Annotated in this window: 41 protein-coding genes and 1 pseudogene (1 of these 42 cut by a window edge); 29 read left to right on the top strand and 13 right to left on the bottom strand. The window is 39.9% G+C overall.

Annotated features, from left to right (window positions below):
- Window positions 1-147, top strand: the 3' portion of a protein-coding gene (locus T501_RS19965; RefSeq protein ID WP_197027914.1) for a SpoIIE family protein phosphatase. The gene continues 1,899 nt to the left of window position 1, outside the view; the window shows 147 of its 2,046 coding nt (coding positions 1,900-2,046); its start codon lies off the left edge, out of view; the stop codon is at window positions 145-147.
- 33 nt (window positions 148-180) lie between these two features.
- On the opposite strand, the gene T501_RS19970 is transcribed toward T501_RS19965, so the two are convergent.
- From T501_RS19970 to T501_RS04090, 8 genes are read right to left on the bottom strand one after another with little or no spacing between them, the layout of a single operon-like run.
- Entirely contained in the window at window positions 181-618 is a 438-nt protein-coding gene (locus T501_RS19970) for a hypothetical protein (RefSeq protein WP_050008122.1), read from the bottom strand.
- Complete coding sequence (locus tag T501_RS19975; protein ID WP_050008123.1) at window positions 608-1,195, bottom strand: hypothetical protein; 588 nt, start codon at window positions 1,193-1,195, stop codon at window positions 608-610. The genes T501_RS19970 and T501_RS19975 overlap by 11 nt, the downstream gene beginning before the upstream one ends.
- On the bottom strand, window positions 1,195-1,692 hold the full coding sequence (locus T501_RS04065) for a DUF4860 domain-containing protein (RefSeq protein WP_044913423.1): 498 nt from the start codon (window positions 1,690-1,692) through the stop codon (window positions 1,195-1,197). The genes T501_RS19975 and T501_RS04065 overlap by 1 nt, the downstream gene beginning before the upstream one ends.
- Window positions 1,689-2,048: a hypothetical protein gene (locus T501_RS04070; protein WP_026511531.1), complete on the bottom strand. Its 360-nt coding sequence runs from the start codon at window positions 2,046-2,048 to the stop codon at window positions 1,689-1,691. The genes T501_RS04065 and T501_RS04070 overlap by 4 nt, the downstream gene beginning before the upstream one ends.
- A gap of 4 nt (window positions 2,049-2,052) precedes the next feature.
- On the bottom strand, window positions 2,053-3,105 hold the full coding sequence (locus T501_RS04075) for a type II secretion system F family protein (RefSeq protein ID WP_026511532.1): 1,053 nt from the start codon (window positions 3,103-3,105) through the stop codon (window positions 2,053-2,055).
- A 29-nt stretch (window positions 3,106-3,134) separates the two neighbouring features.
- Window positions 3,135-4,283 carry a transglutaminase-like domain-containing protein gene (locus tag T501_RS04080; RefSeq protein ID WP_050008124.1) on the bottom strand — a complete coding sequence of 383 codons (1,149 nt, stop codon included), beginning with the start codon at window positions 4,281-4,283 and terminating at the stop codon, window positions 3,135-3,137.
- 3 nt (window positions 4,284-4,286) lie between these two features.
- Window positions 4,287-4,775, bottom strand: a complete 489-nt coding sequence (locus T501_RS19980; RefSeq protein ID WP_050008125.1) for an RNA polymerase sigma factor — start codon at window positions 4,773-4,775, stop codon at window positions 4,287-4,289.
- 5 nt (window positions 4,776-4,780) lie between these two features.
- Window positions 4,781-5,512, bottom strand: a complete 732-nt coding sequence (locus T501_RS04090) for a GGDEF domain-containing protein (protein WP_044913424.1) — start codon at window positions 5,510-5,512, stop codon at window positions 4,781-4,783.
- Window positions 5,513-5,684: 172 nt separating this feature from the next.
- Between T501_RS04090 and T501_RS04095 the strand changes: the two genes are divergently transcribed.
- Window positions 5,685-5,921, top strand: coding sequence for a hypothetical protein (locus T501_RS04095; RefSeq protein WP_044913425.1), 237 nt, complete (start codon window positions 5,685-5,687; stop codon window positions 5,919-5,921).
- A gap of 30 nt (window positions 5,922-5,951) precedes the next feature.
- On the opposite strand, the gene T501_RS04100 is transcribed toward T501_RS04095, so the two are convergent.
- Window positions 5,952-6,782 (bottom strand): histidinol-phosphatase HisJ family protein, encoded by an 831-nt coding sequence (locus T501_RS04100; RefSeq protein ID WP_044913426.1) that lies wholly within the window; start codon window positions 6,780-6,782, stop codon window positions 5,952-5,954.
- Window positions 6,783-7,121: 339 nt separating this feature from the next.
- Window positions 7,122-8,894: a methyl-accepting chemotaxis protein gene (locus T501_RS04105; RefSeq protein ID WP_044913427.1), complete on the bottom strand. Its 1,773-nt coding sequence runs from the start codon at window positions 8,892-8,894 to the stop codon at window positions 7,122-7,124.
- A gap of 316 nt (window positions 8,895-9,210) precedes the next feature.
- Here T501_RS04105 and gap point away from each other — a divergent pair, with 316 nt between their 5' ends.
- The 13 genes from gap (at window position 9,211) to T501_RS04170 (ending at window position 22,410) form a co-directional block, all read left to right on the top strand.
- The gene (gene gap / locus T501_RS04110; RefSeq protein ID WP_026511538.1) at window positions 9,211-10,236 is read left to right on the top strand and encodes a type I glyceraldehyde-3-phosphate dehydrogenase; all 1,026 of its coding nucleotides are present in this window, start codon (window positions 9,211-9,213) and stop codon (window positions 10,234-10,236) included.
- A gap of 191 nt (window positions 10,237-10,427) precedes the next feature.
- A complete protein-coding gene (locus T501_RS04115) occupies window positions 10,428-11,663 on the top strand; it encodes a phosphoglycerate kinase (protein ID WP_044913428.1) in 1,236 nt (411 codons plus the stop codon).
- 94 nt (window positions 11,664-11,757) lie between these two features.
- Complete coding sequence (tpiA, locus tag T501_RS04120) at window positions 11,758-12,504, top strand: triose-phosphate isomerase (protein WP_026511540.1); 747 nt, start codon at window positions 11,758-11,760, stop codon at window positions 12,502-12,504.
- A gap of 130 nt (window positions 12,505-12,634) precedes the next feature.
- On the top strand, window positions 12,635-13,381 hold the full coding sequence (gene tpiA / locus T501_RS04125) for a triose-phosphate isomerase (RefSeq protein ID WP_044913429.1): 747 nt from the start codon (window positions 12,635-12,637) through the stop codon (window positions 13,379-13,381).
- A 235-nt stretch (window positions 13,382-13,616) separates the two neighbouring features.
- Window positions 13,617-14,927, top strand: coding sequence for an NCS2 family permease (locus tag T501_RS04130; protein ID WP_330376984.1), 1,311 nt, complete (start codon window positions 13,617-13,619; stop codon window positions 14,925-14,927).
- Between the two features lie 289 nt (window positions 14,928-15,216).
- Window positions 15,217-15,771, top strand: a complete 555-nt coding sequence (locus T501_RS04135) for a TetR/AcrR family transcriptional regulator (RefSeq protein ID WP_026511543.1) — start codon at window positions 15,217-15,219, stop codon at window positions 15,769-15,771.
- A 14-nt stretch (window positions 15,772-15,785) separates the two neighbouring features.
- On the top strand, window positions 15,786-17,060 hold the full coding sequence (locus tag T501_RS04140) for a BaiN/RdsA family NAD(P)/FAD-dependent oxidoreductase (protein WP_044913430.1): 1,275 nt from the start codon (window positions 15,786-15,788) through the stop codon (window positions 17,058-17,060).
- A 106-nt stretch (window positions 17,061-17,166) separates the two neighbouring features.
- Entirely contained in the window at window positions 17,167-17,829 is a 663-nt protein-coding gene (gene cmk / locus T501_RS04145) for a (d)CMP kinase (protein WP_026511545.1), read from the top strand.
- 34 nt (window positions 17,830-17,863) lie between these two features.
- On the top strand, window positions 17,864-18,718 hold the full coding sequence (ispH, locus tag T501_RS04150; protein ID WP_026511546.1) for a 4-hydroxy-3-methylbut-2-enyl diphosphate reductase: 855 nt from the start codon (window positions 17,864-17,866) through the stop codon (window positions 18,716-18,718).
- Window positions 18,699-19,823, top strand: a complete 1,125-nt coding sequence (rpsA, locus tag T501_RS04155) for a 30S ribosomal protein S1 (protein ID WP_044913432.1) — start codon at window positions 18,699-18,701, stop codon at window positions 19,821-19,823. The genes ispH and rpsA overlap by 20 nt, the downstream gene beginning before the upstream one ends.
- A gap of 252 nt (window positions 19,824-20,075) precedes the next feature.
- Complete coding sequence (locus T501_RS04160; protein WP_026511548.1) at window positions 20,076-20,855, top strand: CheR family methyltransferase; 780 nt, start codon at window positions 20,076-20,078, stop codon at window positions 20,853-20,855.
- A 62-nt stretch (window positions 20,856-20,917) separates the two neighbouring features.
- Window positions 20,918-21,898, top strand: coding sequence for a phage tail tip lysozyme (locus T501_RS04165; protein ID WP_044913434.1), 981 nt, complete (start codon window positions 20,918-20,920; stop codon window positions 21,896-21,898).
- Window positions 21,899-21,936: 38 nt separating this feature from the next.
- Complete coding sequence (locus T501_RS04170; RefSeq protein ID WP_026511550.1) at window positions 21,937-22,410, top strand: hypothetical protein; 474 nt, start codon at window positions 21,937-21,939, stop codon at window positions 22,408-22,410.
- Window positions 22,411-22,772: 362 nt separating this feature from the next.
- Here T501_RS04170 and T501_RS04175 read toward each other — a convergent pair whose 3' ends face one another.
- The gene (locus T501_RS04175) at window positions 22,773-23,033 is read right to left on the bottom strand and encodes a hypothetical protein (protein WP_026511551.1); all 261 of its coding nucleotides are present in this window, start codon (window positions 23,031-23,033) and stop codon (window positions 22,773-22,775) included.
- 294 nt (window positions 23,034-23,327) lie between these two features.
- Here T501_RS04175 and T501_RS04180 point away from each other — a divergent pair, with 294 nt between their 5' ends.
- The 14 genes from T501_RS04180 to T501_RS04245 all read left to right on the top strand — a co-directional run bounded on the left by T501_RS04180 (window position 23,328) and on the right by T501_RS04245 (window position 39,571).
- Window positions 23,328-23,786 carry a CAP domain-containing protein gene (locus T501_RS04180; protein WP_049945906.1) on the top strand — a complete coding sequence of 153 codons (459 nt, stop codon included), beginning with the start codon at window positions 23,328-23,330 and terminating at the stop codon, window positions 23,784-23,786.
- Between the two features lie 279 nt (window positions 23,787-24,065).
- Window positions 24,066-25,757, top strand: a complete 1,692-nt coding sequence (locus T501_RS04185) for a DUF3502 domain-containing protein (protein WP_044913436.1) — start codon at window positions 24,066-24,068, stop codon at window positions 25,755-25,757.
- Between the two features lie 152 nt (window positions 25,758-25,909).
- A complete protein-coding gene (locus T501_RS04190; RefSeq protein WP_044913438.1) occupies window positions 25,910-27,052 on the top strand; it encodes a glucose-1-phosphate adenylyltransferase in 1,143 nt (380 codons plus the stop codon).
- Window positions 27,052-28,170, top strand: coding sequence for a glucose-1-phosphate adenylyltransferase subunit GlgD (gene glgD, locus T501_RS04195; RefSeq protein WP_044913439.1), 1,119 nt, complete (start codon window positions 27,052-27,054; stop codon window positions 28,168-28,170). The genes T501_RS04190 and glgD overlap by 1 nt, the downstream gene beginning before the upstream one ends.
- Window positions 28,171-28,339: 169 nt before the next feature.
- Window positions 28,340-29,761 (top strand): amidophosphoribosyltransferase, encoded by a 1,422-nt coding sequence (locus T501_RS04200; RefSeq protein ID WP_026511554.1) that lies wholly within the window; start codon window positions 28,340-28,342, stop codon window positions 29,759-29,761.
- A 204-nt stretch (window positions 29,762-29,965) separates the two neighbouring features.
- On the top strand, window positions 29,966-30,244 hold the full coding sequence (locus tag T501_RS04205) for an HU family DNA-binding protein (RefSeq protein ID WP_022761419.1): 279 nt from the start codon (window positions 29,966-29,968) through the stop codon (window positions 30,242-30,244).
- A gap of 29 nt (window positions 30,245-30,273) precedes the next feature.
- On the top strand, window positions 30,274-30,474 hold the full coding sequence (locus T501_RS04210) for a hypothetical protein (protein ID WP_044913441.1): 201 nt from the start codon (window positions 30,274-30,276) through the stop codon (window positions 30,472-30,474).
- Window positions 30,475-30,691: 217 nt separating this feature from the next.
- Complete coding sequence (locus tag T501_RS04215) at window positions 30,692-32,185, top strand: ArnT family glycosyltransferase (protein ID WP_044913443.1); 1,494 nt, start codon at window positions 30,692-30,694, stop codon at window positions 32,183-32,185.
- Between the two features lie 148 nt (window positions 32,186-32,333).
- Window positions 32,334-33,923, top strand: a complete 1,590-nt coding sequence (locus T501_RS04220; RefSeq protein ID WP_044913445.1) for a helicase HerA-like domain-containing protein — start codon at window positions 32,334-32,336, stop codon at window positions 33,921-33,923.
- 117 nt (window positions 33,924-34,040) lie between these two features.
- A complete protein-coding gene (locus T501_RS04225) occupies window positions 34,041-36,008 on the top strand; it encodes a hypothetical protein (protein WP_044913446.1) in 1,968 nt (655 codons plus the stop codon).
- A 67-nt stretch (window positions 36,009-36,075) separates the two neighbouring features.
- A complete protein-coding gene (locus T501_RS04230; protein WP_044913448.1) occupies window positions 36,076-37,137 on the top strand; it encodes a glycosyltransferase in 1,062 nt (353 codons plus the stop codon).
- 12 nt (window positions 37,138-37,149) lie between these two features.
- Complete coding sequence (locus tag T501_RS19985) at window positions 37,150-37,668, top strand: hypothetical protein (RefSeq protein WP_050008126.1); 519 nt, start codon at window positions 37,150-37,152, stop codon at window positions 37,666-37,668.
- Between the two features lie 136 nt (window positions 37,669-37,804).
- Entirely contained in the window at window positions 37,805-39,289 is a 1,485-nt protein-coding gene (locus tag T501_RS04240) for a methyl-accepting chemotaxis protein (RefSeq protein ID WP_044913451.1), read from the top strand.
- Window positions 39,290-39,319: 30 nt separating this feature from the next.
- Window positions 39,320-39,571 carry a hypothetical protein gene (locus T501_RS04245; RefSeq protein ID WP_026511560.1) on the top strand — a complete coding sequence of 84 codons (252 nt, stop codon included), beginning with the start codon at window positions 39,320-39,322 and terminating at the stop codon, window positions 39,569-39,571.
- Between the two features lie 71 nt (window positions 39,572-39,642).
- Here T501_RS04245 and T501_RS19990 read toward each other — a convergent pair whose 3' ends face one another.
- Together T501_RS19990 and T501_RS22480 are read right to left on the bottom strand one after the other, a co-directional pair.
- Window positions 39,643-40,683 carry a CPBP family intramembrane glutamic endopeptidase gene (locus T501_RS19990; protein ID WP_050008127.1) on the bottom strand — a complete coding sequence of 347 codons (1,041 nt, stop codon included), beginning with the start codon at window positions 40,681-40,683 and terminating at the stop codon, window positions 39,643-39,645.
- Between the two features lie 570 nt (window positions 40,684-41,253).
- Window positions 41,254-41,387: pseudogene (locus tag T501_RS22480) on the bottom strand (UPF0236 family transposase-like protein); the annotation flags it as partial.

Here is a 41,387-nt window from a genome sequence, read left to right on the forward strand (position 1 = left end):
GATAGAATGCTTAAGGCACTTAATTTGGCAGATGATGATCCGCAGGAACTTATTGTCTCCATGAAAAAGTCGGTAAACGATTTTGCAAATGGAGCACAACAATTTGATGACCTTACAATGCTGGCTATTAGATATAATGGGATTTGAACAGAGCATTTTGTGATGTTCTTTACAAGCTAATTATTTATGGCGGAAAGAAGCGCCCCCTTGTTCAGAAGACTTCATAACTGGAAGGGTCTCATCAAAATTGGCTTTTTCATCATGTGTCACAACGCACCATTCTGTTATTTTAAAAGAAAGGCTGTCAGTCGAGTCTGCTCCTGAAGCCTTAAAACTCACATCAAGAGTTTGGAAGTCGCTTAGGGGGATGCTTTTTTTAAGCTCTGTATCTTTATCCATGGAATAAAAAGAAGGATCATTTTCTGCTATAAAACCATTTGCTTCATGGCAGGCTTCATAATAGGAGATAGACCTTTCAAACATCTTTTTGCTAAGGATATAATCCGCCCTTGAATTGACCAGTGCCAAAGCTGCAAAGGATATCAGACTAAGCACCAGAAAAATGAGCAGAATCGAGGCCGCTCCGATATGGGTACTGTAGATAGGTCTACGCTTCATCTGTGCTATCCTCCATTGTTCCTATATAGAAATCAACGTATCTGTCAGAAATAACCCGTGAATCATTGTCTTTTGGAATCTGATCAATGATCGTGGAATCCTCCATTTTTAATATGGCAATTTCTCCAAGCAGTGCATTCCCTTTCATGCGGGAGGTATCTGCGGAAGTGTCAGAATAAACCTCTGACGAGGGCAGCTCCGAGATACATAAAAGGAGTTCGTATTTTGCATTATCCAAAGCCCCATTACCTGCGGGATAGCTTATAAGCTCAAAATCTTCATCAAAAAACATTACCAGAGTACCTACTTCCGGATTGTTTTCGTAGGAAACAAGTACGATGGAACTGTCCAGGAAGAAGTCGGATATTTCCTTCAGGCTCCCATATTTTCCGTAAAAAACTTCAGAGATGTTTTGCGTCCAAAGTATTGAATTGTTCATCTCGACTGAAGCTTCTGACAGGCTGTGTGACTGCACAAAAAGCTGGACACAGATTACCCCTGAAATCGAAAAGAACAGGATGGCTATGATGAGCTCCATAAGGAATAGGCTCGTTTTGCTGTGCATTTCTTTATTCATTAATCTTCTTGTGCTCCTGATCTTCTGGTGGTTATAAAGGTAAGCTCCTCACCATCTGTTAGTGTTATTGTTATGAGAAGTATGTTTTCACCCTTAGGAGTAAGGACCATATCATCTATATTCATGATCTTCTGGCCGGATTCCGGTGGAAGATCTCCTGCATCGGCCCTGGCGAACAGTTCCATAAGCGCACCCTCATATTCATAGAGGTAAGTGACATAGTTCTCTGAGTCTATGGTGGTGTCTATTCGAAGGGCGCCGGATTTATTGAATGTGGAAGAACTGATATTGCCCGCTCTGTCACATTGTCTTAGCTTTTCTGTGATGTAGGCATAAGCCGTACGTCTGTCATAGTTTTTGGAAAGGGTATCAACACCTCTTTTATATATGCTCGATCCAAGGGCAATAAGCATCAGGGCTCCCATCGCAAACAGGAACAGGAGAGCTATAACAAAGAGCATATCTATGGTATGTCTGCTTTCGAATTTCTTCTTCATCGATCTATACCTAATCCCTGTTTTCCAACGTATAAAATGGTCACGTCGGGATAAATGTTAGCTGCAATCGGACGGTAATCTACGAAAAACATGTTTTTGTCATAGACAAGTCCGTAGTGAACCTCCAGATAGTTAAGGCTTGGCGGATAGATGCCTTCAATGGAGTAGCACTGTACTATATCGCGTTCAATAGCCATGTGAAGGGCATTTTCCTGCTTTTCAATGGTGCTGGTGCTTATCTGCTTTACGCCAAAGTAGAAAATAACAATTAGTAAAATAATTGTGGCAGTAGGTAACACAAATCCTAAAAGTCCAAGTATGAAATTATTCTTTTTCTTTAAAGAAATTTCTTCCATGTTTTTATCCTATTGATGACATTATTCCCATTAGCGGCAGTATAACTGACAAAAGAATCAGTCCTACTATAAGAGAGAGAATGATAACAAGCGTGGGTTCAAGGATCGAAATAAAGTTATACATTTTTCTCTGGGTCTCGTCTGAATATTTCCTTGCAATCTGCTGCATTACTGTTTCCATTGAACCTGACTGAAATCCTATGGCAACCATACGGGAATAAAATCTGTTTAAAATGCCTGCTTTCAAAAGAGCTTCGGGAAAGTTGTCGCCATCTGCAATAAGTGCTCTGCAGGTATCGATTTTGGCTGACATTTCATCATATTCAACGAGCTTGCTGACAAGGCGAAGACCCTCATAGGTATCCATTCCGCTTGAAAGAGTCAGAACCATGCCGTTGGCAAATCTGGCAGTGGATATTTCGCTGAAAATCTTTCTGATGGGAGGTATGTGCATGCCAATGGAGCGAAAGGCGGCACGACCTCCTTTTGTTTTTACAAAAAATATGCAGACCCCGGCAAATATCACCATTAGAATTACAAAGACTATGGAATAGTTATTTAAAACGCTTCCGATTGTCATAAGGGATCTTGAAAATGCATTCATACTGGTTCCAAGTTGTGCAAATACCTGGCTGAAGATCGGCAATACCTGGGTTATAAGGACAAGTATTACGACTATCATCATGCCAATCATGATAAGAGGGTAGGATATGGCGCTGCTGATATTATTTCTGATGGTGTCCTCCTGCTCGTAGTAATCTGCCAGAGATTCCATTACCAGATCCAGATTTCCTGATTCTTCGCCAATGGTGACCATATGAATTACATAGCCCGGGAAAACACCTGTCATCTGAAGTGCAATATGGAATTTCTCACCTGAACTCAGAATCTGGGAGATAGTCATTAGTGTAGAGTCATCCCCATCAAGCTTAAAGTCCTGCAGCATTATTTCTATTCCCTCAAGCGGGGCTATTCCTGCTTTTATCAAAAGGGCCATCTGTCTGCAAAAAACTGAAATTTCATAATCGGATAGAGCTTTGGCTGTCCGCTTTTCCATTTTGTTTTCTCCTTGATACACTAAGCTTTTTAGTAAATGTATTTTGTTTTATAGTTCTCACCATCACCAATGAAATTTGCCAGTTTTTCCTTTTCGGTGGTTGATGCAAAAGTCGGATCCATTAACGACCATTCTTTTCCGTCGAATCTTATCATTCCGTTGATCCAGCCAATATCAGTTATATAAGTGCTTATCCAGGCGTGGTAAGCAGTTCCCGCGTATCCGACCTCCATTCTGGTAGGAATTTTCTGGGATCGGAGCATGGCGGTCATGAGAACGGCGTAGTCAAGGCATATACCTTTTCCTGTTGTAATTACTTCATCAATATCAGGTATATATCCGCTTTGTACGCTTTCAGCTTCTTCATAATCATAGCTGAGGCTGCTGATAATGGCGTTATAGACGGAAGATACAACGTCAAGATCATGGTTTGCAGTGTATGATAGATATTCACTGTAAGCTATGGCCTGATTGCCCTCATCAAAATTTACATACTGATTCGGATATAGGAAGGGCAGGAATTCGTCGTTTATGTTCACGTCTATTTTTTGAGAAAAAGCTGTGACATATTGAGTTGCAACCAGGTTTTCATATACGCATACAAGATATGTTCCGTTACCTGCCTGAAGAGGAAATACCTCATTCTTACCTCCGCCTGTTGCGAGATTGTAGGTGTATACAATTTCGTCAGGACCTGTGATGCGAAGCTTGACCTTGTTTGAATCTCCTGTGTAGCGAATGACCAGGTATCCATCTGAAGCATTTGTGGCATCTACGATGGCAAGATCATTTTTATAAACAACTTTACCGCCTGCCAGGGGATGCAGGCACACCGGAGTATTGTCACGCAGCCCTTTTGTGAGTGTTGTTACGTCATAGGAAGCCCTGTTTGCCATTGCCTTAGCTGCGCGTTCCTTATCAGGATCAATCACGGGACCGCTTGGAAGCGCAAACAAAAAGACAGGGAAAAATATGACGATCACCAGCAGTGCTATTGAAATGAGAATGCTTACCGTGTAGTGATCAGGCCTTCTTTTTGCGCAGAGCATCTTGCCGGCATTTTCATCTGAAAGAAAGCAAGCACCCTTTCCTGCAGAGTGAAGCACGTCAAAAAGGATTGAAGTGGCATCAGTGTCTGATATATGAAATTTATTCTTCCTGCTTTTGATAAAATTCATATCTTAAATTCTCTGTAGTGTTCGCAGTTTTGTCATGTGTTCTCTGGCAGAAGCCAGTATTTCAAGTACAAATTTATTTCTGATATGCAAAGCATTTGCGATTTCTTTTTCTGAAAGTCCTACAAAATCATGAAGGAAAAAAATCTCCCGCTCTAAAAATGATAGAGATAATAGTTCCTCCGGGTGCAGGAGAGAATACAGATCCATTCTGGCGTCCTCGATAGCTTTCTCGTAACAAACATCAAAGGCTATGCGTCTTAACCACGCAATAAATAAAGAAGGGTCCTTAAGCTTTATGATGTTTTTTAGCACAACGGAGTATATCTCGGTCACAGCCTGCCTGCTCTTTTTATCATCACTAAGAATAAGCCTGCAAAAGTTGTAGGTATCATCTACGGTTAGCTGATATAGCTTTGCAAAACATTCCGAATCATCATTCCATAGACCAACAACAAGTTTTTGAATTGTATTTGTGTCAGCTTTATTAAACATAGGCCTTACTCCGGATACGATAAAATCTTTACATTAGACTGAAATTCCTTGTAGGCGCTGGTAATAAGCGTATAAAAATGGTCTGCTTTAATGTCACTTTCCAAAACGGCAGAGTAGGAAAGCTCTATAGGAAGCTCCGGAGTGATGATGTTGTGATTATGGATGCGTCTGCCAAGTTCATCCAGAAAATATGAGAGTGCAGTATCATCACAGTTTTCTATTACAACCAGAAACTCGTTCCCGCTGTTTCTTCCTATCAGCCCATACTGGGTGCCAACAGATTCCAAAAGTGCACAAAAATCGGAAATAACCCTGTCACCACCGGTGCGTCCGCTCTTTTCATTTATCTGCTTTATGTTGTTAAGAACAAGAAGAATCAGTCCCAGGCCTTCGATTTTTCCGGGAGAGTCGTATTTTTGCGAAATCCTGTCTATGCTATATCTGTTCGGAAGACCGGTAAGCTTATCGAGATACGACAAATCATTTAATTCCCTGACCACTTCTGAATTCTTCTTTAGTAAGATCAGATCAAATAAAATAGAAAGTAAGCTAATGATCAGGCATAGCCAGGTCACTACGAACGAAATAGTAAAGAATATGTTTTTTAAAATCTGACTGCGGAAATCCTGATCAATAATAAGAATGAAAAGGTAAACAAAAACAAGTACCACGAGAATAGCCAAAAATATGGACTTTGTTTTGCGAATTTTCCTTACAAGCTTTGGTCTGTAGGTCATCAAAATCCCCCTTTGATGGCATAAAATGCACATTTTCTTGAATTAATTATAAGGATAGGTTCTTTAAAAAAAATGCATTAACCATAAACTAAGAATAAAGTTAGGGTAAAATCTTAGGAAATTAAAACAAGGACAAAATGTGATTTAGTATAATGAAAAAGAGGTGAAAGAAATGCTGATCTTGACTTTTATAATTCTGGTGATAGTGATTTTAATAGCACTTGTGGCATATCTGTATATAAATGATTGCATGAGGATTCAAAGACGCCTTTTAAAGCTGGGAGTCTCTAAAAGTGAGCTTTTGTCTTTTAGAGACCGTTTTTCTGTCATCCATCTAAAGGAACTTTTATACGAAAAAGAGACCGAACTTGCTGAGGAGTGCTTTTTGACGGTCGAGAAGGATATTTAGATTCCTGAATCTCCCTGGAAATTCAGGAATTTAAAGTTTTATGTATTTTGGATCCCTTTGACTAAAGGTGGTGTAGTACTTAAAACCGCAGGATTTTACGAGTTCTACTGCTGTGTCAAATCCCAGGGCCACATGCTCGGGCTTATGGGCATCGGAGCCAAAAGTCAGTATTTCACCGCCCAGTTCATGGAAACGGAGCAGAACATCCCTGGAGGGATTTGTATCACCCAAAGATGGCTCAGAATAAAGGGACTTGGAGTTTACATCAAGTCCTTTTCCTTTGTCTATCAGTGTCTTTAGAATCTCATCGATTAGATCGCTATAGGTTTTGTAATTGTAATTGCGATTCAGAGAAGGAGCGTAACGGACAATATAATCCAGATGTCCTAATACATCGAAATCGTCAAATAGCTGAATGTTCTCCAGTGTTGATTCAAAAAACTCAGTAAAAGCTTCTTTTTCACTGCGATTTTCATAATAATAGGAATAGTAAGGATCCTTGCCGTGACAAAGGTGGTTTGAACCTATCACAAAATCAAAAGGATACTTTTTTACATATTGTTCATTCTGAAAAACAATTTGAGGCTGTAAGCCAAGCTCAACGCCAAAACCAATATTGATGAGTCCTGCATATTTGTCCTGAAATACTCTGATTTCTGACATGTAGCTTTCCGTATCAAGGTCGTATGTGCCCTCGGGAATATCCTCGGTTACAGGATAATCCATGTCCATATGCTCTGTTATACATATGGAAGAGAGGCTTTTTTGCAGGGCTTTTTCTATCATCATCTCCATGGGAGCATCAGAATCACCTGAGTGATGGGTGTGCATATGAAAATCTGCTGGTAAAGTTTTTGACATAATTATCTCCGGCTGAACGCTTTTTCTTTTTGGGCGCTCGTAAATTGTGTGATTAAAATAACGGTAACTTCAAATTTTTGAATTATTTTATCACAAAAATATGTATTTGTTGGACTTTTGTTGGACAGGGATTTATATAATAAAAAAGAATTTAAAACCTCCCATTTAAAACCTTTTTTCTTCATTCAAAAGCGGCAGGACCCGGATAATCCGGATTCTGCCGCACCTTTTTTATCCTAAAGGAAATGCCGTTGGATTTCTATGAAATAAAAAATATGCAGCATTTTTTCTGATATTGCAGAGAGGGCACTCCAAATTCAGAGGACTCCGAGAGAGTAATTATTTTTTCCCCTTTGCAGATGTATCCTGAGGAAGTTCAACCCTGAAGTATTTAACATTGGTGGTGAGCTCTTCAGCAATCTTCTGAAGGTCTTTTGCCTGATTCACAACGGATTCCATGTTGTTATCAAGCTGCATCAGTGAAGCACTGGTTTCCTGAGTGGAAGCAGCATTTTCTTCTGAGATGCTTGATAGTGATTCAACAGAATTAAGAATGTTTTCCTTATCTGAGTTCATTGTTTCAACAAGCTCAACTATCTGTTTATTTCCTTCTTCAGTTTCGCGTAAGAGACTAAGCATCTGATCGAAGGATTTACTCATTTCTTCAAGAGCGATTGCTTCATTACTTATAGCTGCCTGGATGCTTTCTGTCAGTTCCCTGTTCGTATTTGAGTATCCAGTGATTGTTGAGAGCATATTGGTAATCTCTCCGGCAAGGCTGTTGGTATTACCGGCCAGGTCTTTGATGTTGTCAGCAACAACTGCAAAGCCCTTTCCTGCTTCACCGGCTCTGGCAGCTTCAATAGAGGCATTGAGAGCAAGGAGGTTTGTCTGGCTGGCTATGGAAATAATGGATTCAGCAGCAGTCGAAATCTGTGCGACAACATTTGCTGTTTCATTAACAGAATTAGCAACCTGCGTTGCCATCTCATCATTTTTCTGATCCTGAAGCTTGATTTGCTCAAGCTGTTCCTTGACCTTTGTCGATTCCTCATAAACTTTGTTTCCTCTGTCAAGATTGGCAGATGCAGATTCAAGGACATTATCAACGGAAGAACCTATATTAATAGTGATGGTTGATGTGCTCTGTACGTCTTCAGCCATGGCAGTTGCGCCGGTTGCAAGATCATTAACTGCAGAACTGATATCGTTAGTGGTCTTCTGTGAATTGGTAATTGAGTCTTTTGCAATCTCAGCCTTGGTATTTACGGAATCAGCATGATTTATAACTCTGACAAGAGCATTTCTTAAGTCGTGACGCATTGATTCAAGACTGGATGTTATATCGTTGAATTCCTTAATAAAACTATCCGGTTTCATATGGGTTACAAAGTCACCACTGGAGATATTTGTAACATCCGCAGATATTTTTCTGACACTTTTAAGCATATTAATAATTGTATAAATTGTAAGGAGCATAAGAATAACAGCAATCACGCCAAAAATAATGGATGAAATAAGGATCTTTTTATTAATATCAGAAGTGTTGCTGGCTTCTTTCTGGACAGCCCATACTTCCACGAGGTCAGTCATTTTGCTCAGGTAATCTCTGGAACTGTTAAAATGGACAGCCCATTGTTCAATGTCGCCCTGACCACTTGCTGCATCATAGTCTGATTTCCACGCATTAAAGTCCTGATAGAAAAGATCATGATACTCAGAGAACGTCTTACCGGAATCATCCTTCAATATGGACCATAGATAAGTGTTACTCCTGGCTATGGCTGCTGCGGAATCAACTCTTTCTTGTACCTGGGAGGTATTGTCTTTGATGTCACTTATATATGAAGCTATTTGATCTTCACTTACATAGGTAGAGAAAGCAATAACATTAGTGCCTGCCAGCATCGCCTGATAAAAATCTCTGTCTGCATTTATCAGTGTTGTACTGATGGTGTAGAGATTGTCATAATACATATCCTTGTCTGTTTCAGCAACACTGTGCATTTGAAGCCCATAATAAATAACGGAAGCAACAAGAGCTATGATCAGTGGAAGGGTGACAATTAATAATACAGCAACAACGCTTAAATTCACTTTTTTGTCTTTCATTGTACATTACCTCCTTTAGTGTAATTATATAGCGCGAATTTAGATGGTACTTGATAATTCACTAAATTTCATATTAATTTAATTTTTATATAAAATATCATATGATGATTTTATTTCTTTGGCCTGATTTTTTTATCTGCTTTTTATATGGAAGAGGATTTTGTTTTTTGAATATTTTATGTTTTTGACTAAAGATTACTTGAAAAAATCTAAGAAGTTAGATAAAATGTATTTGCTGTCAAATTTTTGACAATCACTTTGTAAAGAATTAGTAACAGCAAATATAATATTTTTAATCATTTTAGGAGGACTTAAAATGGCAGTAAAGGTAGCAATTAATGGTTTTGGCCGTATCGGTCGTCTTGCATTCAGACAGATGTTTGAGCACGAAGGAACAGAGATCGTAGCAATCAACGATCTTACAGATCCTAAGATGCTTGCACACCTTCTTAAGTATGACTCTTCACAGGGTAAGTACAAGTATGCAGATTCAGTTTCTTACGGTGATGATTCAATCACAGTTAACGGTAAGAAGATCACAATCTACAAGGAAGCAGATGCTAAGAATCTTCCTTGGGGTGAGATCGGCGTAGACGTTGTACTTGAGTGCACAGGTTTCTATACATCAAAGGCTAAGGCACAGGCTCATATCGATGCCGGCGCTAAGAAGGTTGTTATTTCTGCACCTGCTGGAAATGATCTTCCTACAATCGTATATAACGTTAACCACGAGACACTTACAGCTGATGATAACATCATCTCTGCAGCTTCTTGCACAACAAACTGCCTTGCACCTATGGCTAAGGCTCTTAACGATTTCGCACCTATCCAGTCTGGTATCATGGCAACAATCCATGCTTACACAGGTGATCAGATGATTCTTGACGGACCTCAGAGAAAGGGTGACCTTAGAAGAGCTCGTGCAGGCGCTGTTAACATCGTTCCTAACAGCACAGGTGCTGCAAAGGCTATCGGCCTTGTTATTCCTGAACTCAATGGCAAGCTCATCGGCGCTGCTCAGAGAGTACCGGTTCCGACAGGTTCTACAACACTTCTTTTCGCTGTAGTTAAGAGCAGCACAGAAGTTACTAAGGAAGCTATCAACGAGGCTATGAAGAAGGCTTCTGATCCTGAGACATTTGGTTACAACGAAGACGAAATCGTATCTTCTGATATCGTTGGTATGACATTTGGTTCACTCTTCGATGCAACTCAGACAATGGTTAACAAGATTGGTGACGACCTCTATGAAGTTCAGGTTGTTTCATGGTATGACAACGAGAACTCTTACACATCTCAGATGGTTCGTACAATCAAGTACTTCGAGAAGTTCGTTAAATAATTATTCTGCGGGTTTTTCGAGAGCACATAGTGCTCAGATGGTTGATTGAACGCATAATGCGTAAGATGAACTTTCTTAATAATAACCAGAGTATGTATATTTAAGAGGGTCCGGTCCGTTTGGACCTGACCCTCATTTTTTTAGTAAATTCGCAAGCGAAATTCTTATTTTATTTAAGGAGGAATAATATAATGGCACTTAATAAGAAATCTGTAGATGATTTCAATGCAAAGGGCAGAAGAGTACTTGTTCGTTGCGATTTCAACGTACCTCTTAAGAACGGTGAGATCACAGACGAGACTCGTATCAATGCTGCACTTCCTACAATCAAAAAGCTTATTGCTGATGGCGGCAAGGTAATTCTTTGCTCACATCTTGGTAAAGTTAAGAATGGCCCCAATGAGGGTGAATCTCTTGCTCCTGTAGCAAAGAGCCTTTCTGAGAAGCTTGGTAAGGATGTTAAGTTTGTAGCTGACTACAATGTAACAGGTGCTGATGCAACTGCTGCTGTAGAGGCTATGGGTGAGGGTGATGTAGTTCTCCTTCAGAATACACGTTTCCGTGGCAAAGAAGAGACAAAGCCTTCAGATGCAGGCGAAGCTTTCGCTAAGGAACTCGCAGATCTTTGCGATGATTATGTATGTGATGCTTTTGGTTCAGCTCACAGAGCACATGCTTCTGTAGCAGTTGTTACAAAGTATGTTCGTGAGAAGGGTGGCAACTGTGCAGTTGGTTACCTTATGCAGAAGGAAATCGACTTCCTTGGAAACGCAGTTGAGAATCCGGTACGTCCATTCGTAGCTATTCTTGGTGGCGCTAAGGTTGCTGATAAGCTTAATGTTATCAATAACCTTCTTGAGAAGTGCGATACACTTATCATCGGTGGTGGTATGGCTTACACATTCCTTAAGGCTAAGGGATATGAAGTTGGTCTTTCACTGGTAGATAATGAAAAGATTGATTATTGTAAGGAAATGATGGAGAAGGCTGAGAAGAATGGCAAGAAGCTTCTTCTTCCTATCGATACAGTTGTATCTGCAGGTTTCCCGGATCCTATCGACAATCCTGACATCGAGACAGCAATCGTTGAGTCAAGCTCAATTCCTGCTGATAAAGAAGGTCTTGATATCGGTGTTAAGACACGTGAGCTCTTCGCAGACGCTGTAAAGAGTGCTAAGACCGTTGTTTGGAACGGACCTATGGGTGTATTTGAGAACCCTGTACTTGCAGAAGGTACAAAGGCTGTTGCTAAGGCTCTTGCTGAGACAGATGCTACAACAATCATCGGTGGTGGTGATAGTGCTGCTGCAGTTAACCAGCTTGGTTTTGCTGACAAGATGAGCCACATCTCTACAGGTGGCGGTGCTTCTCTTGAATTCCTTGAAGGTAAGGAACTTCCCGGAGTTGTTGCAGCAGATGATAAGTAATTACCTGGCGAGGTATTTCGCGCCTGGTGTACTATTTAGTTCTCTCTAGCGCTAGCGAGAGCAGAACTTAAACAATATATTTAGGAGGCATATAATGTCAAGAAGACGTATTATTGCCGGCAACTGGAAGATGAACATGACACCTTCTGAAGCTGTAAAGCTTGTTGCTGAGCTTAAGGATTTAGTTAAAAATGATGATGTGGATGTAGTTTATTGCGTACCTGCAATCGACATCGTTCCTGTAGTAGAGGCTGTTAAGGGCTCAAATGTTAACGTTGGTGCTGAGAACTTCTACATTGAAGATAAGGGAGCATTTACAGGTGAGATTTCTGCACCTATGCTCGTTGATGCAGGTGTTAAGTATGTTATCATGGGACATTCTGAGAGAAGAGATATCTTCGGTGAGAATGACATCCTTATCAATGCAAAGGTTAAAAAGGCATTTGCTGCAGGTCTTACACCTATCCTTTGCTGTGGCGAGTCTCTTGCACTTCGTAAGGCTGGTACTTACAAGGAGTGGATTGAGAGACAGATCACATGGGATCTGTCAGGCGTAACAGCTGACCAGGTTAAGAAGCTTGTTATCGCTTACGAGCCTATCTGGGCTATCGGAACAGGCGAGACAGCAACAGCTGATCAGGCTGAAGAAGTTTGTGCTTTCATCCGTGAGCTTATTGCTAAGCTTTATGATCAGGCTACAGCTGATGAAGTACGTATTCAGTATGGCGGATCAATGAATGCAGGCAATGCAGCTGAGCTTCTTTCAAAGCCCAACATTGATGGTGGACTTATCGGTGGAGCATCACTTAAGCCTGATTTTGGTAAGATCGTTAATGCTTAATTGAGAATCTAAGCATATTTTGAAGAGCCAGTGTCTGGATAAACGGACATTGGCTTTTCTGATTTAAGCAGAGCACTTAGCGAGATTTTTGGCTTCGTGTGAGCTTGATGTTATTAAGAGGAGTATGAAAATGTCTAGAAAAAGAATTGTTGCAGGCAACTGGAAGATGAATATGACGCCTGCAGAAACAGTTGGTTTTATAAGTAAGTTAAAGCCTCTTGTTGAAGATGCGGAAGCAGATGTTGTTGTTTGCGTCCCGGCAATAGATATCGTGACTGCAATCACCGCTACCAGAGGCACAAATATCATGATCGGCGCCCAGAATATGCATTTTGAAGAAAGCGGTGCCTACACCGGAGAAATCTCTCCTGCAATGCTTGAAAGTGCAGGGGTTAAGTTTGTAATACTTGGTCATTCTGAGAGGCGTGAATATAATCATGAGACAGATGCAGAGATTAATAAGAAAGCTATTAAGGCATTTGAGCATGGTATAACACCAATTCTTTGCTGCGGAGAGACACTTAAGCAAAGAGAACTTGATCTTACAGAAGACTTTATCAGAATGCAGATAAAATCAGCACTTGCAGGTGTATCTAAAATAGATGTACAAAATATGATCATTGCATATGAGCCAATCTGGGCAATCGGAACAGGAGAGACTGCTTCATCTGAGCAGGCTGAGGAAGTATGTAAGACAATTCGTAAGTGCATAGAGGAAATGTATGATGAGAATACTTCTGATGCAGTACGTATTTTGTATGGCGGATCCGTTAATGCCTCCAATGCAGCAGAGCTTTTTTCACAGCCCGATATAGATGGCGGACTTGTGGGAGGCGCATCACTTAAACCTGATTTCGGTAAAATCGTTAATGCTTAGATTTCTGTTTTTCATCAGGAAAACGGGAATCGTATTGGATCAGGTTCTTGCAAAGAAAGGATTCCTTATGAATTGTTTAAAGGATTGATTCATAGATGCTTTTCCTTTTTTGGGTGAAATTAATACTTACTTTTAAGAGAGGCTTTTCCACCTCTCTTTTTTGTGATATATTTTGTATGGCTTGTGCAAAAACCAAAAGTACAAGTATATGTTTATATTTTGGAGGAACAAAAACATGTTGGAAAAAGTTTTTAGGATCACCAAACATAATTCCACGGTGAGAACGGAAATTATTGCAGGTATTACAACATTTATGACAATGGCGTATATCCTTGCTGTTAATCCGGCAATCCTGTCAGATTCAGGAATGGAATTTGGCAAGGTATTTGCTGCTACTGCAATAGCATCAGCAATAGCATCCTTTGTTATGGGATTTACGGCAAATCTTCCGTTTGCTCTTTCTGCAGGAATGGGACTTAATGCCGTGTTTTCCTATACCGTATGTATTGGCATGGGATATTCATATCAGTGGGCATTGTCAGCAGTATTCTGCGAAGGTCTTGTGTTTATAATCCTTACTGTTACAAATATCAGAGAAGCAATCGTTACCAGTATTCCTGATAACCTGAAAAAAGCTATAGGTTCCGGTGTCGGTCTTTTTATTGCATACATCGGTTTGAAAAACTCAGGTATTATTATTGCGGATCCCAGCAATCTTACAGCACTCAATCCTGAGTGGTATAAGGGAGCTCCGGTAGTTGCTATTATCGGTATCATTATCACAGGATTCCTTCTTGCAATCAATGTAAGAGGAGCACTTCTCATTGGTATGCTGATTACTACTTTAATCGGTATTCCTTTTGGTGTGACAACTTATGCAGGTGGAAGCTTTACTCCTCCGGCACCTTACTTCTGTGAGTTTGCTTTTGCTGAAATTTTCTCAAACCAGAAGACACTACTCGATTTTATAACAGTAGTATTTACATTCCTTTACTTTGATATGTTTGATACAGTTGGTACACTTATTGCATGTGCAGGTAAATCAAACATCATAAGAGAGGATGGATCAATTCCTAACGCAAAGAAAGCACTTTTGGCTGATGCTATAGGCACAACTGTTGGATCAATACTTGGAACATCTACCGTTACAACATTCGTAGAGAGTTCAGCAGGTGTTGCAGAAGGCGGACGTACAGGACTTACTGCAGTAGTTACAGGAATTATGTTCGTTATTTCGCTGTTTCTTGCACCCTTGTTTGGATCAATCCCCAGTGCAGCTACAGCTCCTGCTCTCATCATAGTAGGTGTTATGATGATATCTCCTATAAAGAGCATTGATTTTGATGACTTAACAGAGGCTATTCCGGCATTTATCACCATCATTTTCATGATATGTGCTTCAAGTATTTCTGACGGAATCATGTTTGGTGTACTGTTCTATGTAATCATCAAGATGCTTTCAGGAAAGTTCAGAGAGCTTCACTTCACAACATATATTGTTGCAGCTCTGTTTATCCTTAAACTGATAGTTGATGTTATAGCATGACTTTTTGTGGGCAAAAGCGGAAATCGCCCACAAAAATCCTGCCTTCGGCAGGACACGCCCCTCGCTTCGCGAGGACCTGGTCCAATACGATTCCCGTTTTTCTGAGGAAAAACAGGAATCTATAACTTATTGAATTTTGCCTCCGATAATTCGAAGATCACTTTGCAAGGTATTGTTAGTGAAGCTTCGAATTACCGGAGGCTTTTTATTTTGTAATTGACATAAACTGTCTGAAACACTAAAATAATAACGCATGATACGAAAAAGCATTTAAACGGAGGTTAAGTATATGTCCAGAAAAGCCACTATTACACAGGAAGAAATTGTAAATGCGGCATTTAAGATAACAAAAAAGGAAGGTTTTGATCAGATTACTTCAAGAAGACTTGCGGCTGCTGCAGGCTGCTCTACACAGCCTATTTTCAGAATCTATGATAATATGGATCAGCTGAAAAAAGATGTAATTACCAAAGCGGTCGGAACATTTGAAGAGTATTGCAGAAAAATTGAGAAGACTCATGATACCCCTTTTGTTGATCTTGGACTTGGGTATATTACTTTTGCTCAGAAGAATCCTAACCTGTTTAAACTGCTGTTTATTTCAACTGATGCCAATGAAGGCGTTAGTATGTATGACATAGTTAACGGAACTGACGAGAATGTGGTCCGTGAGGTTTCAAGAGCCAGGGATCAGGGGGTGCCTGATGCTGAGCAGCTCTTTATGAAGATGTGGATATTTATTCACGGCGCTGGTTGTATGGCTGTAACAGGTGACTACGACCTGGAAGAAGCAGATTCAGTTGCCATGCTCGAATCAGCTTATGAAGCCTTCAGACTTTCTTGAGGGAGATTTTTTTAATGAAGCAGATTGCTGTAATTGGCTGCGGAGCAGCCGGTATGATGGCGGCTATTTCCGCGAGCCTTAGCGGAGCAGCCGTCACTATTTTTGAAAAAAATGAAAAGCCCGGAAAAAAAATATATATTACAGGTAAGGGCAGATGCAACGTGACCAATGCCTGCGATATATCAGAATATTTTGATAAGATACCCCATGGCTCTAAATTTCTTTACAGTGCATTATACGGGTTTGATAATACGCAGGTTATGAGCCTGTTTGAAGAAAATGGATGCAAATTAAAGACTGAGCGTGGAGACAGAGTATTTCCGGTTTCCGATCATTCATCGGATATTATAAGTACGCTGGTAAGGCTTCTTAAGAAGAATAAAGTTGAGATAAGATATCAGGATGAAGTCAGATGGATTCAGGTGTCTGAGGATGGACGAATAAAGGGCGTGGTTACTGAAGACTCCGGAATCTGTGAATTTGATTCTGTAATAGTTTGTACCGGAGGATTATCATATCCTTCCACCGGATCAACCGGAGACGGTCTTAAATTTGCAAAAGAATTAGGACATAAGGTTACCAGGACAACACCGTCCCTTGTTCCTTTCGAGGTCAAAGAAGACTGGTGTAAACTTCTGCAGGGGCTTTCACTAAAAAATGTAAATGTGAAGCTTGAGCAGATACCGGCAGATGGTCCGGGTAAGAAAAAGAAGTATGTATATGACGGCTTTGGAGAAATGCTGTTTACGCATTTTGGAGTGAGTGGACCACTTATACTTACTTCAAGTTGCTACTATGAAGAAGCAGATAAAAAGGGAAATAAATATTCCTATGTTATACATCTTGATCTAAAACCGGCACTTACGGAAGAACAGCTTGATAAGAGATTACAAAGAGAGTTTGAGAATGGGAAGAACAGGCAGTTTAAAAACTGTCTTAATTCACTGTTCCCATCCAAAATGATACCTGTTATGGTAGAATTATCCGGAATTGATCCTGATAAGCAGGTAAATGCAGTTACTAAAAAGGAAAGACTTGAATTTGTTTCTCTTATAAAGAATTTAAAGTTAAATGTGGCAGGCCTTAGAGGTTTTCCTGAGGCTATTATCACAAGAGGTGGTGTTTCCACAAGTGATATCAATCCTTCCACGATGGAGTCCAAAAAGATAAAGGGGCTTTATTTTGCAGGCGAAGTGATAGATGTTGATGCTCAGACCGGAGGATTTAATCTGCAGATTGCCTGGTCGACAGGTCATCTTGCAGGAGAGCACGCTGCGTTGGATGAATAAGCATATATACTTTGTTTATCAAACGCAGGATATGCCTTTTAACATGCGGTGGCATGTTAAAATAGACGAATTTTTGAAGAAATTCAATAATGTTTAGGAGTTAATTATGGGAAACAGTATAGCTATAGACGGACCTGCAGGAGCAGGCAAAAGCACAATAGCAAAAATAGTATCTGCAAAGCTTGGTTTTATTTATATTGATACCGGGGCAATGTATCGCGCCATGGCTGTTCATATGATAAGAAATGGAGTGTCTGGCGATGATAATGCTGCCATAGAGAAAAATATTGATACGGCAGATATAACAATCGGTTACGAGAATGGTGAGCAGGTTGTATACTTAAATGGTGAAAACGTCAATTCACAGCTTAGAACGGAGCAGGTTAGCGCTATGGCTTCCATAACCAGCGCCAATGCTAAGGTCAGGGAAAAACTCGTAGAGCTTCAGAGAAAGCAGGCCAAAACAACAAATGTTGTTATGGATGGCAGAGATATCGGTACTGTGGTACTTCCGGATTCTGAGCTTAAAATATATCTGACAGCAGGTACAAGAGTTCGTGCTGAGAGAAGATATAAAGAGCTTGTTGAAAAGGGCGTAAGCTGCAATCTTGATGAGATAGAAGAGGATATTAAAGACAGGGATCACAGAGATATGACAAGAGAGAATTCTCCTCTTAAAAAGGCTGATGATGCCGTGGAAATAGATTCTTCATATATGACTATCGAAGAAGTTGCTGATAAAATTATTTCACTATATAAAGAAAAGTAAAGAAACTGTCGAAATATAGAAAGGACTATGCTATATGGATGTAATACTTGCAGAGCATGCCGGTTTTTGTTTTGGCGTAACCAGGGCAGTAGATGAGGTTTACGATCAGATCAGGAAAAATAATGGAAAGAAAATCTATACATACGGTCCGATAATACACAATGAGACAGTTGTAGCAGATCTTGAAAAACAGGGAGTAAGCGTAATTGAAGGACCGGATGAACTTGATAAGCTTACTGATGGTATAATTGTAATAAGATCACACGGTATTCGGAAAGAAATCTATGATATGATAGAACAGCGCGGTCTTGAAGTTATAGATGCAACTTGTCCTTTTGTAAAGAGAATTCACAAGATTGTTGCAAAGGAAAGTTCCGAAGGAAAGACAATTGTGGTTGTCGGAAGTGCAAAACATCCGGAAGTTGATGGAATTGTGAGTTATGCAAAAGGGCCTTATTTTGTGGTTGAGAGCCCTGAAGAAGCTCAAAATCTTGATATTCCGGAGGGAACTAATCTGTGTATAGTTTCCCAAACAACATTTAACACAAATAAATTTCAAGAAACCGTTGATAAATTTTCTAATTCGCGCTACAATGTTACTGTTGTGAACACTATTTGTAGTGCAACAGAAGAAAGACAGGCTGAAGCAGAGAAAATTGCCGGTCAGGTTGACGCTATGATAGTGATTGGCGGAGCGCACAGTTCTAATTCAAGGAAACTGTATGAGATATGCAGTAAGAAATGTGCAAATACATATTTTATTCAAACACTGGATGACTTGCATTTGGATCTTCCTAAAGCGGTTAGACTAGTGGGAATAACCGCCGGGGCGTCCACCCCAAAGAACATTATCGAGGAGGTTCAGAATCATGTCAGAACAATCTTTTGAACAAATGCTCAATGAGTCGTTCAAAACAATTCATACGGGGGAGGTCGTTGAAGGCACTGTTATATCTGTGAAGCCTGATGAGATTATTCTTAACATTGGCTATAAATCAGATGGCGTACTTACAAAGAGCGAGTACAGCAATGATAACAGTATCGATCTGACTCAGGTAGTTAAGGAAGGTGACACAATGGATGTCAAAGTCCTTAAGACCAATGACGCAGACGGTCAGGTTATCCTGTCATATAAGCGCCTTGCCCTCGACAGAGGTAATAAGCGCATTGAAGAAGCTTATAACAATCAGGAAGTACTTACAGCTAAGGTTGTACAGGTACTTGATGGTGGTCTTACAGTAGTTGTAGATGAGGTTCGCATCTTTATCCCTGCAAGCCTTGTTTCAGACACCTATGAGAAGGATCTTTCCAAGTACGAAGGTCAGGAGATCCAGTTCGTTGTAACAGAATATAATCCGAAGCGTAGAAGATACATCGGTAACCGCAAGATGCTCATCACAGCTGAGAAGGCTGAGCAGGCTAAGAAGCTGTTTGAGACAATCGGTGTTGGCGACGTTGTAGAAGGCGTTGTAAAGAATGTGACAGACTTTGGTGCATTCATTGATCTTGGTGGAGCAGACGGACTTCTTCACATCTCTGAGATGTCATGGGGCCGTGTAGAGAATCCTAAGAAGACTTTCAAGGTTGGCGATACAGTTAAAGTTCAGATCAAGGCTATTGATGGCAGTAAGATCGCTCTTTCAAGAAAATTTGATGATGAGAATCCTTGGAAGGATGCTGACTCAAAATATGCTGTTGGCAATGAAGTTACCGGTAAGGTTGCAAGAATGACCGACTTTGGTGCATTCATCGAGCTTGAGCCCGGAATTGATGCTCTTCTTCATGTATCACAGATCGCAAGAGAGCATATTGAGAAGCCTTCAGATGTACTTAGCATCGGCCAGGAAGTAACAGCTAAGATTGTTGACTTCAACGAAGCAGATCGTAAGATCAGCCTTAGCATCAAGGCTCTTACTGCTCCTGAGAAGGAAGTTGAAGAGGATGGCGATGTTGTTTCTGTAGACATCGATAAAGCTATTGCTGAGCAGGAATAATTTAATAACTATAAAGCAGTCGTACTTTATGTGCGGCTGCTTTTTTTCTTATACGAAATTCATCAGGATTTCCTGTAAATTAAAACACTCTATGAGGATGCACACCTCATGTGCCTGACTCCGATAATTTCAAAAGAGTAATATTTACTTAATTTTGTTTATATTTATTTAATTTTACACAAACAGCAGGGTTAGTTATACTTGAACTAAGTAGTAGTTGTACTATTTTTGATTTATAACGGAGGCTTACAAATGGCAGTAGATTACGAGTGGTTCAAGGGTGAAGTTTTTAAACTTACAAAAATTGATCTTAATGCTTACAAAGAAAAACAGATGAAGCGCAGGATTGATACACTTATAGGTAAGACAGATTGTAAGGGATATGATCAATATATGGATCTTATCAAGAAGGATCAGACTGCCCGCGAGACGTTCATCACATATCTGACCATCAATGTGTCTGAGTTTTTCAGAAATATCGATCAGTGGAATCTTATGGATAAGCAGATGGTGCCTGAACTTATTAACAGATTCGGCAAAAATCTGAAAATCTGGAGTGCTGCATGCTCAACAGGTGACGAGCCTTATACAATTGTAATGCTTCTGTCTAATCATATGCCACTGAATCAGATAAATGTAATGGCATGGGATATTGATACTGTTGCTTTGGCGAAAGCGAGAGCAGGCGTATATGATGCTAAGGAAGTATCCGGAGTTCCGGCAGATCTGAAGAAGAAATATCTCACTCAGGAAGGCGATAAGTGGCGTGTTAGTGATGATATCAAGAAGCGTGTAAACTTTAAGCAGGCTGATCTTTTGAGAGAACCTTATCCGAAGGATTATCACCTGATTGTTTGCCGAAACGTTCTTATCTATTTTACTGAGGAAGCGAAGGACGAGATCTTTAGAAAATACTATAATTCTCTGGCTCCCGGTGGAGTTCTTTTCATTGGAAGTACAGAGCAGATAATTAATTACAAGGAGATTGGATTTATAAGAAAGAGCTCATTCTATTATGAGAAGCCTATGTAAAGACGTTGGTGTGACGCCTTTTGGCTAAAATAATTTAACATTTTAAATAAAGGGGAAAGGGTATGAAAAGAGTAAATCATTTTTGGGGAAAATTATTTGCAGGATTATCGATTATTGTAGGATGCAGTCTGTTTATGCCACATGGAGGTGTAAAGGCTGCATCTTTGCGTGGTCAGAACAATGAGGAAAAGATATTTTATTTTCTCAGGGAAGAGATGCATTTCAACAATGCCGCAGGTTCAGGGGCTCTGGCGAATGTAGAAAAGGAGTCATCATTTAATCCTAATGTCAGCGGTGATGGAGGTACAAGCTACGGAATTTGCCAATGGCATAACGACAGAATGTCCAGGTTAAGAGCCTGGTGCTCAGACCATGGATATGATTGGAGAGATCTTGAGGGACAGCTTTTTTACCTTGAGTATGAGCTTGAGACTTATTATCCCAATACGCTTTCAATGATAAAGGGAGCCGGTAACTCGGCAGGAGGAGCTTACGAAGCGGGATTTAACTGGTGCTACTACTATGAAATTCCTGCTGACAGGCTAAATACCTCAACTGAAAGAGGAAACCTTGCGAGGGATATATACTGGCCTAAGTATAAAAAGGTAAAAACAAAGCTCTCAAAAGGAAAAAGCTACGCAGCAGATGGTATGGTGTTTAAGGCAGTAGGTGATTTTGAAGTGGCCTTCAAGGGCGTTGTTGATGAAGAGGCCATAGAGATAGATATACCAAATAAAATACAGATAGGGGATGTCACAGCAAAGGTGGTTCAGATCGCCGCTAATGCCTGCAAGGACAATACTAAACTTGAGACACTGACTATTGGTGCTAATGTAACTAAAATCGGCAAAACAGCCTTTTATGGATGCGAGAATCTGCAGGAGATCAACATCAAATCCAAGAAGATAAAGACCTTCTCAAAAAAATGCTTTAAGAAAATAAGTGATGAAGCGGTGTTCTATGTAAAGGGCGGTGTAAAGAAGGACTATGCCGGCAAAATCAAAAAGGTAGCACCAAAGAGCATAAAGGTCAAAAAATTGTAACAAGAATTTTGATGAGTTTTTCTATGAGGGTGGGAAATATGCATCATAATAATATCTATCTGATTTATACGCTGGGAATATTCTTAATAGGCATGGGATTCTTTATAGTAGGGGAGTTTAACAGACCGCCTAAGCCTGAACTTAAGGATCCAAGTCTTATAGGACATGAGGATGAAGAGGAAGAAAGTACAGAGCCGGGAGTAGCTGAGATTTCCGGCGAGGATATTCAGATGCCTGTTCCTGAACCTGAAGAGCCAACTATTGAAAACATTGCTCTTGTTAATTCTGAAGAGGGTGAGGATGAGGGAGAAGAAGAGGCAGAGGAAACTTCTGAAGAAGAGGAAGAAACTGAACCTCCGATTTACGACGGCCATGAAGAAGAGAGAATCGAGCTTATAAAGGAAAATTATGTTCTTCAGGAAGCCTATGACAGCTCACGCACAACAACCTTTATTGGATTTGCCTTCTGGGGAATGTCCCTTGTCTGCGCAATCCTATATTTTAGAAGTTAAACAGCTTCACTAGTGCTGCTGTCATTAAATACCTCGACTTTTTGCGAAGTATAAATTGTTCTTCTGCAAGGCGGAGGAATGAGTCGTACCGGGCGGTACGGCGATTGACGCCAACGCAGCAGAAAACAATTTAGACAAGTAATAAAGTCGACTTATTTGATGACAGTAGCACTAAGCCATATAAAACTTCACTAAATGGCATTGAATGGTTAACACGAAAACCACCGAATCTATATAAGTACTCAAATTAAAAACGCACTCCGGAGTTCACCGGAGTGCGATATTTTTACCCTCAAGAAGAAATCTTATGTGCTTTAAATCCGTAGTGTTTTTTTACATTTAGTCTGCCCGACGGATAGTGCTCAGGCATTTATGGGCTTCCAAGTTAGTTCATAGATGCTTTCCATAAGTTTTCTAAGCTCATTTTTCATGGACTGACAAGCACTGTTTTCATCCTTGAAACACATGAGCCCAATCTTTTCTGCATGATCTAAGAAATAAACCTCCCAAAAATCTTTGTTTTTAGTCAGACATACCTTGCCGTCAATCGCTTTGCCAATCTCATAAAGCTTGGATGGAACGAGATGGTCTGTAAAAAACTCTTTTAATTCTGTTACTGTCATACCTGCCTCCAATCAACGGCTTATGCAGAAATGTTATCTGTAAAACCCTTATACATAGTTTTTGAAACTACATATAGGTTAACACATAACCTATAATACTTCAATATATTTTAAACAAATTAAGTGAAATTGCACAAAAATAGAGGGAACGAAATCGGTATAGTTTCTGCAATAATCATAAAAATATTGATTAAGACAAAAATTTACACATATTTTATAATATTTTGAAATTTTTATACGATAATAGATTTATAAGATTTCTTTGGTTGAAGAGGTTTTATGAGGGGGATAAAAATGAATAATGAGAAGACAGCACTATTTAAGATGTACTTTATCTTGTGTCTGGTGATAATGGTGTTCATCAGTCAGGGGATAACAGTACAGGCAAAAACAGTAAACACGGGTGAAGTAGTTGCGTACATGAATGCACTGAGAGGAGAATTGGGACTCCCGGCTTTTACGGTGAGTGATTCCTTAAATCAGGCTGCTTCAGTACGGGCAGGTGAATTAGCCGTCAGATTCGATCATACAAGACCTGACGGAAGTGCCTGGTACACTGTAGGCACCGGAGTTAACGGTGAAAATCTTGCAAGAGCAGATAAGGAAGAAGAGAAAGGTACTCTGAATATTATCGCCGGATGGTACTTGAGCCCATCCCACAGAGCAAACCTTTTAAGCGGATCAACTCAAATCGGGATAGCTGCCTATGAGGATGCCAACGGGGTTGCTTATATAGCCTGTGAATTCAATTGAATATTGTAAATGAAATCAAGGATATGTATTTATGACTAACTCTTAAACGGTTTAGTATAAATACATATCCATTTTTATGCCTTATTGAGCAGAGCACTTTGGTAGGTTTCTTCTTGTTGTAATAAATAAGTTATGAAAATGTAATAATTATATCTGTTTATTTGTGACATAATTAAAGTAGATTATTATTGCATTCATAATAAATCCAATTGCTTTAGCTAACGTATCTGAAAATCCTGATGATGTAATGAACTGAGACATTGATTTTGAGGTAAACCGATGATTAAAAGAGTAATGGCATTTGCGCTAAGTATAATGATCACTTTTTTTGCTTCAGGCTGTAGCAGCGCGGCAGCGGACGAAAATGCGAAGGAAAGTGCCGCTGAGGAAAAGAAGGGCTTTGTGGTTTCTGAGGAACTGCAGGAATCCATGTCTAAAGACAATTCATCAGAAGAGGGTGACGATAAGGGCTTTGATGTTTCCGGACTTGATACCTCTGAGCATGTTGTCATTACTTATCTTACAATAGGGGACAAACCATCAGGGAAGGCTGAAGAAAGACTCCTTGCTACAATTGCGGAATTAAATGAGATTCTAAGTGAAAAGGTAAATGCGGAATTAAGCATAGAGTATATCAGTTGGGACAATTATCTTGAAAAATACAATGAAAAGCTTTCAAAAAAGGATGGAAGCATCGATCTTGTAGGAGCTTCTACGAACTGGCTTGAGGGATGGCAAAATGTAAAAAAGGGAGTTTTTCTTCCTTTGCCGGTCAGTATGCTGCAAAAGTATGCACCCAGAACCTATGAGTCAGTTCCCCAGGAACATTGGGATATGTGTAAATATAATGATAAAATTTATTTCATGCCTGAGGACAATTATACTCAGTGGACTAACCACGGCTTTATTTACAGAATGGATTTTGCCAGGGAAGCAGGACTTCGAAACGGTGTAGAAGATTGGGAGGATCTTACGGATTACTTCAAATACATCGTGGAGTTTCATAAAGAATTGAAAGTTCCGTGGGATGCTGATGGAACCCAATATATAAATATGACAAACGGATGGCTGTCATCAAACACAGACTTTATTCCCGTCAGCGGCTTTTGCAGTGGGGATATGTTCGGAGGATCCCTTGATGAGCCATACACAATCTATGCTCCCGTGATGACAGATACAGATGTTTACGTTGAGTATGCCCAGCTTATGAAAATATGGGATACGATAGGCGTATGGCCTACTAATGTTTTGAAAAATTCTAGTGCCGATAATCGTGCAGAATACAGAAAAGGGCTGGTAGCGGCAGAAGAGCATCACACGCAGACCTTTGCAAATCTGTGCTCTGACAATGAAGAAAACCAGCTATATATAGATAATCCGGATGCAGAATCAGCATTCTTCGCTTTTGGAATTGATAATGATAACCTTGTTTCATCGACTATCACTCATGGTGCAATGAGTATTTCAGCGGGTTCCGTGAATCCTGAGAGAGCACTTATGGTCTATGATCTTCTAAGAAATGATGCAACATGCTATAAACTATTGTGCTATGGAATCGAGGGAGTGTCTTATTCGATAAATGAAGAGGGGCTAAGAGATAAGCCTGAAGGATTTGATCCCGATAGTGACAATATCAATGCCCTTACCAACTTCTGGTGGGGAAGAAATGATGATATTGAAATCAGAGACGCTGAGACAAACTGGGATGTAATCGATGAATTATACACGATCTATGACAGGGAAAAGACAGAGTACCCTTATGGACAATTTGTTCCGGACGATTCTGAAATATCAGCAAAGCTTGAGAAGTGTAATCAGATCTACTGCGATTATATGAAAGAGATATCCTACGGAAAATACAGTGGGACTGCAGAGGCTATCGTTACAAAGATGCAGGAAGAGCTTGCACTTGAGGGAATTGATGATATTGTAGTCGCACTACAGGAGCAGATTGATTCATTATACAGATAATATCTATTAATTTGATCAGCGCACAGGAAGAGTTTTTACTGATTAATTTTTACTATAAAGAGCCTGTCGTTTCTCCATTTTTGATTGAAATAATTTTATAATACGCTTAGAATAATGTTATAAATATTTTATATAAAGAGAGGGGATATAATATGGCTCAAACAAACATGTTGGCTATGATACTTGCAGGTGGCAGGGGAAGCCGTCTTCATGAGCTCACTAACAAGGTGGCAAAGCCAGCAGTAGCATACGGTGGTAAATACCGTATCATTGATTTTCCGCTAAGCAACTGTGCAAACAGTGGAATAGATATAGTGGGAGTTCTTACACAGTATGAATCTGTACTGCTTAACAGTTATGTAGCAGCAGGAGGACGCTGGGGCCTTGATACCAAAGACAGCGGTGTATTTGTTCTTACACCCAGAGAGAAAGCTGATTCAGGTTTTGATGTCTATCGTGGAACAGCAGATGCTATTTCTCAGAATATCGATTTTATCGATGCCTATGATCCGGAATATCTTTTAGTTCTGTCCGGAGATCACATTTACAAAATGAATTATGACAAGATGCTCAGATTCCATAAGGAGCATGGCGCAGATGCAACTATTGCGGTAAGAGGTGTACCTATGAAAGAAGCCTGCCGTTTCGGTATCATGAATACCGCAGAGGATGGCAGAATTGTGGAATTTGAGGAGAAGCCTCCGAAGCCGAAGAGCAACCTTGCATCAATGGGAATTTATATTTTCAACTGGAAGACCATGCGCAAGATGCTTATTGAGGATATGAAGAATCCTGATTCAAGCCATGATTTTGGTAAGGATTTTATTCCTGTAATGATAGATCAGGGCAAGGCACTTTATGCTTATGAATTCTCAGGATACTGGAAGGATGTTGGAACAATCGATTCACTTTGGGAAGCTAATATGGATCTTCTTGACAGTGAAAATGAATTGAACCTCGATGATACTTCCTGGAAGATATATACCGAGGATACAGGCATAACACCCGCATATATTGGTGAGACAGCAAAGATAGACCGCGCATACATAAACCAGGGTGCAGCTATTAAAGGTGAGGTTAAGAATTCGGTTATTTTCCCGAATGTAACCATAGAGCCCGGTGCAAAAGTAATTGATTCGGTTCTTATGCCCGGAGTTACAGTGTTTGAAGGGGCTACGGTAAACAGAGCTCTTGTAGCTGAAAATATCCGCATTGGTAAAAATGCTAACGTAGGAAACAAGAAGAGTGAGGAAATCCTCCTTGTTGCTAAAAATGTAAAGGGGGAGGATAAATAATGGCAAATAGAGCATTTGGCGTGATTAACTCCGCCGCTAATTATATTCGTGTGGAAGGACTTCATGATTACAGACCTATTGGTGCATTTTCCTTCCTTGGAAGATTTCGTGTTATTGATTTTCCTATTTCAAACATGAGCAACAGTGGTTTCGACAGAATTCAGGTTTGCTTAAACAGCAGACCCCGCTCCATAGTTGAGCATATAGGCTCAGGAAGACATTACAACATCAATTCCAAGCGCGGCGCAATTCAGATGTTTTTCACACAGAATAACGGAGCAAGCTCAATCTATAATACAGATATCAATGCATATATTGAAAACCTTGAGCAGATAGAGCGTATGCCTCAGGATTACGTAGTAATAGCGCCAAGCTACATGATTTATAAGCAGAACTTCCAGGAGCTTCTTGATCAGCACGTTGCGTCAGGAACAGATATCACACTTTTGTATCATAAGGTTGACCAGGCCAAGGAATTCTACAGAGCCTGCAATGTTGTGACACTCAACAGACAAAAGGGTGTAGAATCCCTGGAACGCAACATGGGTACAGCTAAAGAAAAGAACATCAGCATGGATACCTATGTTATGAGTAAGGAAATCTTTATCGACCTGATAAAGAAATCAAGAAAAGAATCATCAGCATATTCACTTGCAGATATGATAGGTCTTGCCTGCAATGAGCTTGATGTAAGAGGAATTCAGCACAAAGGATATTTTGCAGCAATCACAAGTCTTGATGATTATTATCGTGCCAATATGGAGATGCTTGATTATGCAACTTCAATGGAGTTCTTTAAGTCAGATTGGCCGTTCTATACCAAGACAACAGATGCATGTCCTACACAGTATTTCCATGGAGCGAAGGTTACAAATTCACTCATTTGTAATGCCGGTCTTATCGAGGGAACTGTAGAAAACTCAATTATTGGACGTAACGTTCACATCGGTAAGGGCGCAGTAGTAAGAAATTCAATTGTTCTGGCATATAACAACATCGCAGATGGTGTTTATATCGAAAATGCAGTAATTGATAAATGGGCTGATATTAAACATGTAAAAAAGGTTGCTTCCAATTCAGTAACACCTGCTTACGTAAAGAGAAACGACAGACTCTAATAGATGAATGTACAAAACCGGCATCGGATACTCGAATATCCATGTCGGTTTTTTATTTAAATAAATTGTATTCGTCTTTTTTAGGTTATTGTAATGCAATTTTGGACCTCTTTATGCTATTATTGTTGCTGTAGTATTTTTCTGAATATATATCTGTTTGGAGGTTCCCATGGGTGGTTTTTTTGGAGTTGCATCGCGTGATAGCGCAGTCTTTGATCTGTTTTACGGAACAGATTATCATTCTCATTTAGGTACTCGCAGGGCAGGACTTGCCGTATATGACAAGAAAAAAGGTTTTGACCGTGCAATACATAATATCGAGAGATCTTATTTCAGACCGAAATTTGAAGAGGATATGCTCAGGATGGAGGGGAATCTTGGAATTGGCTGTATTTCTGATTTCGAGCCTCAGCCTCTTATTGTCCGTTCACATCACGGTACTTATGCTATAACAACAGTTGGTAAGATCAACAATATCGAAGAGATAACAAACAAGTTATTTGCGGATAACAGATCGCATTTCCTTGAGATGAGCGGAGGCGATATAAATCCTACGGAGCTTGTTGCATCTATAATTAATCAGAAGGTTACGATTGTTGAAGGAATAAGGTATGCCCAGGAGATAATCAAGGGCTCCATGACGCTTCTTGTCATGACTCCTGAGGGAATATATGCGGCAAGAGACAGGTTCGGAAGGACACCTGTGGAAATAGGACACAAGGATGAAGGCTTCTGCGTATGCTTTGAGAGTTTTTCGTATTTAAATCTTGGTTACGATCCCTATAGGGAGCTGGGCCCCGGAGAAATAGCATATATCACTCCGGAGAGTGTTGAGATAGTAGCACCGGCATTTGAGGAAATGCGTATCTGTACATTTTTATGGATATACTATGGATTCCCGGCATCATCCTATGAAGGATTTAATGTAGAAAATATCAGGTATGGCTGTGGTAAAAAGCTTGCCGAGAGAGATATGCAAAGGGGATTGCATCCTGATCTTGTAGCAGGAGTTCCTGATTCAGGTGTAGCACATGCAATTGGTTATTCAAATGCATCAGGGATACCTTATTCAAGACCTTTTGTAAAATATACGCCTACCTGGCCCAGATCATTCATGCCTACAATTCAGTCAAGGCGTGATCTTATTGCAAAGATGAAACTGATTCCGGTTAATCAGCTTATAAATAATAAGAGCCTTCTTCTTATAGACGATTCTATCGTAAGAGGAACTCAGCTCAGGGAGACAACAGAATTCCTTTATAAGAGCGGAGCAAAGGAAGTGCATATAAGACCTGCATGTCCTCCGCTTATTTATGGCTGTAAGTATCTCAATTTCTCAAGATCGAATTCCGAGATGGAACTCATCACAAGACGGGTTATTGAAAAGCTTGAAGGCTATCCAAAGCCGGGTGAAGAGACTGTAAGAAAATATACTGATCCGGATTCACCCCGCTACGAAGCAATGCTGGAAGAGATAAGAAAGGAACTTAATTTTACTTCACTCCACTATCACAGACTTGATGATATGGTCGAGGCAATACCCCTTGAACCATGCAAATTATGTACCTACTGTTGGAGCGGAAAGGAATGATTTTAGGCTAAAAAACCACTATTTAATGGAAGTTTCAATATCTGTTTTTCACAAGAATACACTGTTTTTTTGATTAAATTCACCAAAAAGCGCATAAATAGGCAAAAAATCGGGTTTTTTTCTTGAAAAAGGCTTGTTTTTAGGGTTTTCGGGTGCTAGTATAGTCAATGTAGTTAAATTTTCTTATATTTGGAGGAAAACAATATGAACAAGACAGAATTAGTAGAAGCAATCGCAAAGGAGACAGGCCTTTCAAAGAAGGATTCTGAGAAGGCAGTTAAGGCTTTTGTTGATGTTGTTTCAAAGCAGCTCAAGAAGAAGGATAAGGTTCAGCTTGTTGGCTTTGGTACATTTGAGACCACAAAGAGAGCAGCTAGAACAGGTAAGAACCCTCAGACAGGCGAGAGCATCAAGATCCCTGCTTCTGTAGCTCCTAAGTTCAAGGCTGGTAAGGCTCTTAAAGATCTTGTTAATAAGAAATAATTGTTTTTTTATGGAGAACCGGTAGTCATATGGCTGCCGGTTTTTTTCTGTATTTTAGCAGAGCATTTGACGAGGTTTCGAGGCATGCAAGTACCACTATGAGTCTTTTTGTTACTGTTCAGGCAGCTCTGCGCACTTGCTGCGCTGAGCGTGAGAATGTTCTACGTCTTGAATATAGGATTTGCCCCTTTGCCAAAGGCAACTGGAATGGGCAAATCCAGTTGCTGTGAGCACCGTAAGGTGTGAACAGTAACGTCTTTTTCGAGCTTGTTAATCGTATATAACAGATTGTATGAAGTTACTGATAAATGTATAATAAAATTTAATTGGGGATTTTTTATATCGTTTTTGAGTATTATAGTGTCGAGTAAACTATGAAAACTAATGACCTTCCTGAAGAATTCATTGCTAGCGGATTCTTTAGGACATTGTATGATGGGGGATTGTATGAAAAAAGGTTATCGAAGCATGTTCTGGGTTTGTCTGATGGTCGTATTCGTCTTTATTGACGCATATATGATATTTCACAATCTTGGAAAGGGGTATCTTATCCAGACAGATGAGGCTTATCATGCCACTAATGCGTATGAAATGTTTAAGCAGGGGAACTGGATGATAAATACATATCGCTATGCGGCGGATTATTTTAATTCCAAACCACCGATAAGTCTGGACGCCATGATATTATCCTTTAAAATATTTGGAGTGAGTTCTTTTGCGGTAAGGTTCCCATCGGCACTCATGGGCATAATGACCTGCTTACTCATAATAGGTTTCTTTTTCTACACAAAGGATTCATATGCAGGAGTGTTCTTTTCTGTACTCTTTGGGGCATGCACTCCGTTTTTTACCTTCCATATGTATCGTGCAGCAGAGATGGATGCACTTTACAATCTATTTTTTACGATTTCAATGTTTTCTTTATATCTCATGTCTTATAGATATAGTTTCATGTATCTCTATGCGATTTCCATGGGAATGGCATTTATGTGCAAAGGCCCCCATGCAGCGCTTATTTTTATCATAGGTCTTTTATATATCCCAAAAATCAGAAATTCATTTGGCTTCATAAAGAGAGTTGTGGTTTCCGTAATCCTTGCGGCAATGCTGCCCGTTATGTGGATGATAAAAAGGTACTTCTTTGATGGCTTTGAGTTTCTGAATGCGCTTTTTGTCGGAGAAGTTGCAGACAGAGTATCATCAGCAGACAGTAGCTTCTTAGAGCCTCTTAATGATTTCTTCACATCAAATATTGTAATGATTTTCGCTGTGGCACTGATTTTTATTGTTATAGGATTGATTGTAAAAAGAGATAAAGCAAATTCTGAAAAGCTGATGTCACTAAGAGTATTTGTAAGTGAAAACAGTTTATTCCTTTTATGGACGATAGTACCGGTTGCTTTTTTTTCACTGACAAGAAGCTATCTGACCTGGTATACCTACACTTCACAGATTGCTATGTGCATTCTTACCGCTAAGCTTATTTCATTTTTTATAAATGATATATGTAGTGAACAACTTATCTCTACGGTAGTTATATCGGGAGTAGTAGTGGCCATGTGTATATATTTCATGATTCCCACTATAAGGACCATAAATCTTGCGGGAACAGGTGGACATCCCGTAGATCAGTTTGTGGAGGATGTACAGGATTTTGCAGCTGTAAACGGGAAAAGCTATGCAGGAAAAAACGCCTACCTGATCTCTGATTTTAGAATAAACAAAGCTGTGTCAGATCACTGGGAGCCTGAATATGTGGCTCCTGCTGAGATGTATCTGGATGTTATTCCCGTGGACGGAACCGTTGAAAATTTCCTCAGTGATCCTGATTCAATCCTTATAATAGATAAGGATCTGTGGGAAGATTATGCAGATGTTCTGACAGGGCATGTGATTCTGCAGGACAATTCATATCTGATATTTAGTAATGAGATGTATTAATAGGTTATTGCTTACTCTGCATGTGAGCACCATAAGGTGTGAACAGTAATGCTGATATGGGAGACTGCTGCTTGTTGTTTTGTGGACGATTTAACGTTAAAATAGAAGTGACGTTTACTTGAAATTTCTTATGACAGGAGGACGTAAAATGGTTAAAGACGGTAAGGTATTTGTCGCAAGAACAGATAGTGGGGATGAAATATATCTTCTGCCCAAAATGGCGAACAGGCATGGACTTATTGCGGGAGCAACAGGCTCCGGTAAGACTGTAACCCTGAAGGTTCTTGCGGAATCCTTTTCTGATATGGGAGTTCCGGTATTTCTGGCCGATGTAAAGGGTGACCTTGCCGGAATGATACAGGAAGGTTCAGGAATGGAGGAGAGGATAGAGCGGCTTTCTCTCCGGGATGCCGGATTTGAGTATAATAAGTACCCGGTGACATTCTGGGATTTGTTTGGTGAAAAGGGAATTCAGCTTCGTACAACGGTTACGGAGATGGGGCCGATTCTACTTTCACGTATTCTTGGACTTAACGAGTTGCAGAGTGATATTCTCACGATTGCGTTTAAGATTGCGGATGATAACGGCCTGCCGCTCTATGATACAAAGGATTTAAAGGCTCTGCTTAATGAGCTTTCTGAAAATAATAAAGATTATGCAGCGGATTATGGTAAAATGAGCCCGGTGTCCATCAGCGCTATTCTAAGGAGCGTTGTTGCGCTTGAAACTCAGGGGGCTGAAACTTTCTTTGGTGAGCCTGCACTTAATCTTACTGACTGGTTAGTGACTGATACCAGAGGCAAGGGAATGATAAATATCCTTGATTCCGAGAGCCTTATAAATAATGGAGTTTTATATTCCACATTCCTTTTGTGGATGCTCTCAGAGCTGTTCGAGACTCTGCCTGAGGTTGGGGATATGGAGAAGCCTAAGATGGTATTCTTTTTTGATGAAGCGCATCTTCTTTTTAAGGATACTTCGAAAGCACTTCTGAATAAGATAGAGCAGGTTGTAAAGCTTATTCGTTCTAAAGGTGTCGGTGTATATTTTGTAACTCAGAATCCAAGAGATATTCCTGATGGAGTTTTGGCACAGCTTGGCAATAAGATTCAGCACGCCCTTCATGCGTACACTCCAGCGGATCAGAAGGCAGTTAAGGCTGCAGCTGAATCGTTTCGTGAGAATCCGGAATTCAAGACCTTTGATGCTATAATGGAGCTTGGAACAGGTGAGGCAGTAGTGTCATTACTTGATGAAAACGGAACACCTGAAATTGTTAAGAGAGCATTTGTGCTTCCCCCAATGAGTAAGATTGGCGGTATAGATGATAATCTCAGAGACAGTACTATAAAGGGAAGTCTTTTGTACAGCAGATATGCCAATGCGATAGACTCAGACTCAGCTTATGAGATCTTAAAGAGAAAGGGTGCCATGTTAGCTGAAGAGGCGGAGAGAGAAAAGGCAAGAGCTGAGGAAGAAAAAGCCAAAGCATTGGAAGAAAAGGCAAGACAGAAGGAGCTTACAGCTGCTGAAAAAATCAAGGAAAGAGAGAGACAAAAGGCTGAAAACGCAAAGAAGAGAGCGGCTAAATCCGTAGCCACCACACTCAGCGGAACTGTAGGCAGAGAAATGGGTAAAGCTGCCGGACAGGGCTTTGGAAAATTTGGCAAAACACTGGGTGGAAACCTTGGTGCAAGCCTTGGAAGAGGCCTCATTGGTACTCTTTTTAAACTGTGAGAACTTAGATAGGTACTTTTGAGCCTGGTTCGAACAGTTGTTACGCTGAATTTATGAAGCGTAACAACCTCTGTATAATTTGCGAGGTTATATAAATATATTATCAGGAGACTATAAATGTGGTTTTTAATACCAATTTCGTTTTTTATTACTGCGGCACTTTTGGCAGTCAAATTCAAGGAAAGCATTTGTGATACCATCGCGATCGCAGGTGCGATCCAGTTACTTACTTTATATGTACTGGCTATGTTCAGGGGACTTAAACTGGTATATCTGACCTCTGCATTTACGATAGTAATTTTTGCAGTACTCATACTGGCAGATTTTCTTTATAAAAAGACAAGTCCTGAAAAAAGGAAAATAGTATATATAAACAGAAATAGAAGAATATTATCAAGAAGTCTTCGGGCTGTAACAAAGCCCGAAGTTTTCGTTTTTGTACTGATACTTGCGGCTATAACATATCTTACAAGAAATCAGATTTTTACCTGGTGGGATGATATAAATTTCTGGTCCAGTGATGCAAAGCAGCTTTTTTATCTGAATGGTTTTCCCGGAAAATATGGGAATGTATCTCCTGAATTCGGGGATTATCCTCCTGTAACATCTCTTTTCAAATGGGTATTTTTACAGATAAGTGCCTCGAAGTACAGAGAAAGCCTTCAGTTTGCAGGGTATTATGCCTTAAATGCAGTTTTCCTTATGCCGCTTGTAAAACCGGTCAAGGGATGGATGGCAGCTCCTGCCACAATTCTGGTTATGCTGGTACCCGGGATTGTGAACGGAATTATTTTCTATGGGACTCCTGCTGATATCACAATGGGAATAGTGTACGGGGCGCTTTTATATGCAATCTGGGACAGGGAAGGTCACAGGGATATTTTTTATTTTGGCCGCATAGCCCTTTATACATCGGTGATTCTACTCACTAAATCTGTTGGTATTGAGTGGGCAATTTTTGCTCTCTTTTTCTATTTTGAAGTAAATAATATCAGAAATATCGGAATGCTGTTAAAGGCAGCTGCTTTTTCCGGTGTATTCTATGGAAGCTGGCTCATATTCTGCCTCATAAACAGAAGAGTTGCAAAGGCAACGGGACTTGGTATAAAGATGGTGGGAGGTGCTTATGCGGTACCTGCCAATGCCCTTGAAAAAGCAAAATATTTCCTGCTTGGCATGTGGACTATGTCCATGCATGCAGATCATAACTTTACTTTTGACCTGTCGATAGGGGCTATGATAATAATCATTTTTGTGGCACTTTTCATAGTCATAAAAAACAGGATGATAGATGAAGAGCTATCCAGGGGGATGGTGCGCTTTTTTGTTATCTCATGTATTTTTACATATGCTATAATCTTTATTGCCCATATTTCATTGTTCCAGGCAGAGGATCAGTATCTTGACGCATTTGCCATGACTAATTCTGCGTCCAGGTATGGAGCACCGTTTACATTAGGAAGCATATATCTTCTTCTGGGAATAATTCTTGACCGGGCAGGTATACAGATTGCAGATAGGGGAAACTTATTTGCAGCTAAGTACAGGAAAGAAATCATTTATATAATGGCTGCGGCATTTATTCTCCTGACAACAGACTATGTGGGAAGTTATAACTGCCTTTGGGGATATAAAAATAAGCTTAGTGAAAATGAAGCTTATAATGCGGCAATGCTTGATGATGGCGGGCACCGTTTCATGGAAAGCGTTTATGGACACAGGAATCTGTGGGGACACAGGGTACTGAATCTTAGAAGCGGAAATGTGAATCACTGGGTGCATGATGCTTATATCAGCAAAGCGGTTTCACCTGTGCCTGCAGTTTATGATACACTTACCGGAGCTGAAGATGCAGCTGCCATTAAGGACATGATAAAAAGGAGCCACGCGGAATATGTTTTCACTGAATCTCTGGCTGAAAATGATCCTGCTCAGGGGAGCGATAACATAAGTGAAAATGATGAAAATGCGATAAGATCATCATTTAATGAGCTTACTGCGGATGGAGAGTTTGAGTTTTGGAAAATCTATAAGGTAGAAGAAAAAGACGGTGACATAACTCTTTCGTCTGTATATTTGTATTAAATCTGATAGAAAGAATCAATGTCTTATAACATTCGCTTATGCAGGCGAATATAAGCATTTATGAGAAATGAATAACTATACAATACCAATAATTATTCCGGCTTACGAGCCTGATGAAAAGTTAATAACGCTTTTGGATGAGCTTAAAAATGCCGGACTTTTTCCTGTGATCGTTGTGGATGACGGATCTGATAAAAGCAGCTTTGGTCATTTATTTGAGGAAGCAAATGATAAGTATGGAGCTCTGGTGCTCAGACATGCGGTGAATATGGGGAAGGGCAGAGCATTGAAGGATGCATTTAATTACTGTCTTAACGAATATTCTGATATGATAGGCGTAATTACAGCAGATTCAGACGGGCAGCATACTATTACAGATATTAAAAGGATAAAGGCTGAGCTTCTTGAATTTAAGGATTCACTTATACTTGGATGCAGGAACTTTGATGAGAGTGGTATACCTGCAAGATCTGTTTTTGGCAATAAGGCTACCAACAAGGTTATGGGAGCTCTCGCCGGGGTAAAAGTAAGTGATACACAGACTGGTCTTCGGGCTATACCTGCAGAGTTTATGAAGTATCTTCTGAATGAAAAAGGAGAGCGCTTTGAATTTGAAACAAATATGCTCCTTGCCACAAAGACTCTTGGGATTCCTATAAGAGAGGTTGAGATTCAGACAATATATCTGGAAGAAAATAAGTCGAGTCATTTCAGACCAATCAGAGATTCAGCCATGATATATGCTATTTTTGTGAAATTCATTATATCATCACTGTCCGCAAGTGTGCTGGATATGCTGTTGTTTGCTCTTTTCTGCAGAATCCTGAAAAATGCAGGGCAGCTTCCGGTGGGATATATAATGCTTTCAACGGTAATGGCGAGAATCATATCTGCCATCTATAATTTTTCAATCAATTATAAGGTTGTTTTTAAGGGACATGGAAGCAGACTGGCAGCAGGACTTAAGTATGCGGCATTGGCAGTAGTGATAATGCTTCTTAGTGGATATGGTGTAACGTTTTTCCACGGCATGATACCTTCAGTGCCGGAAGTGGTAGTGAAGATACCTGTTGATTGCATATTGTTTTTGCTCAGCTTCTTTATACAAAGGGAAGTAGTTTATAAATAATGGAATGATAAAATGAAGAGAAGAAAAAGACCTAAATCCTTCAATATGGGAATGTTGGCACTGTTTTTTATATGTGCTGTTTATCTTGGGATTTATCCCCAGGTTTCTACTGAAGAAAAATCGGGATTAACATCAAGTTTTTCATCTGAAAGTACGAGCTATGAAAAGGCTGAGAATTCAGCACAGGTCATATCAAATGATGCTAAAGGTGATGAAGCAGATGCAGCAAAAGCAGCCATTGAAGCAATTGAAAGTAAGGCAAAAAGTGACTACAGCTTTCGGAGTGCTGATAAGCTTGAAGGTCATTACAAAAAGCATGGTATAGAGATGGGATTTTCATCTGAGACGGAATATCTTGAAGCTGCCAATGCGCTTATAAATAATCCCGATGCGCTTCATAAGACTGAAGCAGAAGATGGTGATGACATCTATTACCTTGAAAAAACGAATGAAATAGCCTTTGTATCTACCGACGGTTATATTCGGACTTACTTTATATGTTCCGGAAAAGCATACTATGATCGGCAATAAGATTATAAAGTAATTATAAAGTATTGAATTCTTTATTTAGTGAAATTTAAGAACTGTATTTCGTCTATTCTGATAAAATAATATATGTGTAAAAGTTTTGTAGCTATTGTCATATTATTTATGTCAGGAGGACAAAATGGATAGTAATCAATTTTCTCGTGCTAATCAGCGAGCGCTTACAGTTTGCCTCATTGTTGTGGCGACTTGTGCGCTCGCATTTATTTTTGAGGGAATAACGGATGGATTTTCAGCAGGGAGAATCATTGAAATCTGTGCCGTTGTTGCCAGTGTTGTGGTCATGTCCGCAGGATATTTTAAGTTTAAGGAAAACCGTATAGGATCAACAATGATCATGCTGGGGGCTACTGTAACATTTGTGATCATAATGCTGGTTGAAGTTCAGCTTTATTTTGTTATGTTTGGGCTTCCAATCCTGGTATGTGGAATCATTTTCATGAACAAACGCATTATTATCGGCGGAAGTGCAGTAATACTGATTATGTATGCGATATGTGCTCTGAGAGTTCTTTCAAGTAATGGCAGGAGTGGGACGGAAATCGCTCTTACAGGAATTGCTACTGTTCTTGTTATCCTGGCTGCATATTTTGCACAAAATCTTCTTAGTACCTTTAACGAGGAACATTTTGCAACGATTGAAGAACATACTCAGGTCCAGGAGGCTGCAAGCCATGACATGGGCAAAATCGCGCGAAGTATTTCAAAGCATTTTGATAAGGCACAGGGAAGCATAGAGGAACTTGAAAGCATAATAGAGAATACCAGTGCAGGTATGAAAGACATAGCAGCTTCCACAGAAAGCACAGCAAATGCAGTGACGGATGAAGCGCAGAAGGTTGCTGAGATCAGAGAGCAGACCCAGGTGGCTGATACTCAAAGACAGCAGATGATCGAGGCATCTCAGAGTACCAAAGAGACTGTTGCAGATGTTGCCAAGACCATTGAAGTTCTTCGTGATAAAGCAAGAGGAGTTCGATCAGCCAGTCAGATTACAGCTGAATCAACTAAGGCAGTTCTTGATAAGGTAGAAGAGGTTCAGAAAATTTTGGGATCCATTATGGCGATATCAAAACAGACTAATCTACTTGCCCTCAATGCTTCAATAGAGGCAGCAAGAGCAGGAGAAGCCGGAAAGGGATTTGCGGTTGTTGCGGATGATATAAGACATCTTTCTGAACAGACAAACAATGCTTCCAACGAGATAACCAAGATTATAGGCGAACTGACAGATGATGCGAACAAGGCGATGGAGAGCATAGATAATACAGTAGAGTCGGTAGAACTTCAGAACCAGGTTATCCGTGATACGGCAGCTTCCTTTGAGACTATAAATCATAATGTTGAAGACCTCATTGATAAGATAAATGATATCGGAAACAGCATGGAGCTGATTGATAATTCAACAAATGAGATCAATGATAATATCTCCAATCTTTCAGCTACAAGTCAGGAGGTTGCGGCATTATCAAATGACGGACTTAAAAACGCCAGGGATGCGGTAGATAAATTCGAGAGTTTCAGACATTCACTGGATGGAATATATAAGCAGGCCCAGCGTCTCAAGGAAATAAATTTTGATTCAGATGATTCTGACGATGAATAATCATCAATAGATATAAGGAGGTATTATTATATGAGAGTATTATTTGCAGCCGGACGTGTTCGTGAGGTCACAGACGTGGAAGTAGTTGGAATGGATGTCGGAGATGGACAGATCATTGGCACCCAGGTTAATTTCATTATGGCTAATGGAAACAAAGTAGAATATATCTACAGTCAGGCTGTTTCTATTGAAGAATCCGGACAGAGAGCAGTAGAATTTGTTCAGGAGCTTTATAAAAATGGATTTGCAGATTTCTCTCAGGAAGTTGTTGAGATGCTATAAATAAAATAATAGTGTATAAAAATACCACCGGACTGTAAAAGCCTGGTGGTGTTTTTGTCATAATTCTTATTTTATGCGAATACCATTATGAATGCGGTAAGAGCGATGCAGACAATAAACAGGATTATCATTCCCGGATTCAGAAGAGCATCCTTGCTGATATTTTCCTGTATCGGAGCAGACTCTGATGTTCTCAGAATATTCCCTTTTCTAACGAATCTTATCAGAAGAATCAATCCTACAAAAGCTACAATGTATTGTATAGAGCTGTAGATAATGTTTCCTGTAGTCACTTCACTGAGGTTTGGGTTTATCAGGATAGGAACGAAAGCCCCAAAAAAGTTGAAGGTTACATGCATTATTATTGTGTATATGAGCTTTCTGGTGTAAATATAAACATATCCGAGCATAATACCCAGGAAAAATGCATAGAAAAATTGGAATATATTAGTGTGGATAAGACCAAATATCAGTGCTGAAATAATAATGGCATTCCATTCTCCGTATCTTCTGCTGTAACCGATGACGGCATATCTGAAAAGAATTTCCTCAAAAATAGGAGCGAGTATAACACTTAGGAGAAGAACTGCCGGCAGCGGCATGTTTACAAGCATTTCGGACAAATAATCATCCATCGTAACACCGGAAAGTACAGAAAGTACCGAAGCAAGACCTGACCCGATCAGAGATCCGATTATTCCCATAGGAAACATAAACAGAATAAAACTTAATAATTCAGAGAGTTTCAGTGATCGCTGCATGGATTTCTCATAGGGGGTAGAAAACTTAAAACCGGTAAGAGCCGGTATATCTCTGAATCTCGGGGAATTTAGAACAAGTATCGTGCACGGAATAGCTATAAAATATCCTGCGAGCATTGTCAAAAGATTAGTCAGGGTGGCGTTATTTCTGAATTCAATAATTGCACTCTGCATGATCTGAGGATTTATGGCTATGCCTGATGCAAGAGCAGCCTGAGATGCTTTGAATGTTGCAAAAAATGCATAAATAAACATTCCTATGAACATGACGATAGTTGCCAGAATATTTGAAAAGACCAGATAAAATACAATTGAAAGGCCAAGGTGTGAAAATTTATTTTTGACTGACATGATAAAAAAATATCTCCTCTGTAAATTCGATGAATAATTATCTACGTGATTGTGATTATACGAAATTAAGTGATTTGTGTAAAGAAAGACGCCATGTAATGACTGCGTAAATTTACTGTAGGATTTAATAGGTTAAAGGAACCTTGATATGCTCAGCATTTGCTGGCATCTATAGATACGGAAATTCTTTATCCGCTTCAATTACGCTACCATTGAAAGATATGTATGTCAAGGACAAGCCAACGGTGCATCCATGCATCCTTGACATACATATCTATCAATGCACTTATGTTATCATGCGGATAAAGGATTCCCTTGGCTTTTCAAGCCGTTACAAAGTCCATATCCCACTATTAAAATACAACTGCTCCTTTGTCTGGAGACTCAGTTTATGATTCATGGCTTCATAGTATTTTCCAACGTTTCCATGTGTATTTTTCTCTGTGCGTATCATAGCTGTTGAAGACAGTATACCAGTGTATTCCTCCCCTACAGCTGGCATCATCTCATTCTGATATCTTACCAGTTCTAACATGTCACCGCCGTTTTTATAGTATGCCCTAAGTCGGCACATCTTATCTGCTCCAGTTTTACTCCAGCCTCTGGGGCGAGAACTCATCCGGTCAGAAAGGATATGACTAACATGTCCCTCAGCGCTGCATCCAATTACTGTGTCTTCTCTGCATACTCTTATGCGTGCAGCA

Source organism: Butyrivibrio sp. WCE2006, from assembly GCF_000701985.1.
GTDB lineage: Bacteria > Bacillota > Clostridia > Lachnospirales > Lachnospiraceae > Butyrivibrio.

Bases quoted from the DNA above. Each gene is read 5' to 3' on its own strand.
- T501_RS19970 (WP_050008122.1), bottom strand. From the start codon at position 618: ATGAAGCGTAGACCTATCTACAGTACCCATATCGGAGCGGCCTCGATT.
- T501_RS19975 (WP_050008123.1), bottom strand. From the start codon at position 1,195: ATGAATAAAGAAATGCACAGCAAAACGAGCCTATTCCTTATGGAGCTC.
- T501_RS04065 (WP_044913423.1), bottom strand. From the start codon at position 1,692: ATGAAGAAGAAATTCGAAAGCAGACATACCATAGATATGCTCTTTGTT.
- T501_RS04070 (WP_026511531.1), bottom strand. From the start codon at position 2,048: ATGGAAGAAATTTCTTTAAAGAAAAAGAATAATTTCATACTTGGACTT.
- T501_RS04075 (WP_026511532.1), bottom strand. From the start codon at position 3,105: ATGGAAAAGCGGACAGCCAAAGCTCTATCCGATTATGAAATTTCAGTT.
- T501_RS04080 (WP_050008124.1), bottom strand. From the start codon at position 4,283: ATGAATTTTATCAAAAGCAGGAAGAATAAATTTCATATATCAGACACT.
- T501_RS19980 (WP_050008125.1), bottom strand. From the start codon at position 4,775: ATGTTTAATAAAGCTGACACAAATACAATTCAAAAACTTGTTGTTGGT.
- T501_RS04090 (WP_044913424.1), bottom strand. From the start codon at position 5,512: ATGACCTACAGACCAAAGCTTGTAAGGAAAATTCGCAAAACAAAGTCC.
- T501_RS04095 (WP_044913425.1), top strand. From the start codon at position 5,685: ATGCTGATCTTGACTTTTATAATTCTGGTGATAGTGATTTTAATAGCA.
- T501_RS04100 (WP_044913426.1), bottom strand. From the start codon at position 6,782: ATGTCAAAAACTTTACCAGCAGATTTTCATATGCACACCCATCACTCA.
- T501_RS04105 (WP_044913427.1), bottom strand. From the start codon at position 8,894: ATGAAAGACAAAAAAGTGAATTTAAGCGTTGTTGCTGTATTATTAATT.
- gap (WP_026511538.1), top strand. From the start codon at position 9,211: ATGGCAGTAAAGGTAGCAATTAATGGTTTTGGCCGTATCGGTCGTCTT.
- T501_RS04115 (WP_044913428.1), top strand. From the start codon at position 10,428: ATGGCACTTAATAAGAAATCTGTAGATGATTTCAATGCAAAGGGCAGA.
- tpiA (WP_026511540.1), top strand. From the start codon at position 11,758: ATGTCAAGAAGACGTATTATTGCCGGCAACTGGAAGATGAACATGACA.
- tpiA (WP_044913429.1), top strand. From the start codon at position 12,635: ATGTCTAGAAAAAGAATTGTTGCAGGCAACTGGAAGATGAATATGACG.
- T501_RS04130 (WP_330376984.1), top strand. From the start codon at position 13,617: ATGTTGGAAAAAGTTTTTAGGATCACCAAACATAATTCCACGGTGAGA.
- T501_RS04135 (WP_026511543.1), top strand. From the start codon at position 15,217: ATGTCCAGAAAAGCCACTATTACACAGGAAGAAATTGTAAATGCGGCA.
- T501_RS04140 (WP_044913430.1), top strand. From the start codon at position 15,786: ATGAAGCAGATTGCTGTAATTGGCTGCGGAGCAGCCGGTATGATGGCG.
- cmk (WP_026511545.1), top strand. From the start codon at position 17,167: ATGGGAAACAGTATAGCTATAGACGGACCTGCAGGAGCAGGCAAAAGC.
- ispH (WP_026511546.1), top strand. From the start codon at position 17,864: ATGGATGTAATACTTGCAGAGCATGCCGGTTTTTGTTTTGGCGTAACC.
- rpsA (WP_044913432.1), top strand. From the start codon at position 18,699: ATGTCAGAACAATCTTTTGAACAAATGCTCAATGAGTCGTTCAAAACA.
- T501_RS04160 (WP_026511548.1), top strand. From the start codon at position 20,076: ATGGCAGTAGATTACGAGTGGTTCAAGGGTGAAGTTTTTAAACTTACA.
- T501_RS04165 (WP_044913434.1), top strand. From the start codon at position 20,918: ATGAAAAGAGTAAATCATTTTTGGGGAAAATTATTTGCAGGATTATCG.
- T501_RS04170 (WP_026511550.1), top strand. From the start codon at position 21,937: ATGCATCATAATAATATCTATCTGATTTATACGCTGGGAATATTCTTA.
- T501_RS04175 (WP_026511551.1), bottom strand. From the start codon at position 23,033: ATGACAGTAACAGAATTAAAAGAGTTTTTTACAGACCATCTCGTTCCA.
- T501_RS04180 (WP_049945906.1), top strand. From the start codon at position 23,328: ATGAATAATGAGAAGACAGCACTATTTAAGATGTACTTTATCTTGTGT.
- T501_RS04185 (WP_044913436.1), top strand. From the start codon at position 24,066: ATGATTAAAAGAGTAATGGCATTTGCGCTAAGTATAATGATCACTTTT.
- T501_RS04190 (WP_044913438.1), top strand. From the start codon at position 25,910: ATGGCTCAAACAAACATGTTGGCTATGATACTTGCAGGTGGCAGGGGA.
- glgD (WP_044913439.1), top strand. From the start codon at position 27,052: ATGGCAAATAGAGCATTTGGCGTGATTAACTCCGCCGCTAATTATATT.
- T501_RS04200 (WP_026511554.1), top strand. From the start codon at position 28,340: ATGGGTGGTTTTTTTGGAGTTGCATCGCGTGATAGCGCAGTCTTTGAT.
- T501_RS04205 (WP_022761419.1), top strand. From the start codon at position 29,966: ATGAACAAGACAGAATTAGTAGAAGCAATCGCAAAGGAGACAGGCCTT.
- T501_RS04210 (WP_044913441.1), top strand. From the start codon at position 30,274: ATGGCTGCCGGTTTTTTTCTGTATTTTAGCAGAGCATTTGACGAGGTT.
- T501_RS04215 (WP_044913443.1), top strand. From the start codon at position 30,692: ATGAAAAAAGGTTATCGAAGCATGTTCTGGGTTTGTCTGATGGTCGTA.
- T501_RS04220 (WP_044913445.1), top strand. From the start codon at position 32,334: ATGGTTAAAGACGGTAAGGTATTTGTCGCAAGAACAGATAGTGGGGAT.
- T501_RS04225 (WP_044913446.1), top strand. From the start codon at position 34,041: ATGTGGTTTTTAATACCAATTTCGTTTTTTATTACTGCGGCACTTTTG.
- T501_RS04230 (WP_044913448.1), top strand. From the start codon at position 36,076: ATGAATAACTATACAATACCAATAATTATTCCGGCTTACGAGCCTGAT.
- T501_RS19985 (WP_050008126.1), top strand. From the start codon at position 37,150: ATGAAGAGAAGAAAAAGACCTAAATCCTTCAATATGGGAATGTTGGCA.
- T501_RS04240 (WP_044913451.1), top strand. From the start codon at position 37,805: ATGGATAGTAATCAATTTTCTCGTGCTAATCAGCGAGCGCTTACAGTT.
- T501_RS04245 (WP_026511560.1), top strand. From the start codon at position 39,320: ATGAGAGTATTATTTGCAGCCGGACGTGTTCGTGAGGTCACAGACGTG.
- T501_RS19990 (WP_050008127.1), bottom strand. From the start codon at position 40,683: ATGTCAGTCAAAAATAAATTTTCACACCTTGGCCTTTCAATTGTATTT.